Raw genomic sequence first — 57,671 nt, forward strand, 5'->3', positions numbered from 1 at the left:
CCACGCCCTTCTGTGCCCAGCGGCCGTCGCTGCGGGTCAGGGCGCCGAGCCGGACGGTGACGCGGGGCATCACGCGCAGTCTGCGGTGCTCGGGCTGGGGCACGCGGTCGGGGGCGCCGTCGAACCAGTAGATGCGCAGCAGCGGGCGCTCGGTGTCGGACTCGGCGCGCTCGCGCAGCCCCTGGATGAGGGCGGCGTGGTCGACGGTGATGCGGGAGCGTGAGGGTTCCCCGGCGAGCAGACTCGCGGCGGCCCCCAGCAGATACCCGGCGTCCACCAGGACGATGCAGCGGTCCACGCGATCCACCCTCTTTCCGGGAGGTTTGCTTCGGGCTTCCTTCGAGTCTGCCCGACAGCGCGGAGGTTAACGGCCCGAACTCGATCTTCGGCGTGGCGTTGCCCCATGTCACAGACGGTAATTATCCGAAATGCGTTCTTTTTCAGACTATGTGAATCTGGTCCCGACTCTGGCCCCCAGATCCCCCTCAGGAGGTAGATCACCATGGCCAAGAACAAGAAACAGGACCGTAAGCAGCCGCAGGCGGAGCGCGGTCAGCAGCAGGCCGAACGCTCCTCGATGGAGGCACAGGCCGAGCAGCGTATATCCCAGGTGACGCCCGCGGACGTCGCGCGCAAGGGCCGGCAGAAGCGCTTCGGTCACAACTGACATCAGCAGTGCGGGCATGACGAAGGGGCGCACCCGGTACCGGGTGCGCCCCTCGCGCGTGGTCACGTGCCGCGGTGGACTCAGCCTGCCAGGCAGGACGGTCCGAGCAGCACCTTCAGGTCGCCGAAGAGCGCCGGGTCGGGCTTGACCCGGTGCCGGTCCAGGCGCAGCACCGTCGTCTTCGTCGGGCCCTGGAGCTTGATCCGGACCTCGCTGTCGCCCCTGTGGTGGCTGAGGATCTCGCCGAGGCGGCTGACCATCGGCGGGGTGACCCGGGTGGCCGGGATGGTGAGGATCACCGGCGCGTTGGTGCCCGCGTTCGACAGGTCGGGGACCTGGAGCTCCATCGCGACCAGACGCGGCACGTCCTCGCGCTTGTCGAGGCGGCCCTTGACGAACACGACCGCGTCCTCGACGAGCTGGGTCGACACCAGCTGGTAGGTCGCCGGGAAGAACATGCACTCGATGGAGCCGGCGAGGTCCTCGACCGTGGCGATCGCCCAGGCGTTGCCCTGCTTGGTCATCTTGCGCTGGAGGCCCGAGATGATGCCGCCGATGGTGACGACCGCGCCGTCCGCGTGCTCACCGCCGGTGAGCTGGGCGATGCCCGCGTCGGCCTTGTCGGACAGCACGTGCTCCAGGCCGAAGAGCGGGTGGTCGGAGACGTACAGGCCGAGCATCTCCCGCTCCTGGGCGAGCAGATAGCCCTTCTCCCACTCGTCGGTGGTGAACTCCACGTCGAGCCCGAAGCCCGGCTCGCTGCTCTCCTCGCCGCCCCCGAAGAGGTCGAACTGGCCCTCGGCCTCCTTGCGCTTGACCGCGACCACGTTGTCGATCATCGAGTCGAAGTGCGCGGTGAGGCCCTTGCGGGTGTGCCCCATGGTGTCGAAGGCGCCGGCCTTGATCAGCGACTCCGTGGTCCGCTTGTTGCACGCGACCGCCTCGACCTTGTCGAGGTAGTCGGGGAAGGAGCCGTACTTGCCCTTGGCCTTGCGGCTCCTGATGATCGACTCGACCACGTTCGTACCGACGTTGCGCACGGCCTCGAGGCCGAAGAGGATCACGTCGTCGCCCTGCGCGGCGAAGTTGTGCACCGACTCGTTGACGTTCGGCGGGAGCACCTTGATCTTCATGCGCCGGCACTCGTTCAGGTAGATCGCGGACTTGTCCTTGTCGTCCTTGACCGAGGTGAGCAGTCCGGCCATGTACTCGGCCGGGTAGTTGGCCTTGAGGTACGCGGTCCAGTACGAGACCAGTCCGTACGCGGCGGAGTGCGCCTTGTTGAACGCGTAGCCGGCGAAGGGGACCAGGACGTCCCACAGGGCCTGGATCGCCTCGTCGCTGAAGCCCTTGTCGCGGGCGCCCTTCTGGAACAGGACGAAGTTCTTCGCCAGTTCGTCGGGCTTCTTCTTGCCCATCACGCGGCGCAGGATGTCGGCCTCGCCGAGCGAGTACCCGGCGATGATCTGGGCCGCCTTCTGCACCTGCTCCTGGTACACGATCAGGCCGTAGGTGACCGCGAGGACCTCTTCGAGGGGCTCTTCGAGCTCCTTGTGGATCGGGGTGATCTCCTGGAGCTTGTTCTTGCGCAGGGCGTAGTTCGTGTGCGAGTCCATGCCCATCGGGCCGGGACGGTAGAGCGCGGAGACGGCGGAGATGTCCTCGAAGTTGTCGGGCTTCATCAGACGCAGCAGCGAGCGCATCGGGCCGCCGTCGAACTGGAAGACGCCCAACGTCTCACCGCGCTGGAGGAGTTCGAAGGTCTTGGGGTCGTCGAGCGGCAGGGCCAGCAGGTCGAGGTCGATGCCCTTGTTGGACTTCACCATCTTGACGGCGTCGTCCATGATCGTCAGGTTGCGCAGGCCCAGGAAGTCCATCTTCAGCAGGCCGAGCGACTCGCACTGCGGGTAGTCCCACTGCGTGATGGTGACGCCGTCGGTGTGCCGCACCCACACGGGGGCGTGGTCGACGATGGGCTCGCTGGACATGATGACGCCGGCGGCGTGCACGCCCATCTGCCGGACCAGGCCCTCGACGCCCTTGGCGGTGTCGATGACCTTCTTGACGTCCGGCTCGTTCTCGTACATCGCGCGGATCTCGCCGGCCTCGCTGTAGCGCGGGTGCGAGGGGTCGGTGATGCCGTTGAGGTCGATGCCCTTGCCGAGGACGTCGGCGGGCATCGCCTTGGTGAGGCGGTCGCCCATCGCGTACGGGTAACCCAGCACGCGCGCGGAGTCCTTGATGGCGTTCTTCGCCTTGATCTTGCCGTACGTGCCGATCATGGCGACCTTGTCGGCGCCGTACTTCTCCGTCACGTACCTGATCACTTCGACGCGCCTGCGCTCGTCGAAGTCGATGTCGACGTCGGGCATGGAGACGCGCTCGGGGTTGAGGAACCGCTCGAAGATCAGGCCGTGCGGGATCGGGTCGAGGTCGGTGATGCCCAGGGCGTACGCGACGATCGAACCGGCCGCCGAGCCTCGGCCAGGACCGACCGCGATGCCCTGCTTCTTGGCCCACATGATGAAGTCGGCGACGACGAGGAAGTACCCCGGGAACCCCATCTGGATGATGACGTCCATCTCGTACTCGACCTGCTTCTGCCGGTCCTCGGGGACGTTGCCGTTGAAACGGCGGTCCATGCCGAGCCGGACCTCCTCCTTGAACCAGGTGACCTCGGTGTAGCCCTCGGGGATGTCGAACTTCGGCATGAGGTTCTTGGCCTCGAACATGCCGGAGGTGTCGACCTGTTCGGCGACCAGGAGGGTGTTGCGGCAGCCCTCCTGCCACGCGTCCGAGGAGTCGATGGCGTACATCTCGTCGGTGGTCTTGAGGTGGTAGCCGGTGCCGTCGAACTTGAAGCGATCGGGGTCGGAGAGGTTCTTGCCGGTCTGGATGCACAGCAGGGCGTCGTGGGCGGTCGCCTCGTGCGCGTACGTGTAGTGCGAGTCGTTGGTGACCAGCGGGGGGATGCCGAGCTTCTTGCCAATGTCCAACAGGCCGTCGCGGACCCGGTGCTCGATGTCGATGCCGTGGTCCATCAGCTCCAGGAAGTAGCGGTCCTTGCCGAAGATGTCCTGGTACTCGGCCGCCGCCTTCAGGGCCTCGTCGTACTGACCGAGGCGGAGCCGGGTCTGGAGTTCCCCGGAGGGGCAGCCGGTGGAGGCGATGAGCCCCTCGGACCACTGGGAGATGGTCTCCTTGTCCATCCGGGGCCACTTCTGCAGCCAGCCCTCGGCGTACGCGTCCGAGGAGAGCCGGAAGAGGTTGTGCAGGCCCGTCGAGTTGGCCGCCCAGATCGTCTTGTGCGTGTAACCACCCGAACCGGACACGTCGTCGCGCTTCTGGTGCGGCTGGCCCCACTGGATCTTGCGCTTGTTGCGCCGCGACTCGGGGGCGACGTACGCCTCGATGCCGATGATCGGCGTGACCCCGGCCTTCTTCGCCGTGTGGAAGAAGTCGTACGCCCCGTGCAGGTTGCCGTGGTCGCTCATCGCGATGTGCGTCATGCCCATCTCGTTGCACGCGTCGAACATGTCCTTCAGCCGCGCGGCACCGTCCAGCAGCGAGTACTGGGTGTGGACGTGCAGGTGCGTGAACGGCGGCTTTGACACGGCGTGGCCTCCATGGGGCAGTGCTGCGGCGCGTAGCGCCTCGTTGAGGGGCGGTGGTCGGGTGACGGGTGGGCACTGGGCGACAGGCTGCGGACAGTCCGGGGGACAACATCGGATCCTATGCCTCGGCACTGACACTCGCGGCCCTGCCCCGCGTACCTTCACAGCGAGGGTCGCGGGCACTTCCGCGGCCCGTCGCCCGTTGGAAACGACAGAAACGCTGTCGTACACATCCATGCACCAGGAGGCACCCAGCGATGTCGGTCCCCCAGCTCAACGACGAGCAGCGCGGCGAGGAGATCCTCGCCGTCTTCGACACCGCCTTCGGCGAGCTCCTGGCCGCCGACCCGGCCGCGTTCCGCGTGAAGTTCCGCAAGATGGCGGCCTCCGCCTTCGCCTTCTACCGGGGCACGGCGGCCCTCTTCTACCACGACGTGGACAGCGACCGGCGGGGCGGACCGTACCTGGACGAGCGCACCACGCGCGTGTGGATCCACGGCGACCTGCACGCGGAGAACTTCGGCACGTACATGGACTCCAACGGCCGCCTGGTCTTCAACGTCAACGACTTCGACGAGGCCTACGTCGGCCCCTTCACCTGGGACCTCAAGCGCTTCTCCGCCTCCGTCGCGCTGATCGGGTACGCGAAGGCGCTCAGCGACGAGCAGATCACCGAGCTGGTCGAGGTGTACGCGGGCGCGTACCGCGAGCGCATCCACGCGCTGGCGACCGGCGCCAAGAGCGACGAGGTGCCGCCGTTCACGCTGGACACCGCCGACGGCCCGCTGCTGGGCGCGCTGCGTACCGCCCGCTCGCTGACCCGCTTCGAGCTGCTGGACTCGATGACGGAGATCCGTGACTTCGAGCGCCGCTTCGCGCCCGGCGGCGGCTCCATCGAGCTGGACGCTGCCACCCGTTACAAGGTCCTCGCGGCCTTCGACGGCTACCTGGAGACCCTGCCGGAGACCTCCCTGACCCGCCCGGACTCCTACCGGGTCAAGGACGTGGTCGGCCGGCGCGGCATCGGCATCGGGTCGGCCGGGCTGCCGTCGTACAACATCCTTCTGGAGGGCCACAGCGACGCCCTGGAGAACGATGTGGTGATCTACATCAAGCAGGCCCAGACCCCCGCCGTCTCCCGGCACATCACCGACCCGGCGATCCGGGACTACTTCCAGCACGAGGGCCACCGCACGGTGATCTCCCAGCGCGCCCTCCAGGCGCACGCGGACCCGTGGCTGGGCTGGACCGAGCTGGGCGGCGCGGGCCAGCTGGTCGCCGAGGTGTCGCCGTACGCGGTCGATCTGGACTGGAGCGACATCGACGACCCGGAGGAGGTCGCGGCCGTCGTCGCCGACCTCGGCCGGGCCACGGCCACCATGCACGCGGCGGCGGACGACACCTCGGGCGAGTCGCTGGTGCCGTTCTCCACGGAGCGTGCCATCGACGCGGCGATCGCGGCCGACGAGGACGGCTTCTCGGACATGCTGACGTCCTTCGCGCACGACTACGGCGCACGCGCGCGCTACGACCACCAGATCTTCGTGGACCTGTTCCGCAACGGGCGGATTCCGGGTCTCTAACGGTCCGTGGTCTCACAGGGATCTTTTAGGGGTCCCTTACCCGGCCACGTGACACACTCTCTCCGCTATGGACATATCCGGGACCCAGCCACGAGCCGTTCGCGCGGCGCTGTTCACGGCCTTCGTCGTGACGCTCAGCACCGCGTCGCACGTGCTGCTGTCGCGGGTCCCGCTGCCGCTGAACACGGTGGCCGCGGTCGCCGTCGCCGTGTTCGCGGTCGCCTACGCGCTGGCCGGCCGGGAGCGCGGCTTCGCCGGCATCGCCGCCCTGCTGATCCCGCTGGAGCTGGCCGCCGACACGGTGTTCACCACCGGTCAGCACGTCTGCTACGGCCCCGCGGGCGGCCCGGTCGCCGGCCCCCTGCGCTCCGTCGGCTGGGACCTGCTCTGCGGCAACAACACCCAGGTCGGCGCCCCGCTGGCCCGCGTGACCGGCGCCGACCCCGGCCATGTCACGTCGCTGCTCGCGCACGCCGACCCCGCCACCGCCTGGCTGCTGCTGGGCGCGCACATCGGCGTCGGGATGCTCGCGGCGGCCTGGCTGCGCCGCGGCGAGCGGGCGCTGGACCAGCTGCTGGCGGCGGTCGCCGCGACGACGTTCCGCCCGCTGCTGCTGGCGGTCGCCGCGGTCACCGTGCGCCGGACCCCGCGCACCCGCCTGCCGCGGCCCCCCGTACGCCGTACGGCCTCCGCACTCGACCGGATCCTCGTGCACTCCCTGGGACGGCGTGGACCGCCGTGCTCGGTCGCTGTCGCCTGAGTCGCCGGTTCGGCACGCACAGCATCTGAGCACCACCCGTCCCCATGACGTATTCCGCACACGACGTGTGCGCCTCCCCAGACGGAGAACATCACCATGAGCAAGCGCAACAGCGCCGCAGCGAAGTCGCAGGCCCGCGAGCGGCTGCGGCAGGAACGCGAGCGCCAGGCCAAGCGCGCCAAGATCAAGCGGCAGGTCATCGTGGCCTGCTCCATCGTCGGCGTCCTCGCGATAGCCGGCGGCATCAGCTACGCGGTCGTGCAGGGCAACAAGCCCGGCTACTGGGAGGCGGCGAAGGACGACAAGCTCGTCAAGCCGGCCAACACCACGGGCACGAACGGCACGGTCGTCACCCTCGGCAAGTCCACCGCCAAGAAGACCCTGGTCATGTACGAGGACCCGCGCTGCCCGGTCTGCGCCCAGTTCGAGCAGACCGTCGGCCCGACCGTCAAGAAGGACCTGGACGCCGGCAAGTTCAAGATCCAGTACGTCGGGGCCACGTTCCTCGACGGCAACCTGGGCGGCGAGGGCTCCAAGAACGCGCTCAGCGCCCTGGGCGCGGCGCTGAACGTCAGCCCCGAGGCGTTCGAGGAGTACAAGACCGCGATGTACTCCACGAAGTGGCACCCCGAGGAGACCACGGACAAGTTCAAGGACGACGCCTATCTGATCAAGATCGCCGACACGGTCTCCGCCCTGAAGGGCAACGCGGCCTTCCAGAAGGCCGTGAAGGACGGCACCTACGACCGCTGGGCGATCGAGGAGTCGAAGATCTTCGACAAGGACGGCATCCAGGGCACCCCGACCCTGAAGATGGACGGCAAGGCCCTGACCGGCTCCGACGGCCAGGGCAACGCGCCGATGACGGTGGCGGACTTCAACACCGCGATCACGGCGGCCCTGAAGGGCTGATACCGAACCGACTTTCAGTCGAAGAGCGGGCGAACTTTTGACGGTTCGCCCGCTCTTCTTCGTACCGGTCAGTAACCTGATCGCCCGTGACCAGTCGATACAGATCATCCGATCCCGCAGCCTCACCCGCCGAGCGCCCCGACTGGCGCTCCCCGCGCCGCCGTTCGGTGGTCAAGGCCGCGGCCGCCACCGCCGTCCTGGCCGGCCCGCTCGCCGCCGCCCTCCCGGCCCGCGCGGCCACCGAGGCCCCCGCCTTCCTGCACGGTCTGGCCTCCGGCGACCCGCTGCCCGACGGCATCCTCCTGTGGACCCGCGTGACGCCGACCGCCGAGGCCACCCCCGGCTCCGGGCTCGGCCCGGACACCGAGGTCGGCTGGACCGTCGCCACCGACAAGGCGCTGACGAACGTCGTCGCCAAGGGCTCCCTCACCGCGACCGCCGCCTCCGACCACACCGTCAAGGCGGACATCCGCGGTCTCGCGCCGGCCACCGACTACTGGTTCCGCTTCTCGGCCGGCGGCACCGACTCCCCCGTCGCCCGCGCCCGCACCGCGCCCGCGGCCGACGCGAGCGTGTCCGGCCTGCGCTTCGGCGTGGTCTCCTGCGCCAACTGGGAGGCCGGCTACTTCTCCTCGTACCGCCATCTCGCGGCCCGTGGTGACCTGGACGCCTGGCTGCACCTCGGGGACTACATCTACGAGTACAAGAGCGGGGAGTACGGGACCCGCGGCACCGTCGTGCGGCCGCACGCGCCGGCGAACGAGATCATCACGCTCGCCGACTACCGCACCCGGCACGGCAAGTACAAGACCGACCCGGATCTCCAGGCCCTGCACGCCAAGGCGCCGGTCATCGCGATCTGGGACGACCACGAGTTCGCCAACGACGCCTGGTCGGGCGGCGCGGAGAACCACACCGAGGGCGCCGAGGGCACCTGGTCGGCCCGGCAGGCGGCCGCCAAGCAGGCCTACTTCGAGTGGATGCCGGTCCGCCCGGCGATCGCCGGCACCACCTACCGCCGGCTGCGCTTCGGCAGGCTCGCCGACCTCTCGCTGCTCGACCTGCGCTCGTTCCGCTCGCAGCAGGCGGCCACGGCCAGCGGGGCGGTGGACGACCCGGACCGGACGATCACGGGCCGGGCCCAACTCGACTGGCTGAAGGCCGGGTTGAAGGCCTCCGACACCACCTGGCGGCTGGTCGGCAACTCGGTGATGATCTCGCCGTTCGCCATCGGCTCGCTCTCCGCCGACCTGCTCAAACCGCTCGCCAAGCTGCTCGGCCTCCCGCAGGAGGGCATCGCCCTCAACACCGACCAGTGGGACGGCTACACCGACGACCGGCGCGAACTCCTCGCCCACCTGCGCACCAACGCGATCCGCAACACCGTCTTCCTGACCGGTGACATCCACATGGCGTGGGCCAACGACGTGCCGGTCAACGCCGGCACCTACCCGCTGTCCGCCTCCGCCGCCACCGAGTTCGTGGTCACCTCGGTGACCTCCGACAACCTCGACGACCTGGTGAAGGTCCCCGAGGGCACGGTCTCCGCGCTCGCCGCGCCGGTCATCCAGCTGGCCAACCGGCACGTCCACTGGGTCGACACCGACCGCCACGGCTACGGCGTCCTGGACATCACCGCCGACCGCGCGCAGATGGACTACTACGTCCTGTCCGACCGCACCACCACGACGGCGACCGCGTCCTGGGCCCGCTCGTACCGCACGCGCAGCGGCACGCAGAAGGTCGAGCGGACGTACGACCCCGTCTAGGTCACAGGCTGTCGAGGAAGCCGAGAGCCACCCGCCAGGTGGCCTCGGCGGCCTCCTCGTCGTAGTCCGGCAGGTCGGGGTCGGTGTAGAGGTGGCCGGCCCCGGCGTACCGGTAGATCTCCACGTCGGCGCCCGCGCGGCCCATCTGGAGGTACCAGGCGCTCAGCCAGTCGTCCGTCTCGAACGGGTCGGGCTCGGCCACGTGCAGCTGGACCGGCAGGCCGTCGACGGTGACGCCCGGCGCGAGGTCGGAGGTGCCGTGCAGAAGCAGCAGCCCGCGCGCCTTCTCGTCGCCGAGCGCGAGGGTCTGCGCGATGGAGGCGCCCAGCGAGAACCCGGCGTACACCAGCCCCCGCTCGGAGTAGGGCGCGGCGGCCAGCACGGCCCGCTTGAGCAACTCGTCCTTGCCGATCCCGTCGTTGAAGGCCATGCCCTCCTCGACGGTTTCGAATGTACGTTCGCCGAAGAGGTCCGGCGTCCACACCACGTGGCCCGCCGCCCGCAGCCGGTCGGCCGCCGCGCGCACGGCAGGTCTGAGCCCGTAGGTCGAGTGAAAGAGCACGATGTTCATGGGGTCATGGTGTCAGCCGCCCGCAGCCGGTTACGTTCTCAGGCATGGAGAACGTACTGCGTCCGTTGATCGTGATCGGCGGCTCGGTCGTGCTGACCCTGCTCATCGGCTGGGTCACCGACCTGCTGCTGCGCAAGGCCGACGAACGGTATGAACACACCTCGCTGTGGGGCCTGCTGCGCCGCGGCCGGGTGCCCTACCAGCTCGTGCTGTGCGCCGCGCTGCTCAGAGGCTCCTACGACCAGGCGCGGCTGCTGAAGGAGCACCGGGCCGGCATCGGCCAGACGCTGACCCTGGTGCTGATCGGTGCCACGGCGTGGCTGATGGTCCGGATCGCGGCGGCGGTCGTGGAGTCGTCGTACGCGCGGTACGCACGCGTGCACCGCGATCCGGCCCGGGTCCGGCGGGTGCGGACCCAGGTGACGTTGATCACGCGGGTGGTGGCCGCGGTCGTCGGCGTGGTGGCGGTGGCCGCGATGCTGCTGACGTTCCCGGCGATGCGCGCGGCCGGCGCCTCGCTGCTGGCCTCGGCCGGCATCCTCGGCATCGTCGCCGGTGTCGCCGCCCAGTCCACGCTCGCCAATCTCTTCGCCGGGCTGCAGATCGCCTTCGGCGACATGGTCCGCATCGGCGACACGGTCGTCGTGGACGGCGAGTGGGGCACGGTCGAGGAGATCACGCTGACGTTCCTGGCCGTGCGGACCTGGGACGAGCGCCGGATCACCATGCCGGTCTCGTACTTCACCTCGAAGCCGTTCGAGAACTGGTCGCGCGGCGGCACCCAGATGACCGGCATCGTCTACTGGCACCTCGACCACTCGGCGCCGGTGGAGCTGATGCGGGAGAAGCTGCGGGACATCCTGCGCGAGTGCGCCGCCTGGGACGGCCGCGACTACGGCGTCGCCGTCACCGACGCCACCCCGAACACCCTTCAGGTACGGGCCCTGGTGACCGCCAAGGACGCCGACGACATCTGGACGGTACGGGTCACGGTCCGCGAGCAGATGATCCGCTGGCTGGGCGAGCAGCACCCCTACGCGCTGCCCCGCGTCAACACGGCGGACGCGGCCCTGCCGCCGGGCAGCGCCGCTTCCCCGAACGGTTCCGGCGACGGGGCCCGCGACGGCGCCGAGGGCGTCGCGGCCACCCGCCGCGCCCATGAACCGCCGCGCACGGGCCGCGGCTGAGGCTCACTGCCCGCGCTCGGCCCCGCCGTTGACCTGGACGACCTGCGAGGTGACGTGCCCGGCGGCCGTCGAGGCGAGCCAGTGCAGGGTCACCGCGACATCGCCCGGCGTACCGGCCCGCTTGTTCACGGTGTCCCCGATGAGCCGCTCGCGCCGGGCAGGGTCGATCTGCGCCCCGAAGAACTCGGTGTCCTCGATGTAGCCGGGCGCGACCACGTTCGCGGTGATCCCGCGCGGCCCGAGCTCCCGGGCCAGGTCATGGGCGTACGGATGCAGCGCGGCCTTGGCCCCCGCGTAGGCCCCGCTGCCGGACCCGCGGTAGGCGGCGATGGAGCTGACGAACAGCACCCGTCCGCCCGGTGAGGCGAGCCGGTCCTTGAGGGCCTCGGTGAGCAGGGCCGCAGTCAGGGTGTTGATCCGGAAGTTGACGGTCCAGTTGTGCGCGACCCGGTCGAGCGGATCCTCGCTGTCGACGGGCGGCTCCAACTGCCCGGTGCCGCCGGCACTGTGGATCAGTACGTCCACAGTCCCCAACTCCCGCTCCACGAAGGCGGCGACCCGCCGCACCTCGGCCGGCTCCGCGAGATCGGCCGCGAAGGCCAGCGCCCCCGGCACCCCGGCCTTCTCCAGCACCTCGGCCCGCCGCCCGAGCAGCAGCACCTGATCCCCGTCCGCCGCGAACGCCCGCGCCGCCGCGAGCCCGATTCCCGTACCTCCGCCGCTGATCACCACATTGCGCGTCATGATCCGATCGTACGAACCACCGGGCGCCGTCGGCACGGAACGGCGAAGGTCGGCGTACGGACGGGAGTTGTGAAGGTCAGCGCAGGCTGCGTACGTCGAGATGGCGCAGCACCCGGTCGACGATCTCCGGGTCCGCGCCCGGCTCGCTGCGCGCCGCGAGCACCTCGTGGCGGGCGGCGCTCAGCATCTCGCCCTGGATGCGCCGCGCGCGCTTCAGCCGGCGCACCCGCTGCTCGTGCGCCTCCCGCCGCTCCTCGTCCCCCATGTCGGGGCTGATCCGCACGCCGATCTCGAAGGCCCGCCGCAGCATCTGCTCGGACAGTTCCTCCGGCAGCTCCTCGTCCTTCTCGATCTCCTTCAGCCGTGCCTTGGCCGCCTTGGCCGCGCGGATGGCGAGGGCTCGCTCGAACTCCTGCTCCCGTTCGGTGTCGGCCTTCACCCCCAGCCGCTTCACGAGCCAGGGCAGGGTCAGACCCTGGAGCACCAGGGTGACCATGATCACGCCGAACGCGATGAACACCATCTCGTCGCGGTCCGGGAAGGGTGAGCCGTCGTCGGTCTTGAGCGGGATCGCCAGCGCCAGCGCGACCGAGGCCACGCCCCGCATCCCCGACCACCACATGACGACGGTCTCCCGCCAGCTCGTCGGGATGTCCTCGTCCTGGTCGCGTCTGGCGTGCAGCCGTTTGGTGAGCCAGGTCGCCGGCAGCAGCCAGGCCAGCCGCACCAGCACCACCACGCCGACGATCGCCGCGGCCCAGCCGAGCATCTCGCCCCACCGCCCGGACGCGGTCCGGATCGCGTTGTGCAGTTCGAGGCCGATCAGCCCGAACGCGACGCCCGTGACGAGCGTGTCGACGACGTTCCAGAAGGTGTGCCCGGCGAGCCGGGTCATCACGTCGTCGGCGTCGGTCGCGTACTCGGCGAGGAACAGCGCGGTGGTGAGCACCGCGAGCACTCCGGAGCCGTGCAGCTCCTCCGCGAGCACGTAGGAGGCGTACGGGACGAGCAGGGTCATCCCGATCTGCAGGGTCGGGTCGTCCAGCAGGTCCATCAGCTTGTTCGCGCCCCAGCCGAGCACGAGGCCGACGGCAAGGGCCACCACCGCGGACAGGACGAGGTCGAGACCGGCCCGCCAGGGCGAGAAGCTGCCGCTCACGGCGGCGGCGATGGCCACGTGGTAGAGCACGATCGCCGTCACGTCGTTGAAGAGGCCCTCGCCCTCCAGGATCGACACCAGGCGCCGGGGCAGCCCGAGTTGACCGGCCACGGCGGTGGCGGCGACCGGGTCGGGCGGGGCGACCAGCGCGCCCAGGGCCACGGCGGCGGCGATCGGCAGCCCGGGCACGATCGCGCTCGCCACGGCGGCGACGACCGCGGTGGTGACGAACACCAGGGCGACCGCCAGCAGGAAGATCGGCCGGATGTTGGCCGTGAACTGCCGCCAGGAGGTGCGCCGTACGGCCGCGTACAGCAGGGGCGGCAGCAGTCCGGGCAGGATCAGCTCGGGCGGGATGTTCACGTTCGGGACGAAGTCGGCGATCGCGAGCACGATCCCGAACAGGGTCATCAGCACCGGCGCCGGCAACCCGAACCGGTCCCCCACCGGGACGCTCACCAGGGCCCCGAGCAACAGCACGAACAGCAGGGCCAACTGATCCACGGTCAGCGCTCCGAACAGGTAGGAACAGGTGGACGGACGGACAGCAGGCCCCAAGCGTGCCACGCCACCGACCTCACCAGCGCGTTCGGCGCCCTGACGGGTTCGTCACGCGGACATCAGGAACCCTGACGCGCGTTCGGACCCCGCCCCGCTCGCCGCCCCGCGCTACAGAGCGCGCCGCATCGCCCGGTGCGGGATGCCCGCCTCCGGGTACTCCGGCCCGTACGCCTCGTACCCCAACCGCTCGTAGAAACCCAGCGCGTGCGTCTGCGCGTGCAGGTCCACGGCCGCGAGCCCCCGCGCGCGTGCCGCGTCCTCGATGGCCCGCACCAGCGCGATCCCGACGCCGAGACCGCGCGCGTCCTTGGTCACCGCGAGCCGCCCCAGGGACCCGAGCGAGAGGTCCCCGCCGGTCTTCGCCGCGGCCCGCTCGCCGTGGAGCAGCCGCCCGGTCCCGAGCGGCACCCCGTCCTCGCGCACGGCCAGCACATGCACGGCCACGGCGTCGTACTCGTCGTACTCCAGGTCCTCGGGCACGCCCTGCTCGCCGACGAAGACGTCCTTGCGGACCCGGAAGCACGCCTCCCGGTCGGCGGGGTCCTCGGCGACCCGCACCTCGTACGCGCGCGTGCTCATCCGTACGTCTCCTCGCGGACCTTGTCCAGCGCCTGCTGGAGGTCGTCCGGGTAGTCGCTGGCGAACTCCACCCACTCGCCGTCCCCGGGGTGCTCGAAGCCGAGGCGCACCGCGTGCAGCCACTGGCGGGTCAGGCCGAGCCGCTTGGCGAGCGTCGGGTCGGCGCCGTACGTGAGGTCGCCGACGCACGGGTGGCGGTGGGCGGCCATGTGGACGCGGATCTGGTGGGTGCGGCCGGTCTCCAGCTTCACGTCGAGGAGGGAGGCCGCGCGGAACGCCTCGATGAGGTCGTAGTGCGTGACGGACGGCTTGCCCTCGGCGGTGACCGCCCACTTGTAGTCGTGGTTCGGGTGCCGGCCGATGGGGGCGTCGATGGTGCCGCTGGTCGGGTCCGGGTGGCCCTGCACGAGCGTGTGGTAGCGCTTGTCGACCGTGCGCTCCTTGAACTGGCGCTTGAGCGAGGTGTACGCGCGCTCCGACTTGGCGACCGCCATCAGGCCGGAGGTGCCCACGTCGAGGCGGTGCACGATGCCCTGGCGCTCGGCGGCACCGGAGGTGGAGATCCGGTAACCGGCCGCGGCGAGACCGCCGATGACCGTCGTCCCGGTCCAGCCGGGCGACGGATGCGCGGCGACACCGACCGGCTTGTCGATCACGACGACGTCGTCGTCGTCGTACACGATCTCCATGCCCTCGACCGGCTCGGCGACGATCTGCACCGGCGCGGGCGCCTGCGGCATCTCGACCTCGAGCCAGGCCCCGCCGTGCACCCGCTCGGACTTCCCGACCACCGAGCCGTCGACCGTGACCTTCCCCGCCGCGGCCAGCTCGGCGGCCTTCGTACGGGAGAAGCCGAACATGCGGGAGATGGCGGCGTCGACACGCTCGCCCTCCAGGCCGTCGGGCACGGGCAGGGTACGGATATCGGGAACGGTGCTCACCCGTCGAGTATGCCGGACAGCACCGACAGCCCCGTCCACAAGGCCCCTCGGCCCCCGCCCCCCTCAGCCCTTGTGGACGGTCCCGTCCGGGTCGAGGCCCTTGAACGACAGCAGCACGATCAGGATGCCGCCGCACACGATCGCCGAGTCGGCCAGGTTGAAGACGGCGAAGCCCTTGGGGGCGATGAAGTCGACGACCGCGCCCTCGAAGATGCCCGGCGAGCGGAAGATGCGGTCGGTGAGGTTGCCGAGCGCGCCGCCGAGCAGCAGGCCAAGCGCGATCGCCCAGGGCAGGCTGTAGAGCTTGCGGGCGAGCCGGGCGATCACCACGATCACGGCCGCCGCGATCACCGTGAAGATCACGGTGAAGGCCTCACCGAAGCCGAAGGCCGCGCCCGCGTTGCGGATCGCCTCGAACTTCAGCCAGTCCCCGATGATCTCGATCGGCGCGTGGTGCTCCAGCTTGGCGACCACCAGCAGCTTGCTGCCCAGGTCCAGCAGGTACGCGAAGGTGGCGACCGCGAACAGCACGGCGATACGGCGCTTGCCCCTGGGTCGCGTGGCCTCGCTCTGTCCCGGCTGGTCCGGCTGCTCCGGTTCGGCCCCCGCCGCCTCTGGGGTATCCGGCGTACCGATGATGCGCTCCGCCTCTGCCACGTGAGTCCCTCAACCTAGGTACCTGACTGAGGAGAGGGTACGACACGCCTCCCGGGACCCTCAGTACCGGCGTTCCTGCTTCTGCTTGCACTCCACGCACAGGGTGGCCCGCGGGAACGCCTGCATCCTCGCCTTGCCGATGGGGTTGCCGCAGTTCTCGCACAGGCCGTAGGTGCCCGCGTCGAGCTTCTCCAGGGCGTGATCGGTCTGGATCAACATCTCGCGCGCGTTGGCGGCCAGCGCCATCTCGCTCTCGCGCGTGATGTTCTTGGTGCCGGTGTCCGCCTGGTCGTCGCCGGCGCCGTCCCCGGAGTCCCGCATCAGACCGGCGAGGGCCCGCTCGCTGGAGGAGATCTCCTCGCGCAGCCGCTCCGCCTCGGACAGCAGCTCGGTGCGGGCCTCCTCGACCTCCTCCGGCGTCCAGGGGTCCTCTCCGGGACGCACCGCCAGTTCGCCCGGCTCCGCCGCCGCGGCGAGGCGTGCCTTGGGGACGGCGGTCTTCGCCGCCGTGGCCGTGCCAGGGGTCTTCTTCGCAACCACCGTCGTGGCTCCCGTCTCCTTCGCGGCCCGCGCCGCGCCCACCTTCTTGGCCGTGCTCTTGCTCACCGTGCTCTTGCGCTTCGCACCTGCGGACTGCGTGCCGTCGGCCCTGGTGGCCGCCGGTTCGGTGGCGACCGCCTTCTTCGCGGCCGGCGCCTTGCCTGCCGTCTTCTTCACGGCCGCCTTCTTGGTGACCGTCTTCTTCGCGGCTGCCTTCTTGGTGGCCGATTTCTCGGTGACGGTCTTCTTGGCAGCCACCGCCTTGGTGGCCGCGCTCTTCGTCGCCGCGGCTTTCGTCCCCGAGGTCTTCGCCACGCCCTTCTTGGCCACCGCTTTCTTGGCCACCGCTTTCTTGGTGACGGCCTTCTTCACGACGGTCTTCTTCGGGACGGCCTTCTTGGCCACCGTCTTCCTGCCGACCGCCGCGTCCGCTACCGCATCCGTTTCCGCGTCCGCCCTGCTCGAAGCCCCGGCCGACGCCCCGGGTCTCTCCGGCCCCTCCCCCTTGGCCGCCTTCCTGGCCGTGCTCTTCTTGGCCGTGCTCTTCTTGCCGCTCACATCCTTGGCCGCGCCACCGGAGACATGCGTGGACCTGCCCGACGCCGACTGCTGTACGGCGGTCTTCTTCGCCACCATGGCCGCGGCCCCTTCACATATTGTGATCTTGCACGCGAATCGTGCTGGGACGATAAATCGACTTCAGCCCCGCGGCAACGGGACGCACCGCCCGATTCGCCCGGCTCGCGCGTGCCGCTCCGCAAGCCTTCAAGCGTTGTGCCCAGCTCCCCACGGGGTAATCCGCCCGATCGCACATCCCAGGATGCGAACACACGCACCGCTCCATTCGGGTCACACCAGGGCGTTCCCCGGGCTCGCGGCACCCCCGCCGCCGGACCGCGAAATCCGGTCGGCCGGTGTCCGTGCGGCGCCGTACACTGGGCGCAGCGAGAAGCGTGGATGGGGACGAGTAGCGACGTACGCAGCCCAGAGCGACCCGGGGTCGGTGGAAGCCCGGGGGCGAGCGCGACGTGAAGATCACCCCGGAGCCGCCGGAGGAACGCCCGTGAGGGGCCAGTAGAACCGGCATCGCGACCCCAATGAGGGGGTCCGCCGAAGCGCAGGGTGCGCCGGGGGACCAAGGAGGGTGGTACCGCGGGAGCGCGCCGAGGACGGCGTACGAAGACAGCTCTCGTCCCTCCGGACGGAACGGAAAGTCCGCCGGAGGAAGCTCGCTGATGACAACGCCGACGTACCGCCAGGTGCCCGCCCAGGTCGACCTGCCCGCACTCGAGCACGCCGTGCTCGATTTCTGGCGCGAGCAGAAGATCTTCGCCAAGACCCTGGAGCAGTCCGAGGGCCGCCCCGAGTGGGTGTTCTACGAGGGCCCGCCCACCGCCAACGGCATGCCGGGCGCCCACCACATCGAGGCACGCGTCTTCAAGGACGTCTTCCCCCGCTTCCGCACCATGCGCGGCTACCACGTGGCCCGCAAGGCCGGCTGGGACTGCCACGGCCTCCCGGTCGAGCTGGCCGTCGAGAAGGAACTCGGCTTCAGCGGCAAGCAGGACATCGAGACGTACGGCATCGCCGCGTTCAACGACAAGTGCCGCGAGTCGGTGACCCGGCACACGGACGCCTTCGCCGAGCTCACGACCCGCATGGGCTACTGGACCGACCTCGACGACCCGTACCGCACGATGGACCCCGAGTACATCGAGTCGGTCTGGTGGTCGCTGAAGCAGATCTTCGACAAGGGCCTGCTGGTCCAGGACTACCGCGTCGCCCCGTGGTGCCCGCGCGACGAGACGGGTCTGTCGGACCACGAACTGGCGCAGGGCTACGAGACGATCGTGGATCCGTCGGTCTACGTCCGTTTCCCGCTCACCTCCGGTCCGCTGGCCGGCCGCGCCGCGCTCCTGGTGTGGACGACGACCCCCTGGACGCTGGTCTCCAACACCGCGGTCGCCGCCCACCCCGACGTCACCTACGTCGTCGCGACCGACGGCGAGGAGCGGCTCGTCGTCGCCACCCAGCTCGTCGAGAAGGCCCTCGGCGAGGGCTGGGAACTGACCGGTGAGACCTTCACCGGCGCCGAGATGGAGCGCTGGACGTATCAACGTCCGTTCGACCTGGTGGAGTTCCCCGAGCCCGCCCACTACGTGGTCAACGCCGAGTACGTGACGACCGAGGACGGTACGGGTCTGGTCCACCAGTCCCCCGCTTTCGGTGAGGAGGACCTCAAGGTCTGCCGCGCCTACGGCCTCCCGGTGGTGAACCCGATCCGGCCGAACGGCACCTTCGCCGAGGACGTCCCGCTGGTCGGCGGTGTCTTCTTCAAGAAGGCGGACGAAAAGCTCACGGAAGACCTCAAGGACCGCGGGCTGCTGTTCAAGCACCTGCCGTACGAGCACAGTTACCCGCACTGCTGGCGCTGCCACACCGCGCTCATCTACTACGCGCAGCCGTCCTGGTACATCCGCACCACGGCCGTCAAGGACCGCCTCCTCCAGGAGAACGAGAACACCAACTGGTTCCCGGAGACCGTCAAGCACGGCCGGTACGGCGACTGGCTGAACAACAACATCGACTGGGCGCTGTCCCGCAACCGCTACTGGGGCACCCCGCTGCCGATCTGGCGCTGCGAGGACAACCACCTCACGGTCGTCGGCTCCCGCGCGGAGCTCACCGAGCTGACTGGCACCGACCAGTCGGAGCTGGACCCGCACCGCCCGTTCATCGACGAGGTCACCTTCGCCTGCCCCAAGTGCGCCAAGTCGGCCGTGCGCGTGCCGGAGGTCATCGACGCCTGGTACGACTCGGGTTCGATGCCGTTCGCGCAGTGGGGCTACCCGTACAAGAACAAGGACCTGTTCGAGTCGCGCTACCCGGCGCAGTTCATCTCCGAGGCCATCGACCAGACCCGCGGCTGGTTCTACACGCTGATGGCGATCGGCACCCTGGTCTTCGACAAGTCCTCGTACGAGAACGTGGTCTGTCTCGGCCACATCCTCGCCGAGGACGGCCGCAAGATGTCCAAGCACCTGGGCAACACCCTGGAACCGATCCCGCTGATGGACCAGCACGGCGCCGACGCGGTGCGCTGGTTCATGGCGGCCGGCGGCTCGCCCTGGGCGGCACGCCGCGTGGGTCACGGCACCATCCAGGAGGTCGTCCGCAAGACGCTCCTGACGTACTGGAACACGGTCGCCTTCCAGGCCCTGTACGCCCGCACGGCCGGCTGGGCACCCAGCGAGGCCGACCCGGCCCCCGCCGACCGCCCGGTCCTGGACCGCTGGCTGCTGTCCGAACTCCACGCGCTCACCGACCAGGTGACCCAGGCTCTGGAGTCCTACGACACCCAGCGCGCCGGCCGCCTCCTGTCGGCGTTCGTCGACGACCTGTCCAACTGGTACGTCCGCCGCTCCCGTCGCCGCTTCTGGCAGGGCGACAAGGCCGCGCTGCGCACCCTGCACGAGGTCGTCGGCACGGTCACCCAACTGATGGCCCCGCTGACCCCGTTCATCACCGAGCGGGTCTGGCAGGACCTGGTGGTGCCGGTCACGCCGGGCGCCCCGGAGTCCGTCCACCTGACCAACTGGCCGCAGGCGGACCTCTCCGCGATCGACCCGGAGCTGTCGCGGCAGATGGTCCTGGTGCGCCGGCTCGTCGAGCTGGGCCGCGCCACGCGCGCGGAGTCGGGCGTGAAGACCCGCCAGCCGCTGTCCCGCGCGCTGGTGGCCGCGACCGGCTTCGACGCCCTCGACCGCGAACTGCACGCGCAGATCACCGAGGAGCTGAACGTGAGCTCGCTCGCGTCCCTCAGCGAGGTCGGCGGCTCCCTGGTCGACACGACCGCGAAGGCCAACTTCCGCGCCCTGGGCAAGCGGTTCGGCAAGCGCGTCCAGGACGTCGCCAAGGCCGTCGCGAACGCGGACGCGGCCGCGCTGTCCCTGGCGCTGCGCGAGGGCACGGCGTCCGTGGAGGTGGACGGCGAGACCGTCACCCTCGCCCCGGACGAGGTCATCATCACGGAGACCCCGCGCGAGGGCTGGTCGGTGGCCTCCGACTCGGGCGCCACGGTCGCCCTGGACCTGGAGATCACCGAGGAGCTGCGCCAGGCGGGCCTCGCCCGTGACGCGATCCGCCTGATCCAGGAGGCCCGCAAGAACAGCGGCCTGGACGTGGCGGACCGGATCGCCCTGCGCTGGACGTCGACCGACCCCGCCGTGATCGCGGCCCTGTCCGAGCACGCGGCCCTGATCGCCGACGAGGTCCTCGCCACCGACTTCGCTCAGGGCGAGGCCGACGAGGCGTACGGCGAGCCGTTCACCGACGAGGGACTGTCTCTGGTGTTCCGCCTGCGCAAGGCGTAACCACCTCGCCGTCGGCGGCCGCAGGAGCGTGGGGGCTGTTCGCGCAGTTCCCCGCGCTCCTTCAGGTGGGCACGGTCGCCCTTGGACACGACACCGCCCGCCTCCGCCGCACACGCACAACAGGGCGGGGCCCCGGATCGAAATCCGGGGCCCCGCCCTGTTGAACGCTGCCGCCGACTACGGCGTACTACTGGCCATGGCCGGTCAGTTGTCGTCCTCGTCGATCAGGAAGCCGCGCATCGGCGAAGGTGCCTGGCCCATCGGACCGGGGCCCTGCGGGCGGACCGGCGCCATCGGCTGGGTCATCGCCGGGGACATCTGCTGCTGGCCGCCGTAGGACGGACCGGCGGGGCCGGGGCCCATGCCCTGGTTGCCGCCGTAGGACGGGGCGCTCGCGCCGGCCGGGGCCATCGAAGGCGCCGGGGACGGCGGCAGGGAGGCCGTGGCCGGGGTGCGCGGCGGGGCGAGGGAGTCGTCGGCCTGGGTCTCCAACTGACGCAGCTGGGACTCCAGGTAGGACTTCAGCCGCGTGCGGTACTCGCGCTCGAAGCCGCGCAGATCCTCGACCTTGCGCTCCAGCGTGGCGCGGGCGGACTCCAGGGAGCCCATCGCGACGCGGTGCTTCTCCTGCGCGTCCCGCTCCAGGGCGTCGGCCTTGGCACGGGCGTCACGCTCGAGACCCTCGGCACGCGAACGCGCCTCACCCACGATCTTGTTGGCCTCGGAACGGGCCTCGGCGATCGCCTGGTCGGCGGTCTGCTGGGCCAGAGAGAGAACGCGGGCGGCGCTGTCGCCACCGGGACCCTGACCGGGGCCGCCCATCGGGCCACCCATGGGACCGCCCTGACCGGGACCACCCATTGGACCGCCCATGGGGCCACCCATCGGGCCGCCCATCTGCTGCTGCATGGGCTGGCCGCCCATCGTGCCCTGGCCCATGGGGCCTTGGCCCATCGGACCCTGACCCATGGGGCCCTGTCCCATCGGACCGGGACCCTGCGGGCCGCCCTGTCCACCGGGACCCGGGGGCAGCTGCGGCGCACCGCTCGGCAGCTGGGGCGGACCGCCCATGGGGCCGCCCATCTGCTGCTGCGGCGGGCCCGATATGCCGGCCGGCACCGGGCCGCCCGGGCCTCGCATGCCCTGCTGAGGCATGCCCTGTTGGGGCATCCCCTGCGGGGGCATGCCCTGCTGCGGCATTCCCTGCTGCATGCCCTGGTCCTGCGGACCGCCGGGACCCTCCGGGGGCTTGCGCATGTTCTGCTGGTTCTGGGCAGCAGCGCGCGTGGCGGCGGCCAGCTTGGCGCGCAGGTCCTCGTTCTCGCGTAGCAGGCGGGTCAGTTCGGCTTCGACCTCGTCGAGGAAGGCATCGACCTCGTCCTCGTCATAGCCTTCTCGGAGGCGGACGGTCGTGAACTGCTTGTTCCGCACGTCCTCGGGGGTCAACGGCATCTCTTCACCTCAACGTAGTCGTCGGCATTCGGCAAGACGGTAGGTCACATCGATCACAGCCGACTCACGATCGAGATCAGGATGTAGACGATGATCATCAGTACGAAGAAGGACAGGTCGAGCGCCACGCCCCCGAGACGCAGCGGCGGAATGAACCGCCGCAGAAGCTTGAGCGGTGGATCAGTGACAGTGTAGGTGGCCTCCAGAACGACCACCATCGCCTTGCCGGGTTGCCATGAGCGGGCGAACTGGAAGACGTAGTCCATGACCAACCGGAAGATGAGCACGATGAGGAAGCACATCAGAGCGATGTAGACGACATCCAGAACCACGCTCATGACCCGCGCTTCCCTCTCCCCTGTTTCCGTGCTGCACGTACTGCTTACTGCTTTTTCCGGTGGTGTGTCTCAGCTCTGGTTGAAGAACCCGCCCTCTGCGATGCGAGCCTTGTCCTCCGCCGTGACATCGACGTTAGCAGGCGACAACAGGAACACCTTCTGCGTCACCCGCTCGATGCTGCCGTGAAGACCAAACACCAGACCGGCCGCAAAGTCGACAAGTCGCTTCGCGTCTGTGTCGTCCATCTCAGTCAGATTCATGATCACCGGGGTGCCCTCACGGAAGTGTTCCCCGATGGTACGGGCCTCGTTGTAGGTCCGCGGGTGAAGCGTGGTGATCCGGTAAGGCTCTCGTTCCGACACGACCTTGGGCATGATCACCGGTGCGTTCTTCTCCAGGCTGGCGCGCTCTTGTGTGATGGACGCCACGGGCGCGATGCGCGCCGGACGCCCGGATTCCGCGGGTAGCGAAGCGGAACGCGCCACCGGCTCGCGAGGCGAGGGCGGTTGCACGATTCGTACCTCTTCGTCCCGTTGGGACTGATGTGCGACGTGCGACTGGTGGGACGGCTCGTGCCGTCGATGGTCCCGCTCGGGCTCTGGGTCGAGTTCGGGTTCGAAGTCGTCATCGGGGTCGAAGCCCCGGCCGTCGTACCCATCGTCCTCCACGAGGCCGAGGTAGACCGCCATCTTGCGCATCGCGCCGGCCATGCTCTGAGTCCTCCGCTCTGTGGTGGATCGGCTGACGACTGCCAAGTGCCCGCGATCCACGAGGTCGTTACGCCCGCCCTTCGGCGGTAATGACCATATTTTCTGCTGTGGTCCGACTTCCTGGCGACGTTACCCGAGCCCAGCACGGACTCCGAGTACCGCCGTACCGACGCGCACATGTGTCGCTCCGGCCGCCACGGCCTCTTCGAGGTCCGCACTCATTCCTGCCGAGACCATGTTCGCAGCCGGATGGCTCCGGCGCAGCGCGGTCGACAAATCCATCAACCGCTCGAACGCCGCCTGTTCGCGTCCCGCGTAGGGGCCGGTCAACGGCGCGACGGTCATCAGACCGTCCAGCCGCAGCCCTTCCGATCGCGAGACGATTTCGCCCAACTCCTCGATCCCGTCGGGCCCGACACCCCCGCGCTGTCCGCGACCCCCTTCGTCCGCGTCGAGCGCGACCTGGATCAGACAGCCCAGTTCGCGCTCCCGCCGCACCGCCTCCTTCGACAGCGCGCCGACGAGCCGCGCGCGGTCGACGGACTGCACGACATCGGCGTAACCGAGCACGGAACGCACCTTGTTGGTCTGCAACTGCCCCACGAAGTGCCAGGTAAGCGGAAGGTCCGCGGACTCGGCGGCCTTGGGTGCCGCGTCCTGGTCGCGGTTCTCCGCCACGTGCCGTACGCCCAGTTCGGAGAGGATCCGCACATCGCTCGCCGGGTAGGTCTTGGTGACCACGACCAGGGTCACCTCCTCCCGCTTGCGCCCCGCCGCGGCACACGCGGCGACGATACGTTCCTCCACCTTCGCCAGGTTCCCGGCGAGTTCGTGCTTACGGTCCGTCATGTCCCATCAGTCCAGCCAGACATATCCCGCGAGTCGCCCCGTGGTGCGATCGCGTCGATATGAGAAGTGGTCGCCCGACTCGATCGTGCACACCGGCGACTGCTCCCGGTCGTGCACCCCGAGCCGGTCGAGCTGCGCGTGCACCCCGGCGGTCACGTCGACCGCGGAAGTGCCCCAGCTCGTCTCGGCGTACGCCGCCGGTTCGACCGCGGCGACATCGGCGCGCATCTCCTCGGGGACTTCATAGCACCGGCCGCAGACGGCGGGTCCGGTGCGGGCGACGATCCGGGCGGGATCGGCGCCGAGTTCGGTCATGGCCCGTACGGCGGCGGGGACCACCCCGGCGACCATGCCGGGCCGGCCCGCGTGGGCCGCGGCGGCGATCCCGGCGACCGGGTCGGCCAGCAGAACGGGTGTGCAGTCCGCGGTCAGCACGGCGAGGGCGAGTCCGCGGCGGGCGGTGACGATCGCGTCGACCGAGGGGATCTCGGCATCGGGACCCCAGGGTCCGTCGACCACCGCCACGTCCGCCCCGTGCACCTGGTTCATCCAGACCACCAGGGCCGGGTCGAGGCCGAGCGACTTGGCCGCCAACTCCCGGTTGGCGCGTACGGCTTCGGGGTCGTCGCCGACCGCTCCGCCGAGGTTGAGCTGCTCGTACGGAACGGCGCTCACCCCACCCCACCTGTCGGTGAAGGCGAAATGCGCGCCGTTCACGGTGCTCGTCGCCGAGCGCTGTTCCATCACGTCAGAAGGATCACTTGAGGAAGTCCGGTACGTCCAGCTCCTCGGCCGCACTGTCCGAGTAGGAGCGCGACGGCGGGACCGGCGGGGCGACCGGGAGGTCGGCGACCGGCTCCGGCTCGGGCTCCTCCTTCGGCGTGACGCTGCCGAGCGAGCCGAAGGACGGACGGCTCTCGGACTGCCGTACCGGAGTGGGCTCGTCGCGGCGGGCCGACGACGAGGAGGACGAGGTCGAGGACGAGCCGAGGACGGTGTCCCGGCGGGTCGGCGGCTGGCCGCCGTCGAAGCCGGCCGCGATGACCGTGACCCGGACCTCGTCGCCGAGGGCGTCGTCGATGACCGCGCCGAAGATGATGTTGGCCTCGGGGTGGGCGGCCTCGCTGACCAGCTGGGCGGCCTCGTTGATCTCGAACAGGCCGAGGTCGGAGCCGCCGGAGATGGAGAGCAGCACGCCCCGGGCGCCGTCGATGGAGGCTTCGAGCAGCGGCGAGGAGATCGCCATCTCGGCGGCGGCCACCGCGCGGTCGTCGCCGCGGGCCGAGCCGATGCCCATGAGGGCCGAACCGGCCTCGGACATCACGGACTTGACGTCGGCGAAGTCGAGGTTGATCAGACCCGGCGTGGTGATGAGGTCGGTGATGCCCTGCACACCGGAGAGCAGGACCTGGTCGGCGGACTTGAAGGCGTCGAGCACCGAGACCTGGCGGTCCGAGATGGACAGCAGCCGGTCGTTCGGGATGACGATGAGGGTGTCGACCTCTTCGCGGAGTTCGGCGATGCCGTCTTCGGCCTGGTTGGCACGGCGCCGGCCCTCGAAGGTGAACGGGCGGGTGACCACGCCGATGGTGAGGGCGCCAAGGGAGCGGGCGATGTTGGCCACGACGGGCGCGCCGCCGGTGCCGGTGCCGCCGCCCTCGCCGGCCGTCACGAAGACCATGTCGGCCCCCTTGAGGACCTCCTCGATCTCCTCGCGGTGGTCCTCGGCGGCCTTGCGGCCGACGGCCGGGTTGGCTCCGGCGCCGAGTCCGCGGGTGAGTTCGCGGCCGACGTCGAGCTTGACGTCGGCGTCGCTCATCAACAGCGCCTGCGCGTCGGTGTTGATGGCGATGAACTCGACGCCCTTGAGACCGACCTCGATCATCCGGTTGATGGCATTGACACCACCGCCGCCGACACCGATGACTTTGATGACTGCGAGGTAGTTCTGCGGTGCTGCCACGTCGAAGGCCTCTCGCCTCGAGTTACGTGTCGTCGCTTCGCAGGGGATGCGATCCGACGACTGATGCCGAATGGGACGGTCCGTATCGCCGACCCGAACCCTAACGTTGAAGTTTAGGGTTACCAGTGTGACTGTTCGCTGGACTCTTCCGAACAGGACACTAAGTCGACAAGTGGCGCACGTTCAACGAACACGCCGAACCTCCCGTTTTTCTTTTCACCCTATGTGATCAGCCATAGCGATGCCCAGCCAGGGTGCTGGCCTGCGCAGATGTGCGTCAACTCCCCGCTGACGCAGGGGCGGTGGGAACGCTGACGTCGAAGTGCCGCGCACCGGGCGCCGCTTTCATCAGAGCGGTGAGCGTACGCGCCTTCGCCGCGCCCTTGTCGCCACTTCCCCAAGCCACGGTCCGGCCGCCGCTCAACTCCAGCGAGATCTCGTCATAGGAACGCACCTTGACGGTCCGGGTCTCGTGCGCGACGGCGGCGGGAAGGGCACCGGCCACCGCTACCGCCTCGCGCACCAGCCGGTCCTCGCCGAATCGCCGCAGACTCGCCGTGGACGAACCCGTGCGGGAGAGGCTCAATTCGAGTGCGGGAACGCCTTTCGGCGCAGTGGAAACCGTGGCGAAACGGACACCTTCATCGTCCACTTCGATGAAGTTTCGGCCCTTTTGGACAATCAGAACCGGCGTGCGCTCGGTCACTTTCAGCCCGATTCCATGCGGCCAGGAACGCACCACGTCGACCGCGCCGATTCGCGGCAATTTCCGCAGCAGACGTGACTCGATCGCATCGGTGTCGACCGAAATCAACGGTGACCCGACCGGCACATCGGCGGCCTCGCGCACCTGTTCCGGCGTCAGAACCGAGGTGCCGGAAACGGATACGCGTTCAACGCGCAGCCAGTGGGATCCGTACAACACCCAGACGCCCGCGGCCGAGAGAAGGAGCAGCGCGACGGCGAGAACGATGATCGTACGAACTCGCCGTGGGCCGCCGAGCCTTCGGACGAGGGGCGGGCCGGACGACTCCTGTTGGCGTTCACCGCGTTCGGCGGTGGTCGATCCGGCCACGCTCCCTGCCCTCCAGCTACACAGTCGTGCGATCCCTAACGGTGTGCACGGTGGGCGGCGATCGCCTCGTACACCATGCCGACGAGCAGGTCGTCGGCGTCCCGGCGGCCGAACTCGGCGGCGGCGCGGGACATCTCGTACAGCCGGTGCGGGTCGGCGAGCACGGGCAGCACGTTCGCCCGGATCCAATCGGGCGTCAGTTCCGCGTCGTCGACCAGCAGTCCACCGCCGGCCTTGACCACCGGCTGGGCGTTCAGCCGCTGTTCGCCGTTGCCGATGGGCAGCGGGACGTAGGCGGCCGGCAGTCCGACGGCGGAGAGTTCGGCGACGGTCATCGCGCCCGCGCGGCAGAGCATCATGTCGGCCGCGGCGTACGCGAGGTCCATCCGGTCCACGTAACTTACCGGGATGTACGGGGGCATTCCCGGCATCTGCTGTACGTGCGGCAGTTCGTTCTTCGGGCCGACCGCGTGCAGGATCTGGATGCCGGCCTGCTGGAGCCAGGGAGCGACCTGCTGGACCACCTCGTTGAGGCGGCGGGCGCCCTGCGAGCCGCCGGAGACCAGCAGCGTGGGCAGGTTGGGGTCGAGGCCGAACAGCTGCCGTGCCTCGGGGCGGGCCGCGGCCCGGTCCAGGGTGGCGATCGTGCGGCGCAGCGGGATGCCGATGTAGCGGGCGTCCCGGAGCTTGCTGTCCGGGGTGGAGACGGCGACCTTCGCGGCGTAGCGCGAGCCGATCTTGTTGGCGAGGCCGGGGCGGGCGTTGGCCTCGTGGATGATGATCGGCACGCCCAGGCGCTTGGCGGCGAGATAGCCGGGCAGGGCCACGTAACCGCCGAAGCCGACGACCGCGTCGGCCTTCGTGCGCTCCAGGATCTGCTCGGTCGCCTTGATCGTGCCGCGCAGCCGGCCCGGGACGGTGATCAGTTCAGGGGTGGGCTTGCGGGGCAGCGGGACGGCGGGGATCAGCGCCAGCTCGTAGCCCCGCTGCGGTACGAGCGTGGTCTCCAGGCCGCGCTCGGTGCCCAGGGCCGTGATCCCCACGGTCGGGTCCTGCCTGCGCAGGGCATCCGCGAGGGCGAGCGCCGGCTCGATGTGGCCGGCGGTCCCCCCACCGGCGAGTACGACATGCACCGAAATTCACCGCTCTCCGGACGAACGCGCCCCCGGGGCACGCCGTCGCATCGTGTTCCATCTCCGAGGCCCCCGGTCCCGCACGGTGCCTCCCGCCCGCTTTCTACCAAAGCGGGGTTGCCGCATGGAAAGCGCCGCCCGCGCAGCGGGATCGTCACGCGCGAACGCGATCAGCAGCCCGATGGCGAACATGGTCGGCAGCAGGGCGGATCCTCCGTAGGAGAACAGCGGGAGCGGGACTCCGGCGATCGGCAGCAGGCCGAGCACCGCACCGATGTTGATCACCGCCTGCGCGGTGATCCAGGTGGTCACGCCTCCGGCGGCATACCTGACGAAGGGGTCCTCCGTGCGTCCGGCCACGCGGATACCCGCATAGCCTAGAGCCGCGAAGAGGGCGAGCACCGACAGCGTCCCCGCCAGACCCAGTTCCTCACCGGTGACGGCGAAGATGAAGTCCGTGTGCGCTTCCGGGAGTTGACCCCATTTTTCCACACTCGCGCCGAGCCCCGATCCGAAGATTCCGCCGGAGGCCAGCGCGTAGATGCCGTGCACGGCCTGCCAGCAGTCCGCGACCCCGGTCTTCGGCTCGGTCGCGCCGATGCAGGAGAGCCGGGCCATGCGGTTGGGGCTGGTCTTGATGAGGATGAAGCCCAGGGTGAGGGCGATCGACAGCACCCCGACGAAGAGCCGGGTGGGCGCCCCGGCCAGCCACAGCAGGCCGAACAGGATCGCCGTCAGGATGATCGCCGTACCCATGTCGCCGCCGAGCATGATCAGGCCGAGCAGCAGGAAGGCGACCGGGACCAGCGGCACCAGCATGTGCTTCCACTGGATCAGCATGCCCTTGTCCTGCTTGCGGGCCATCAGGTCCGCGCCCCACAGCACCAGCGCCAGCTTGCCGAACTCGCTGGGCTGGATCTGGAAGGAGCCGCCGAGCGAGATCCAGTTCTGGTTGCCGTTGACCGACATCCCTATCCCCGGCACCTGTACCAGCGCCATCATGAAGACGGCGCCCGCGAGGATCGGATAGGCCAGCGCCCGGTGCAGTTTGACCGGCATCCGGGAGGCCACCAGCAGCAGCACCCCGCCGATGCAGGCGGCGAGAAACTGCTTGCGGAAGAAGAACGACCCGGGCAACGAAAGCTGCAGCGCGGTGATCTGGGAGGCCGAGTAGACCATCACAAGACCGAGCACGGTGATCAGCATGCTGCCACCGAGGATCAGGTAGTACGCCGTCAGCGGCCGGTCCCAGGCGCGTCTGGCGTTGTCGTACAGGCGCTGCACGGGGTTGTCGCGGGGCGGCCGGGAGGCGGCGGGCCGCCGGACCGCCCGCTGGACCGGAGGACGGCCCGTACGGCTACTGGACATCACCGGCTCCTCGCATCCGCCGACCGAACCCGAGCAACATCCGCGTCATCCCGTCGTCCCTCCAAGGGTCCCGCAGCACCCTATGAGGCCGAGACCCGCCGTCAGGCGCCCGCGCCGAGTTCGCGGACCGCCGCCGCGAACGCGTCACCGCGCTTGTTGTAGTTGGCGAACATGTCCATCGAGGCGCAGGCGGGGGCCAGCAGCACCGTGTCGCCGGGGCGGGCGAGCGCCTGGGCCTCCTGGACAGCCGCGAGCATCGCCCCAGTGTCGGTCCGGTCGAGGTCGACGACGGGTACTTCCGGCGCGTGTCGCGCCAGGGCTTCGCGGATCAGGGCGCGGTCCCGGCCGATCAGGACGGCTCCGCGCAGTCGCTTTGCCGACTTGGCGACCAGTTCGTCGAAGGTCGCGCCCTTGGCGAGCCCGCCCGCGATCCACACGATCGACTCGTACGCGGCCAACGAGGCCTCCGCCGCGTGCGTGTTGGTCGCCTTGGAGTCGTCGATGTACGCGACCGAGTCCACGTCGGCCACGTGGGCGATGCGGTGCGCGTCCGGCGTGAAGTTCCTGAGCCCGTCGCGTACGGCGGTCGCGGGCACCCCGAACGCGCGCGCGAGGGCCGCCGCGGCAAGGGCGTTGGCGATGTTGTGCGGGGCCGGCGGGTTGACGTCGGAGGCCTCGGCGAGCTCCTGGGCGTTCTTCTGCCGGTTCTCCACGAAGGCGCGGTCGACCAGGATGCCGTCCACGACGCCGAGTTGGGACGGCCCCGGCGTGCCGAGGGTGAACCCGATCGCCCGGCACCCCTCCTCGACGTCCGCCTCGCGCACCAGTTCCTCGGTGGCCTTGTCGGCCAGGTTGTAGACGCAGGCGACGCGATTGCCCTCGTAGATACGGCCCTTGTCGGCGGCGTACGCCTCCATGGAGCCGTGCCAGTCGAGGTGGTCGGGGGCCAGGTTCAGCACGGCGGCCGAGTGGGCGCGCAGGGAGGGCGCCCAGTGGAGCTGATAGCTCGACAGCTCCACGGCGAGGACGTCGTAGGTCTCCTCGCCCAGCACCGCGTCCAGGAGCGAGACGCCGATGTTGCCGACGGCGGCCGTGCGCAGGCCCGCCGCCTTCAGGATGGACGCCAGCATCTGGACGGTGGTGGTCTTGCCGTTGGTGCCCGTGACGGCCAGCCAGGGAGCGGCATCGGGGCCCCTGAGGCGCCAGGCCAGTTCGACGTCGCCCCAGATCTCGACGCCGGCCGCGCGGGCCGCCGTGAACAGCGGCTTGTCCGGCTGCCAGCCGGGCGCGGTGACGACGAGTTCGGTGCCCTCGGGCAGGGACGCGCCGTCGCCGAGGCGGACGGTGATGCCGAGCGCTTCCAGCTCCGCGGCCTGCTCACGCGCGCGTGCGTCGTCGCCGTCGTTGACGACGGTGACCTCCGCCCCGCGCGCGTGCAGCGCCCTGGCCGCCGGGAGGCCGGAGACGCCGAGTCCGGCGACGGTGACGCGCGTGCCCTGCCAGTCGGTCACTTTTCCGCTGCCCATCCCGCGTAGAAGAGGCCGAGGCCGACGATCACACAGATGCCCTGGATGATCCAGAAGCGGACCACCACCAGGACCTCGGACCAGCCCTTGAGTTCGAAGTGGTGCTGGAGCGGTGCCATGCGGAAGACGCGCTTGCCGGTGAGCTTGAAGGAGCCGACCTGGATGACCACCGACATGGTGATCAGGACGAACAGGCCACCCATGATGGCGACGAGGAGTTCCGTGCGGGACAGGATCGCGAGGCCCGTGACGACACCGCCGAGCGCGAGTGAACCGGTGTCACCCATGAAGATCTTGGCCGGCGAGGTGTTCCACCACAGGAAGCCGAGGCAGGAACCCATCAGCGCGGAGGCGATGACCGCGAGATCCAGCGGATCCCGTACCTGGTAGCAGGCGTTGGGGTTGGTCAGGGTCATCGCGTTGGCGCAGGACTCCTGGAACTGCCAGACGCCGATGAACGTGTAGGCGCCGAAGACGAGCACGGAGGCACCGGTGGCGAGACCGTCCAGGCCGTCCGTCAGGTTCACGCCGTTGGACATCGCAAGGATCATGAACAGCGCCCAGACCACGAACAGGACCGGGCCGATGGTCCAGCCGAAGTCCGTGATGAAGGACAGCTTGGTGGACGCCGGGGTGTTGCCGATGGCGTCCGGGAACTGCAGCGAGAGCACCGCGAAAGAGATGCCGACGATCAGCTGACCGGCCATCTTCGCCTTGGCCCTCAGACCCAGCGAACGCCGCTTGACGATCTTGATGTAGTCGTCCAGGAAGCCGACCAGGCCCATCCCGCACATCAGGCCGAGCACCAGCAGGCCCGAGTAGGTCGGGGCGTAGCCGGTGATGACCTTGGACAGGAAGTAGGCGGCGACCGTGGCGAAGATGAAGGCGATACCGCCCATCGTCGGCGTACCGCGCTTGCTGGCGTGCTCGCGCGGGCCGTCGTCACGGATGTACTGGCCGTAGCCCTTGCGGGCGAGGAGCTTGATCAGCAGCGGGGTGCCGATCAGCGTCAGGAAGAGACCGATGACACCCGAGAAGAGGATCTGCTTCATCATCGGGCAGCGACCTCACCCTCGGCACCGGTCTCAAGGAGCGCCTGAGCGACACTCTCCAGGCCGACCGAACGGGACGCCTTCACGAGCACGACGTCTCCCGGGCGCAATGCGCTGCGCAACAGATCGACCGCCGCCTGTGCGTCGGACACGTGCACCGACTCCTCACCCCACGAACCCTCGTTATATGCGCCCAGTTGGAGCCAGGACGCTTCCCTGCCCCCGACCGCGACGAGCTTGCTGACGTTGAGCCGGACGGCGAGCCGCCCGACCGCGTCGTGCTCGGCGAGCGCCTCGTCCCCGAGCTCGGCCATCTTGCCGAGCACCGCCCAGGTCCGCCGTCCCCTCCCCATGGCCGCGAGCGCGCGCAGTGCGGCTCGCATGGACTCGGGGTTGGCGTTGTAGGCGTCGTTGACGACGGTGACGCCGTCCGGGCGCTCGGTGACCTCCATACGCCAGCGGGAGAGGGAGCCCGCCTCGGAGAGCGCGGTGGCGATCTCAGCTGCGGACATGCCCAGCTCATGGGCGACGGCGGCCGCGGCGAGCGCGTTCGACACGTGGTGCTCACCGTACAGGCGCATGGTCACTTCGCTGCACCCGGAGGGTGTGCGAAGGCTGAAGGCGGGCTGTCCGCTGTCCGTGAGTCGCACGTTCTCGGCGCGTACGTCCGCTTCGTCGCCCTCCCCGAACAGCAGCACCTTCGCCTTCGTCCGGGACGTCATGGCCCGTACGAGGGGATCGTCCGCGTTGAGGATCGCGGTGCCGTCCGCCGGCAGGGACTCCACCAACTCGCCCTTCGCCTGCGCGATCTGCTCGCGCCCGCCGAACTCGCCGATGTGGGCGGTGCCGACGTTCAGGACGAGGCCGATCCTCGGAGGCGTCAACTCCGTGAGGTAGCGGATGTGTCCGATGCCGCGGGCGCCCATCTCCAGCACGAGGAACTTCGTGTTTTCGGTGGCGGACAGGGCCGTCAGCGGCAGTCCGATCTCGTTGTTGAGCGAGCCGGGCGTGAACACGGTCGGCGCCTTGCGCGCCAGCACCTGGGCGATGAGGTCCTTGGTGCTGGTCTTGCCCGCAGAGCCGGTGAGGGCCACGAGGGTGGCGCCGAGCCGTTGCACGACGTGCCGTGCGAGGGCGCCGAGGGCCGTCTGGACGTCCTCGACGACGATCGCGGGCACTCCGACGGGGCGCTGCGCCAGCACGGCGACGGCGCCCGCGTGGACGGCCTTGTCCGCGTAGTCGTGGCCGTCGACGTGCTCCCCCACGAAGGCGGCGAACAGACTGCCGTCCGCCACCTTGCGGGAGTCGATGACGACGGGTCCGTGCACCTGCACCGACGGATCCGGTATGTCGTGAGTCCGCCCGCCGACGACTTCTGCGATCTCGGCGAGAGAGAGGGCGATCACAAGTTCATCCCTGGGTCTTCTGGATGGCTTCTCGAAGCACCTGGCGGTCGTCGAAGGGACGGACCACCCCGGCGATGTCCTGGCCCTGCTCGTGGCCCTTTCCGGCCACCAGCACCGTGTCACCCGGTTCCGCGCGGGCGACGGCCGCGGCGATCGCGGCGGCCCGGTCCTCGAAGACCTGGACCTCACCGCGTTCGTGTACCGGCACGGACGCCGCGCCCCGGAGCATGGTTGCGAGGATCGCGAGGGGATCCTCGGAGCGGGGGTTGTCGGAGGTCAGTACGGCGGTGTCGGCGAGCCGGGCCACCGCGGCGCCCATCGGCTCGCGTTTGGTCTTGTCCCGGTCCCCGCCGCAGCCGAGCACGACGTGCAGCCTGCCCTCGGTGACCTTGCGCAGGGCGCGCAGGACCGATTCGACGGCGTCCGTCTTGTGGGCGTAGTCGACGACCGCGAGATAGGGCTGTCCGGCGTCCACGCGCTCCAGGCGCCCCGGCACGCCCGGCACCGCGGCGACGCCGTCGGCGGCGGACTGCGGGTCGAGCCCGGCGGCGGCCAACGAGACGATCGCGGCGAGGGTGTTGGCCACGTTGAAGGGCCCCGGCAGCGGTGCCTTGGCGTGGATCCGCTCGCCCTCGGGGCCGATCACGGTGAAGGTCGAGTCCAGTTGGCCGATCTCGACGTCCGCGGCGCGCCAGTCGGCGTCCGGGTGGCCCTCGGCGGAGTAGGTGACGACCGGGACGGTGGCCTCCTGGGCGAGCCGACGGCCGTACTCGTCGTCGAAGTTGACCACGCCGAGCCTGCTGCGCTCCGGTGTGAACAGCTGTGCCTTGGCCCGGAAGTAGTCCTCCATGTCGGAGTGGAACTCCATGTGTTCCGGGCTGAGGTTGGTGAAGACGCCGATGTCGAAGACGCAGCCGTCGACCCGGCCGAGCACCAGCGCGTGGCTGGAGACCTCCATGGCGACCGCCTCGACCCCGCGCTCGCGCATCACCGCGAACAGGGCCTGCAGATCGGTGGCTTCGGGGGTGGTGCGCTCGGACTTGATGCGCTCGTCGCCGATGCGCGTCTCGACCGTGCCGATGAGGCCGGTGTTGTTCTTGGTCTGCAGACCGCCCTCGACGAGGTATGCGGTGGTGGTCTTGCCGGAGGTGCCGGTGATGCCGATCTGGAGCAGGTCGCGGCCGGGGTGGCCGTAGATCGTGGCCGCCAGTTCGCCCATCCGCCCGCGCGGGTTCTCGACCACCAGGACCGGCAGGCCGGTCGCGGCGGCGCGCTCGGCGCCGGTCGGATCGGTGAGCACGGCGACCGCGCCGAGGCCGACGGCCTGCGTCACGAAGTCGGCGCCGTGCGCGCGGGCGCCCGGGAGGGCGGCGTACAGGTCGCCGGGGCGGACGGCGCGCGAGTCATGGGTGATGCCCGTGACCTCCGCGGTGCTGTCCGGCGTGGCGACGGTCAGCTGATCGGCGAGCTCCGCGAGGGGTGTGGCGGAGACCCGGACCGGTCGTGGCGGCCCCGGATAGGTCACGGAAACGCCCTTCTGGGTGGTTTGGGACTGATCAGCGTGTGGCACGGCGGTGAGCGTACCGGGCGCACCCGCCCGGGAGCGAAGCGAGGGCGCGGGCGAAGCGTGGTCCCCGGGATCGGGGGTGATCATGGTCACGGAGCGTTCCTGGCTGGTAGCGCTGATCAGGGCATGGGGCGGTCGGTCAGGGCGTGAAACTGACGGGCAGGTTCGCGGCCTTGGCCCCGGTGGGCGGGACCTGAAGGGTCTTCAGCGCGAACTCCATCACCTCCTTGTAGATGGGTCCGCAGATCTGGCCGCCGAAGTAGCTGCCCTTGGTGGCGTTCTGGATGGCGCAGTAGACGGTGATCCGGGGGTTGTCGGCGGGCGCGAAGCCGGCGAACGACGAGGTGTAGCCGCTGTACCTGCCGGTGGCCGGATCCACACGGTTGGCCGTACCCGTCTTGCCCGCGACGCGGTAGCCGGGGATGCGCGCCTTGGTGCCGGTGCCCTCCTGGTCGTCCACGACCGACTCCAGCATCTTGGCGAGCGTCTTCGCCGTCTTCTCGCTGACCACCCGCGTCTCCTTGGGCTTCGCGGCGGGCGTGAAGCGTCCGTCGGGACCCTTCTCGCCGCGTACGAGCGTGGGTTCGACGCGGACACCGCCGTTGGCGATCGTCGAGTAGACCGAGGCCGCCTGCATCGCGTTGAGGGACACGCCCTGGCCGAAAGGAATCGTGTACTGCTGCGAGGTCGACCACTTGTCGGGCGGGGCGAGGATGCCCTTGGTCTCGCCGGGGAAGTCCAGCCCGGAGTAGCTGCCGAGGCCGAACTTGCGCAGGTAGGAGTAGAGGACCTGGTTGGCCTGCGGCTGGGTCTTGCCGAGCTGGCCGGTGGCCAGGATGGTGCCGATGTTGCTGGACTTGGCGAGCACGCCGTTGAGCGTCAGGTTCCAGGTGGCGTGGTCGATGTCGTCCTTGAAGAGGCGGTCGCCGCGGTGCAGCCGGTTGGGCACGACGACGTGCGTCAGCGGGGTGGCGACGTTCTCCTCCAGGACGGCGGCCATCGACATGACCTTGGCGGTGGAGCCGGGCTCGTAGGCGTCCTGGAGGGCCGCGTTGCCGAGCGCCGCGGGGTTCGCGTCGGACAGGTCGTTGGGGTCGAAGCCGGGTGAGTCGGCCATCGCGAGGACCTCGCCGGTGCGGGTGTCCTGCACTATCACGTAACCGCGGTCGGCCTTCGACTCCTTGACCTGCTTGGAGATGGCGTTCTGCGCGGCCCACTGGATGTCGCGGTCGATGGTGAGCTCGACGTCGCTGCCGGGCACGGCGGGCGTCTCCGTGGAGCCCACGGTGGGCACCAGACGGCCGCCGGACTGGGCGTAGCGGATCTTGCCGTCCTTGCCGGTGAGCACCTTGTTGAGCTGCTGCTCGACGCCACCGCCGCCCTTGCCCTCGTCGTTGACCCAGCCCAGTATCCCGGCGGCGAGGTCGCCGTTGGGGTACACGCGCTTGCTGCTGGGGTCGGCGAAGACGCCGGCGAGGACGTTGACGGTGGAGGAGTCGGTGTCCGCCTTCTCGTTGAGCGCGCTCTTCAGATCCTTGATCTGCGTCCAGACCTGCGGGGTCTGACGGCGCGCCAGCAGGACGTAACGGCTCTCCTTGTTGGCGGGCCGCAGCTTCTTGACGAGCGTGGCCTGGTCCTGGCCGAGGATCGGGGCGAGCAGCGCGGCCGCCTGCTCGGGTCCGTCGTCGATGCCGAGCATCTTGCGGTTGAACATCGTCGGGTCGGCCGTGAGGTCGTAGGCGTCCACGCTGGCGGCGAGGGCGACGCCGTTGCGGTCGGTGATCCCGCCGCGCTCGGCGGCCAGTACGTGGCCGACGTACCGGTTCTGGTCGGCCTTGGCGGCGTACGCGCTCGCGTCGACGGCCTGCACCTGGAGCAGTCGTACGACGAAGGCGATCAGCACCAGGGCCAGCGCCAGGCCGACCATGCGCAGCCGGGGACGGGGGCTGCCCAGGCGCAGGGCGTTGGGGGCCGCCGGGCGGGCCGGTGCCGGGCGCCGGGTCGGGCGGGCGCCGGGTCCCGGGCGCCGCTGGCCGGAGACGGGCCGGCCGGAGGAGGAGCGTGCGGGGCCGGGGACGCGTCGGCGCGGCGGTTCCCTGTCGGACACTTCCGTCACCTGCCGGGGGTCGTGGTCGGAGTCGGCGTCGAGGTCGGCACGGCCGGCGTTGCCGAGGGCGTCGCCGAGGGGGTGGCCGCCGTGGCCGGGGAGGTGGTGGGCGCCGGTGGGTGCGTGATGGTCTCCGGCGGGCGCAGCACCAGCGGGATCTGTACGGCGGGCTCCCGGGCGGCGGCGGCCGAGGGGACGCCCTTGACGGTGCCGTCGCGGTTCAGGAAGGCGGGGTCGCCGCCGGGGACCATGCCCAGCTCGCGTGCGCGGCGCTGGAGGGCGTCGGGGGCGGAGTAGGAGTCGATGTCCCGCTGGAGGGCCTGTTCCTCGTCCGTGAGGTTCTTGGTGTCCCTCTGGAGGTCGTCCAGCTTGAACGAGCCTTCGCTGAGAGCCGAGTTCAGCACCAGGAGCCCGATCAGACCGCCGCCGAGGAGGAGGACGACGAGGAGGACGAAGGGCGTGCGGGCCGCCGCCTGGCCGCGGCCCGTGGTGCCCGGGAAGAGCCGCGCGAGCCGCGCGGCCCGCCCCCTCAGTTCGGGTTTCCTGCTCACTCGATGGCCTCCCTGATGCGCTCGGCGCCGCGCAGGCGGGCCGGCGCTGCCCGCCGGTTGTCGGCGACCTCTTCCTCGGTGGGAAGTTCGGCACCACGCGTGAGCAGCTTGAGCCTGGGCTGGTACTGCTCCGGGACGACCGGCAGTCCGGGCGGCGCCGTGGTGGCGGCGCCGGCCGCGAACACCTGCTTGACCAGGCGGTCCTCCAGCGAGTGGTACGACAGGACGGCGATCCGTCCGCCCACGGCGAGCGCGCCGACGGCGGCCGGGATCGCCCGTTCCAGCACGGACAGCTCGCCGTTGACCTCGATGCGCAGCGCCTGGAAGGTGCGCTTGGCCGGGTTGCCGCCGGTGCGCTTGGCGGCCTGCGGCAGCGCGTCGCGGATCAGCTCGACCAGCCGCGCGCTGTTGCTGAACGGCTCCTTGTCGCGCTCGCGCACCACGGCGGACACGATCCGCTTGGCCTGCTTCTCCTCGCCGTAGGCCCGCAGGATACGGACGAGTTCGCCCGGCGGATAGGTGTTGAGGACCTCGGCGGCGCTGATGCCGGTCGTCTGGTCCATGCGCATGTCGAGCGGGGCGTCCTGGGCGTAGGCGAAGCCGCGGTCGGCCTCGTCGAGCTGCATGGAGGAGACGCCGAGGTCGAACAGGACGCCCTGCACGCGCGCGATGCCGAGCCGGTCGAGCACCTCGGGCAGCTCGTCGTAGACGGCGTGCACGAGGGTGGCGCGGTCACCGAAGGGGGCGAGCCGCTCGCCGGACAGGCGCAGCGCCTCCTTGTCGCGGTCCAGGGCGACCAGACGGGCCTCGGGGAACTGCTCCAGCAGGGCCTCGCTGTGGCCGCCGAGGCCCAGGGTGCAGTCGACGACCACCGCTCCGGGCGCCTCCAGGGCGGGCGCCAGAAGGTCCAGGCACCGCTGGAGCATCACCGGAACATGTCGACTCTGGCTCAAGGGGCCCTCTCAGGTCCGGCGCGGCCGGCCCGCACCGCCGGGTCCCCGCCCGCGGGGAGAATTCCGGCGCTGCCGCCGGGGTCTCCTGGGGATTTCAGTCCAGCAGGGAGCGCCTCGGCTCCCGCTTCGCGTCACTTTAGTCCACGGCCTCCCGCGGTCAATCAACCGGCCTGCGCGTCACGGCCGGGCTGTCGGGCGAAGCCGCGAACCGGTATGAACCACCCGGACGGACCCCGCTCCGTCACCTGTGTGGCTTACCTCACACAGTGCACGTGATGACGCTCTTTTTCCCTCCTCACCACAGGACCGGGACGACTGTGACCAGTACCGTCGTAGATATGACGACTTCCGCATCCGCTGCCACCGCAACCGAAGGCGCCATATCCGACGGCGGTACCGTGACCGACCGCCTCGTCGAGGCGAACGAACGGTACGCCGCCGCCTTCACCGACCCCGGTATGGACGCCCGTCCCGTCCTGCACGTCGCCGTCGTGGCCTGCATGGACGCCCGCCTGGACCTGCACGCCGCGCTCGGCCTGGAGCTCGGCGACTGCCACACCATCCGCAACGCGGGCGGTGTGGTCACCGACGACGTGATCCGCTCGCTCACCATCAGCCAGCGCAAGCTCGGCACCCGCAGCATCGTCCTGATCCACCACACCGGCTGCGGCCTGGAGGCCCTCACCGAGGACTTCCGCACCGAGCTGGAACTGGAGGTCGGCCAGCGCCCCGCCTGGGCCGTGGAGTCCTTCCGGGACGTCGACCAGGACGTACGCCAGTCCATGCAGCGCGTGCGCACCTCGCCGTTCCTGCTGCACGCCGACGACGTGCGCGGTTTCGTGTTCGACGTGAAGACCGGCCTGCTGCGCGAGGTCGACCCGGCGTAAATCCCAGGCATGCTGGATGCCAAGCACGGTAAAACCCGACATATCGCGGCCAGTTGTCCACAGTCGAGTGACACGAAACGGTAACGGCAGCAAGAATGCGGGTGTGACGCCGCAGGGAACTTTTCCCGGGCGGTGTCCGTGTTCGGGGTGGGCCGGTCCGCAGTACAGCGCGACGGCCCGTGGAAAGAACGGGCCGAGGAGGGCCGGGTGACGACCTATGACGATCGAGCGAGCCTCACTGATCTGACCGCCACTGCGGAGCGTGTCCGCAGTTCGGTGGAAGGAGTGATCGAGGGCAAGCCCGAGGTCGTACGGCTTTCGCTGACCGTGCTGCTCGCCGAGGGACATCTTCTGATCGAGGATGTCCCCGGCGTGGGCAAGACGATGCTGGCCAAAACGCTGGCACGGTCCATCGACTGTTCGGTACGGCGAATCCAGTTCACCCCTGACCTGCTCCCCTCGGACATCACAGGGGTGTCCATCTGGGATCAGCAGCGCCGGGACTTCGAGTTCAAACCGGGCGCGATCTTCGCGCAGATCGTGATCGGCGACGAGATCAACCGGGCCTCGCCGAAGACGCAGTCCGCGCTCCTGGAGTCCATGGAGGAGCGCCAGGTCACCATCGACGGGACGACCTACGAGCTGCCCAGCCCCTTCATGGTGGTGGCCACCCAGAACCCGGTCGAGATGGAGGGCACCTACCCGCTGCCCGAGGCGCAGCGCGACCGCTTCATGGCCCGGGTCTCGGTGGGCTACCCCAGCGTGGAGGCCGAGCTGCAGATGCTCGACGTGCACGGTGGCGTGTCCCCGCTGGAGGACCTCCAGCCGGTGGCGCACGCGCACGACATCGTGAAGCTGATCGAGGCCGTCCGGGGTGTCCACGTGGCCGACACGGTCCGCAGGTACGCGGTGGACCTGGTCTCGGCCACGCGCACGCACCCCGACCTCAGACTCGGCGCCTCACCGCGCGCGACGCTGCATCTGTTGCGCGCGGCGAAGGCGTCCGCCGCCCTCAGCGGCCGTGAGTACGCCCTGCCGGACGACATCCAGGCGCTCGCCGTCGCCGTCCTGGCCCACCGGCTGCTGCCGACCGCCCAGGCCCAGCTCAACCGCCGCACGGCGGAGCAGGTGGTCCAGGAGATCCTCCAGCGCACCCCGGTGCCCGCGACGCCCCAGCAGCAGGGCGGCTACGGCATCGGTCACGGCTCGCCCGGATACGGCCAGCAGCCGCCACGGAGGCTGTGATGTCCACCGGGAGCACCGGGCATCCGGACGCCGAGCGCGACGAGAAGGGCGGCGTCCGTACGGCCCTCGCGGGTCTGACCACCCGCGGCCGCTCCTTCCTCGCGGCCGGTATCGCGGCCGCGATCTGCGCCTACGTCCTGGGCCAGAGCGACCTGCTGCGGGTGGGCCTGCTGCTCGCCGCGCTGCCCCTGGTCTGCGCGCTGTTCCTGTACCGCACCCGCTACCGGGTGGCCGGCAGCCGCCGGCTCTCCCCCGCGCGCGTGCCGGCCGGCAGCGAGGCCCGCGTCCATCTGCGGATGGACAACGTCTCCCGGCTGCCCACGGGCCTGCTGATGCTCCAGGACCGGGTGCCCTACGTCCTCGGCCCGCGCCCCCGCTTCGTGCTCGACCGGGTGGAGCCGGGCGGCCGCCGCGAGGTGTCCTACCGGGTCCGCTCCGACCTGCGCGGCCGCTATCCGCTGGGCCCCCTCCAGCTGCGCCTGACCGACCCGTTCGGGATGTGCGAGCTGACCCGCTCCTTCTCGACGTACGACACCCTGACGGTGATCCCGCGCGTGGAGGCGCTGCCGCCGGTGCGGCTGACCGGCGAGTCCAAGGGGTACGGCGAGGGGCGCCAGCGCTCGCTCGCCCTGGCCGGCGAGGACGACGTGATCCCGCGCGGGTACCGCTACGGCGACGACCTGCGCCGCGTCCACTGGCGGCTGACGGCTCGTTACGGCGAGCTGATGGTGCGCCGCGAGGAGCAGCCCCAGCGCTCCCGGTGCACGGTGCTGCTGGACACCCGGGGTCTCGCCTTCGAGGGCGCGGGCCCCGACTCGGCCTTCGAGTGGGCCGTCTCGGCCACCGCGTCGGTGCTGGTGCACATGCTCGAACGGGGCTTTTCCGTACGGCTGTTGACGGACACCGGCAATTCGGTGCCCGGCGAGGGCGCCGACGGGTTCGCGGGCGCCAGTCAGGAGACGGCCGACGCGGCCGGCCTGATGATGGACACGCTCGCGGTGATCGACCACTCGGACGGCACGGGCCTGTCCCGCGCCTACGACGTGCTGCGCGGTGGCAACGAGGGGCTGCTGGTGGCCTTCTTCGGCGACCTCGACGAGGAACAGGCCGCGGTGGCCGCCAAGATGCGCCAGCGCAGCGGCGGCGCGGTCGCCTTCGTCCTGGACAGCGACTCCTGGGTGCGGGAACCGACCGATGTGCCCGGGGCGTTGGACAGGAGCGGGGACCGGCTGCGGATGCTGCGGGAGGCGGGCTGGACGGCCGTGCTGGTGCCGCGGGCGGCCTCGCTGACCGAGCTGTGGCGCCAGGCGGACCGTGAGCGCACGGGCCTGACCGCCGCCGGCGGGACGATCGGTGAGGGGACGGGATCATGAGCGGACGGGCACGACTGGCGGTGTTCGCCTGGGCGGCCACGCTGCTGGCGTCCTGCGCCCTGCTGCCGCTGGTCGAGCCGGCCACCTGGATCCTCCAGGTGGCGTTCCTGCTGGCCGTGCAGACCGGCGTGGGCGCGGCGACCCGGCGGGTGCCGCTGGCCCGGCCGCTGACCGTGGCCGCGCAGGCCCTGGTCACGCTGATGATGCTGACCCTGATCTTCGCCCGGCAGCAGGCCCTCCTCGGGATCGTGCCCGGCCCGCAGGCCTTCCAGCACTTCGCCGACCTGCTGCGGCAGGGCGGCGACGACATCTCCCGGTACGCGATCCCGGCCCCGCTGGAGTCCGACGGCATCCGGCTGATGATCCTCGGCGGTGTCCTGGTGATCGGGCTCGCGGTGGACACCCTCGCGGTGACCTTCCGCAGCGCGGCCCCGGCCGGCCTGCCGCTGCTCGCGCTGTACTCGGTGGCCGCCGGCTTGTCCGAGGGCGGTGCCGACTGGCTGTGGTTCCTGGTCGCGGCGGCCGGCTATCTGATGCTGCTGCTCGCCGAGGGCAGAGACCGGCTCTCCCAGTGGGGCCGGGTCTTCGGCGCGGCGGCACGCACCCCGGGCGGCGAGCCCGGCGCGGTGGCGCCGGTCCGCGCGGGACGGCGCATCGGCGTGGTCGCGCTCGGCCTCGCCCTGGTCGTGCCCATCGCCCTGCCGTCGATGGACGGCGGTCTGCTGGACGGCGCGGGCACGGGAGTCGGCGCGGGCAACGGCAGCGGGGGCACGATCTCCGCCGTCAACCCCCTCGTCTCGCTGCGCGACAATCTGAACGTGGACGAGGACCGCCAGGTCCTGACCCTGAAGACCAACAGCGACGACCTCTCGGACATGTACCTGCGGATCGTGTCGCTGGACGACTTCGACGGCAGCACCTGGAAGCCGGCCAAGCGTCACATCACCTCCGTACCGGCCCAGTTGCCCACCCCGACCGGCCTCAGCGGCGACGTGAAGCGGGCGGAGATCGAGACCCGCGTCTCGGCCGCGGGCTGGTACCAGCAGGACTGGCTGCCGATGCCCTATCCGCCCAGCGGCGTGGACATCACGGGCAACTGGCGCTACGAGCCGGTGGGCATGACGCTCGTCGGCGACCACGGCCAGACCACCGGCGGAGAGACGTACACGGTCAAGAGCCTGGACGTGCAGCCGACGGCCGAGCAGCTCGCCGACGCGCCGGAGCCGCCCGCCGCCCTGAAGCGCCAGTACACCCAGGTGCCGGACTCGGTGCCCGGGGTGGTCGCGAGGACGGCCCGTCAGGTCACCGAGGGGGCGACGAACCACTACGAGCAGGCGGTCAAGCTCCAGGACTACTTCACCCTCGACGGCGGCTTCGAGTACGACACCCAGGTGGACGTCGGCACCGGACCGAACGCGATAGCCAAGTTCCTGAAGGACAAGCAGGGCTTCTGCGTCCACTTCTCCTTCGCGATGGCGGCGATGGCCCGCAGCCTGGGCATCCCGGCCCGGGTCGCGGTGGGCTTCGCCCCCGGAACGCCGCAGGCGGACGGTTCGGTGACGGTGGGTCTGAAGGACGCGCACGCCTGGCCCGAGCTGTACTTCGAGGGCGTGGGCTGGACCCGCTTCGAGCCGACCCCGAACCGCGGTACGACCCCCTCGTACACCCAGACGGAGGCGCCCGGCAGCTCGCTCCCCGATGTGGCACGGCCCTCGACGTCCGCGGGCGCGTCCACCTCGGCGGCGCCCTCGGCGAGCACGAGCTGCGACGCTCAGGACAAGAAGCTGGAGGCCTGCGCGGGCGCGCTCCCGCTGGACACATCGACGCCGGGCGACGCCGGCCCGCCCTGGTACGAGATCGTGAGCTGGACGCTGCTCGGCCTGTTGGCGGTCGTGGCACCGCTGCTGCCCATGCTGTGGCGGCTGAGAAGGCGCCAGGTGCGGCTGGCCTCGGCCCAGCACGCCTCGTCCGGCCCGGGGCTGCCCCGGGGCCGGCGCAAGGCGGGAGCCGGGGGCACGGCCACCGCCGACGGTGTCACCGTGGCGGTCCTGCCGGACGAGATCGTGCCCGAGTACTCCGCCGAGGCGGCCGCCGGGCATGTCCTGGCCGTCTGGCGCGAGCTCACGGACACCGCCTGGGACTACGGGATCGAGCCGGACGACGCGCTGACCCCGCGCAAGGCGGCCGCGCGGATCGTGCGGCTGGGGCAGCTGGAGCCGGAGCCGGCCGAGTCGGTGCACCGGGTGGCGCACGCCGTGGAGCAGGTGCTGTTCGCACCGCAGCCGCGGGCCGTGCCCGGCCTGGCCGACGATGTGCGCAAGCTGCGGGTGGCCCTGCGGTCCCGGGCGAGCCGGCGCACCCGGCTGCGTGCGGTCGTGGCGCCCCGTTCGGCCGTCCGGGCGCTCTGGGACGCCTCGGACCGCTGGACGGCTCTCAAGGCCCGCTGGGCCGAACGGTGGGCGACCGCGCTGCGACGCCCGTCCGGACAACAGCAGGGCGGCTGAGCCGTCCGTGTGAGCGAGACGGCCCGAGAGGCCCGATACGGCCCCGGCTGCACGGAGGACCCCCTCCGGAGGCCGGGGCCGTCTGCTGCTGTCGGCAGCCCTGGGCCGCGGGCAGCGTCACAGGTGTCGGCAGCGGTCTGCCGGTAACCGCCGCATGCCTCCGGCCGTGCCGTGCGCCTCCAGCTGCGTCCGGCGTCAGGGCGTGCGTGAGGGGGTGACCACCCGTCCGGTGGTCACCCCCTCAACCGCGTGGTGAAGAGCGGCTCGTAGAGCTATTGGCCCTGCTGTTCGTCGCGGCGCCGTTGCCAGCGCTGCTCGATCCTGTCCATCATCGAGCGCTTCTGCCGTCCCTGACGGCGCGCCTGCGGGGCACCGGCGGGCTGCTCACCTGGCTTGGGGGCCTTGCGCCAGCCGGTCACGGCGAGTACCGCACAGCCCAGCATGACGAGGAATCCCACCACGCTGAGCCAGACCTGCTTGGCGACCATTCCAGCCATGAGGAGCGCGATACCCACGAGGAAGCCCGCGACCGCCTGGTAGACCCGTCGCCGGGTGTACGTGCGCAGCCCGCTTCCCTCAAGCGCTGTCGCGAACTTGGGATCTTCGGCGTACAGCGCTCGCTCCATCTGCTCGAGCATTCGCTGCTCGTGCTCCGAGAGCGGCACGGAGTCCTCCTCATCGTGCAGTCGCCGGGGCGACTCGGGGGGTCCCTTCAGGATAGGCAGGGAATCGCCCCCGTGAAACCCGCCCCTCTGCGCCAATTGGCCAACCGGAATCCGCCATGAGCGTCCCGGTCCGCTGAATCTTCCATTCCCCAGCGGCCGACCCGTCATGCCGGGTGGTCTCCCTCGATCATACGGCGACGAGCGCCCGATCGGGGGGCCTGTGGCGTACTCCATGTGCAGTCAAGTACCTGATCAGCGGCGCGGCACAGGAGGCCGCTCAGACCTCGCCAGCCCCTCGCGTCTCACCGAGCACGTGAAGCTGGGTGGCGACCGAGTGGAAGGCGGGGAGCTCGGCCGCCGCCTCCTCCAGCTTGAGCAGCGCCTCCAGGGCGCCGGGCTCGGTGTCCACGAGCACGCCGGGGACCAGATCGGCGAAGACCCGGACGCCGTGCACGGCACCGACCGTGAGGCCCGCGCCCTCGACCAGCGCGGTGAGCTGCTCGGCCGTGAAGCGGTGCGGAACGGGGTCACCCGTGCCCCAGCGGCCGTTCGGGTCGGTGAGGGCCTGGCGGGCCTCGTTGAAGTGGCCGGCGAGGGCGCGCGCGAGCACGGCTCCGCCGAGTCCGGCGGCGAGCAGGCTGAGGACGCCCTCGGAGCGGAGGGCGGCCACCACGTTGCGGACGCCCTCGGCCGGGTCGTCCACGTACTCCAGGACGCCGTGGCACAGCACCGCGTCGTAGCCACCGCGCTCGACCACCTCGAAGAGCCCGTGGGCGTCGCCCTGGACGCCCTGGACACGGTCGGCGACACCGGCCTCGGCGGCGCGGCGCTCCAGCGCGAACAGGGCGTTGGGGCTGGGGTCGACGACGGTGACGCGGTGGCCGAGGCGGGCGACGGGCACCGCGAAGTTGCCGCTGCCGCCGCCGGTGTCGAGGACGTCCAGCGCCTCCCGGCCGGTGGCCTTGACCTGCCGGTCGAGGGCGTCCTGGAGGACCTCCCACACCACGGCGGTACGGAGGGAGGCGCGCGGACGGGAGGGCTCGGAGCGCGGCGGCGTCGTTTGCGGGCGGTCGTGGGAGACGGGCGGGCGCATCGGGTCCGACACGGCAGTTGACTCCTCGGCGCGGCACCGCCTCTTGCGCGGCGGAGCGAACGGAACGCCTCCCCTGCCGGGGCATGCGGGAGGCTTCAGGCGCCCTCCACCCTATTGCCTCCCATGCCTGCCCCGGTCACCCGACGGCGTCCCCGGACGACCCGTCTCACGAGCCGGACCTGGGGGCATCGAGGCCCGGCCTCATCCCGCGTCCGGGTAGTCGCGTTCGCGGTTCACGTCCGAAGTCGCCTCCTGGTGATCGGTGTCCTGGCGTGGCTGTGGGAGGACCGGCTGGAGGACGAGCATGCGCTCGACCAGACGGAGGAACATCGCCACGTCGCGTATCAGGTCGTCGGCGTCGCGGCGGCTGGCCGCGCCCTGGATGCCGGCCTCGGCGCGGGCGCGGCGCGTGGCGCCGGAGGCGAACAGGGCGCTCCACTCGGAGAGTTCGGGCACGATCTCGGGGAGCACTTCCCAGGCGCTCCGTATGCGGGCCCGCCGTCGGGAGGTCGGCTCGGGGCGCCCGCGGGCGGCGAGCACCGCGGCGGCGGTGCGCAGGGCGGCGAGATGGGCCGTGGCGTAACGCTCGTTGGACGTTTCCAGGACGGCGGCCTCGTCGAGTCCGGCGCGGGCCTGGGCGAGCAGGTCGAGGGCGGCAGGTGGGGCCGTGGTCCGGCGCAGTACGGGGTGCACATCGCTCGCCGGTCCGGTCAGTGAGGGGGCAGGGCCGGTGGCGCGACGCCGACGGGCGGCGGCTGCGTGGTAGCTGGCCATGACGAACCTCCTGTCGTCTGCGTGACGGCTGTGTGGCCGTATGTGTCCATCGTGCGGTATGCCACTGACAATCCGATCTGACCTGCGCTTTTGCTTCGATCTAAGGTTCGGGATAGTTTTTGCACTGACCAGTCAGTTCAAAAACGGTACGGCAATACGGATGGGGACGGGTGCAGGGAATGGGGGAAACCGTGACCGGTGTCGGCGTCACGGCCCGGGGTCTCGGGCTGAAGGGCCCGCGCGGCTGGGCCTTCCGTGGTGTCTCGCTCGACGCGGAGCCGGGCTCGCTGATCGCGATCGAGGGACCGTCCGGCTCCGGCCGTACGTGTCTGCTGCTCGCGCTCACCGGGCGGATGAGGCCTACGGAGGGTTCGGCGACCGTGGGCGAGTGGCGGCTGCCGAAGCAGTTGGCGGCCGTGCGACACGTCAGCGGGCTCGCCCATGTCCCCGGCGTCACCGACCTCGACCCGGCGCTGACCGTCGGCGAGCACCTGCTCGAACGGGCGCTGCTGCAACGGCGGTTCGGCGACTCCCTGCGCGGGCTGCTGCGCCCCAGGGCCGAGCGGGCGACGGAGACGCGGCTGCGGATCGACAGCGCCTTGGCCACCGCCGGGCTGGACCCGGAGGCCCTGCCCAAGGGCTCCCGGACTGCCGTACGGGATCTGGAGCGGCTGGAGGCGCTGCGGCTGTCCGTGGCCCTCGCCCTGGTCGGCCGGCCCCGGCTGCTCGGCGTCGACGACACCGACCTCAAGCTCACGGACGCCGAACGGGCCGAGATCTGGGCGCTGTTGAGGTCGATCGCCGCGTCCGGCACGACCGTCCTGGCCGTGTGCGGCGAGGCCCCCGAAGGCACCGTCATGGTGTCCACGCACGCGTTCCCGAAGTCGTCCCCGAAGACATCCACGAAGGAGGAGCAGGCCGATGCGCTCGCCGAGACTCGCCGCCCTTGAGCTGCGCCGCTTCGGCCGGGGCAAGCTGCCCCGCGCCGCCCTGGTCGCGCTCCTGGTGCTGCCGTTGCTGTACGGCGCCCTGTACCTGTGGTCGTTCTGGGACCCGTACGGCCGGCTCGACCGCATCCCCGTGGCCCTGGTGAACGACGACAAGGGGGCGAGCGCCGACGGGAAGAAGGTCTCGGCGGGCGCCGACATCACCGAGGGGCTGCGCGAGAGCGACGTCTTCGACTGGCACGAGGTGAGCGCCGACGAGGCACGCGCGGGCCTGGAGGACGGGACGTACTACCTGTCGCTGACCATGCCGGCCGACCTCAGCCGGCGGATCGCCTCCAGCGCGGGCGACTCCCCCGAGACGGGCGCGCTCCAGGTGCGTACGAACGACGCGAACAACTACATCGTCGGGCAGATCTCGCGGACGGTCTTCGGCGAGGTGCGTCAGGCCGCGTCCACCAAGGCGTCACGGTCCTTCCTGGACAAGATCTTCATCTCGTTCTCCGACATCCACGGCCAGACCGTGAAGGCGGCCGACGGCGCCGCCCAGCTCAACGGTGGCATCGGGAAGGCGGAGAAAGGCTCGCAGGACCTCGCCGACGGGCTGAAGGACGCCAAGGACGGCAGCGGCAAGCTGTCCAAGGGGCTGAAGAAGCTCGACCAGGGCGCCGGTGACCTGGCGGACGGCTCCGCGCGCGTGGCGGACGGTACGCAGACGCTCGCCGACAAGGTCAACGGGGTCGACGCGAAGGTGGGGCCCTTCCTCAAGGACAACGAGAAGACCATCGGGGACACCGCTCAGCTGGTCGCCGACTCCTCGAAGGCCGTCCGCGCGAACCTCGGCACCCTGGTGAAGGCGGCCCCCATCGCCGCCAAGGGCGCCCACACGGCCGCCGACACGCTGAGCGACGTCTACAAGGCACGCTGCGTGAACCCCGTACTCCCGGACCCGGCCTGTTCCGACCTGAAGAAGGCCAAGGACGCCGCCGCCCAGGTGGCCACGGTCGCCGACGACCTGAACACGCTGATCGGCGACCAGGACGGCGACCTGAAGAAGCTCGACAAGAACCTCGCCACCCTTCAGGAGCAGGCCCAGGCGCTCGCCGACCGGGCGCCGCACCTCTCCGAGGATCTGGCCGGCGCCGTCGCCAAGATCAACAAGCTCAACGAGGGCGCGGGGAAGGTCGCCGCGGGCGCGGAGAAACTGAACAAGGGGCTCGGTACGGCCAGTTCGGGTGCGACGGACCTGGACGCGGGCGTCGGCAAGCTCAAGACGGGTGCCGAGGATCTCAACGGCGGTATGTACAAGCTCGTCGACGGCTCCGGGAAGCTCGCCGGCGGGCTGCACGACGGCGCCGGGCAGATCCCCGACTACGACCAGCAGGACCGCGACGCGCGCACCGACGTGATGGCCGACCCGGTCCAGCTGGTCTCCAAGGACATGCACAAGGCGCCCAACTACGGCACCGGTTTCGCCCCGTACTTCATCCCGCTGTCCCTGTGGGTGGGCGCGATGGTGGCCTACATGCTGATCGCGCCGATGAACCGGCGCGCGCTGGCCGCGGGTGCTTCGGCGTGGCGGATCGCGCTGGCGGGCTGGCTGCCGGTGGTGGCGATCGGGGTGCTCCAGACGGTGGCCCTGATGTCCGTGCTGCACTGGGCGATCGGCCTGGAGATGGCCCGCGCGGCCGGGACCGTGGGCTTCCTGTTCCTGGTCACGGCGTGCTTCGCGGCGCTCGTGCAGTGGCTGAACGCGCGCTTCGGCGCGGCCGGCCGGATCCTCGTACTCGCCCTCCTGATGCTGCAGTTGACGTCCGCGGGCGGCACCTACCCCGTGCAGACCAGTCCGGACTTCTTCAACGCGATCCACCCCTTCCTGCCGATGAGTTACATCGTCGAGGCCCTCAGGAGGCTCATCACGGGCGGGGGCCTGGGACCGGTGTGGCACGCGTGCGTGGTGCTCATCGCCTTCACCGCGGGCGCCCTCGCGCTGACCGCGCTGTCGGCCCGCCGCCGCCAGGTGTGGACCCTCGACCGTCTGCACCCGGAGCTGAGCCTGTGAGAATCGGGACCATGGAAAGCAGCAGCATCCCGTCGGGCGGCAGCACCCGCCGCGAGGCCACCCGACAGAAGCTCTACGAGGCGGCCGTCACGCTCATCGCCGAGCAGGGCTTCTCCGCCACCACGGTGGACGAGATCGCCGAGCGTGCCGGGGTCGCCAAGGGCACGGTCTACTACAACTTCGCCAGCAAGTCGGTCCTCTTCGAGGAGCTGCTGCGACACGGCGTCGGCCTGCTCACCGCCTCCCTGCGCGAGGCCGCCGAGCAGACGGCCCGGGACGGCGGCAGCAAGGTGGACGCCCTGGACGCGATGATCCGCGCGGGACTCGGCTTCATCGCCCGCTACCCGGCCTTCACCCAGCTGTACGTGGCGGAGCTGTGGCGCACCAACCGGACCTGGCAGTCCACGCTCATGGTGGTGCGTCAGCAGGTCAACACCGTCGTCGAGGACGTGCTGCGCGACGGCGTGGCGGGCGGCGAGTTCAGCGACGAGATCGACATCCGGCTGACCGCGGCCGCGCTGGTCGGCATGGTCCTGGTGGTCGCCCTGGACTGGCAGTCCTTCCAGCCGGAACGCTCCCTGGACGACGTCCACGCGGCGATGTCCCGACTGCTCCAGGGACGCGTCAGCGGCCACCCGGGCTGACCCCCGACACACGAAAGCGCCGGTCCGCCGTGGCCGCGTCCCCCGCGGGCCACCTCGAACCGGCGCCTTCTCGTGCTCCCCCGTGTTTCCCGTTCCCCCTGTTGGGACCCCGTTCCGGTCGTTCCCCCGGGTTCCCCCGTGCCTCGCTCCCGCCGACAGTGCCGGCGGAAGGAGCGGATCGTGGGCGGCTCCGTTCCGGCGCCCCGTGTCGCCGGTGCCGGAGCCGATCCCCTTTCCGTGTCTCCACTCTCTCGTTCACGCAGGTCGGGCCCCATCCGCGCGCGTACTCAACTCACTCACTAGGTACGCATACTCAGCCATCCGCACTCAGCCCCAGGACGACGGTTCGCCGACTGGTTACGATCGCCTCCGTGTCCGTACTTCCCCTGGTCTTCACCAGCGGCTGGGCCAGCGGCATCAACGCCTACGCGGTGGTGCTGCTGCTCGGCGTGTTCGGTGCGACCGGACTGACCGACGACGTGCCCGAGGCGATGCAGCGCCCCGAGGTCCTCGTCATCGCCGGCGTGCTGTTCCTGATCGAGGCCGTCGCCGACAAGATCCCCTACCTCGACTCGGCCTGGGACTCGGTGCACACCGTGGTCCGGCCGGTCGCCGGTGCCTGGGTGGGCGCGCTGCTCGCCGGGCAGAGCGGGTCGATGAACGATGTGGTGGCGGGCCTGGTCGGCGGTTCGACGGCGCTGGCCAGCCACACGGTCAAGGCCGGGACGCGGATGGCGATCAACACCTCGCCGGAGCCGTTCAGCAACGTGATCGTGAGCCTGGCCGAGGATCTCGGGGTCGGCGGGCTCGTCACGTTCGCGATGTTCCATCCGCAGGCGGCGGCGATCATCGCGGCCGTGCTGCTGGTGGCCGGACTGACGGTGCTGATCTTCCTGATCTCCCGGATCCGCCGCTACCTGCGCCGCCGGGCCCAACGGCGGGAGGAACGCAGACTCGTCTCACGGGTGGACCGGCCGCCCGACTGACGGTGGACCGGCCGCCCGACCGACAGAGGGCCGGCCGCCGGACCGACGGCCCGTGCCGGGATTGTCAGCGGCGGTCGATAAAGTCGCCGGCATGGGACGGATCACGGTGATCGGCGCCGGAATGGGCGCGCTGGCGGCCGCCGCCCGGCTGGCCGTCGCGGGCCACCGGGTGGCGGTGTACGAGCGTGGGGAGACGTACGGCGGAGCGCTGGGCCGCGTCGAGCGGGACGGCTTCGCCTTCGACACCGGTCCCGGTCTGCTGCCGTTGCCCGCGGTCTGGCGCGATCTGTTCGTGAAGACCGGCAAGGAGCCGCTGGAGGCGTGCGTCGAGCTGGTCCAGGTCGACCCGTCCGCGCGGCACCTCTTCGCGGACGGCACCGAGGTCACGCTGCCGAACGCCTCGCGCGCGGGAGCGGTCACCGCCCTGGACGAGGCGCTCGGTGCGGGCGCGGGCGACCGCTGGGGCGACTTCCTGGTGCGGGCCCGCGAGGCCTGGGACCGCACCCGCCGGCCCCTCCTGGAGGAGCCCCTGTGGTCCGACTGGCCGGTGCTGGCCGAGCGCGAGCCCTACCCGTCGGTCCCGCACAAGCGGCTGCTGCGCACCCGGCGGGCTGCCACCCTCGCCGAGATCGGCGCCTGGGAGCTGCGCGACCCCCGGCTGACCGCCCTGCTGGAGAGCCACGCGCTCGCGTACGGCCTGGATCCGCGGGTCGCCCCGGCGAGCGCGGCCGTCCTGCCGTACCTGGACCACGCCTTCGGCACCTGGTACGTCCGGGGCGGGCTGCGGGAGTTGGCGCGCGCGGTGTACGAGCGGTGCCTGGCCCGCCGGGTCGAGTTCCACTTCGGCACCGAGGTCACCGGGATCCTGGAGAAGGACGGCCGGGCGGCGGGGATCGAGCTGGCGGACGGCTCGGTGGCGGAGGCCGACTTCGTGGTCGCCGGGGTCGCGCCCGACGTGCTGGACCGGGTGCGGGGTACGGCGGTTCGGGGTGACGGCGAGGTCCCGCCGCAGCGCGGGCTGCCGAGCCGTCTCTCGGTCCTGCTGGCGCTGCGGGGCGGGCGACCGGAGGGGACCGCGCATCGGACCGTCGTGCACGCGGAGGACCGCGAGCGGGAGCTCGGCCAGCTGTTCGGCGCGGTCACCAACACCGGCACGTCGTCCGGGCCGGCCACCAGACCCACGGTCACCGTCCTGCGCCCCGACGATCCTGGGCTGGTCCCCGACGCCGAGCACGAGGCGATCACGCTCACGGCAGCGGTGCCGGCCCAACTCGACGCCGCGCAGGCGGAGTTCGAGGGGTACGAGCAGCACGCCCAGCACCTGATCGACGTCGCCGAGCGGGCCGTACCGGAGCTGCGGGAGCGCCTGCTGTGGCATGAGGTCCGCACCCCCGCTCACCTGGCGGAGGCGACCGGCGTGGCAGGTGGAGGCGTACCCGCGCCCGCGCTGGCCGCGGCCGGCGGCGCGTTGCTGCACCCGGCCAACACCACCGCCCTGCCCGGTCTGTTCACCGTCGGCGGCTGGTCGCATCCGGGCGGCGGGCTCGCGCACGCGGGCATGTCGGGCGCGCTGGTGGCCGGACTGATCGTGGAGGGACCGGAGTTCCGGGGCTCCCAGTGAGTTCCGCGCTCGGCCGACGACAGCAGAAACCGCCGTGACTCTCAGTGAGTTACGGCGGTCGTGGCCGAGAGGTCAGAAACGGTACTGCTGCTCGTCGTACCCGTGTTGCTGCTGGCCCTGACCCTGGCCGTCGTGCTGGCCCTGGCCGTTGTCCTGGTAGCCGTACCCCTGCTCCGGCGGGAGTTCGCCGCCGTAGGACTCGTCGGTGCGCTGCTGCGGGACCCACACGCCGTTGCCCGGGGTGTCCGTGCCGTAGCCGGTGTTGCCGTACTGGTCCTGGCTGTAGCCCTGCTGCTGGCCGTACTGGTCGTAGCCGGCGTCGTAGTTGCCGCCGTAGGCCTGGGTGCCGATGTACGGGTCGGAGTAGGCGGCGTACTGCTGCTGCCCGGTGGTGTCGTAGCCGTACTGCTGCTGGTCATAACCGGAGTAGTCGTACGCGTAGTTCTGCTCGGCGCCCTGGGCGGCCGTCGCGTACTGGTCCTGGCCGGGGTACGCGCCGGACTGGTCGCTGTTGTTGGCGGCGGCGTACGCGGCGTCGCTGTACACGCCGTACGAACCGGTGTCGTCGGGCAGCGGCTGCGGTTCGTAGACCGCGGTCGACTCGGCGGCCGTGGGCTGTGCGGAGCGGGCGGGGGCGAAGACGTCGTCGCGGTCGAAGTCGTCGGCGTCCTGGCGGTAGGCCGCCCGGTCGTCGGCGTAACCGCCGTCGCCGTAGCCGCCCTCGGCCGACTGGAGGTCGGCGGCCTCCAGGTTCGGGTCCAGGTCGGGCTCGCCGCGGCGGCGCTTGGAGTCGTCACCGGCGCCCGGTCGGCTGACCGCCCAGCCGGAGGCGAAGCCGCGGCGGAACGACAGCGTGACGTAGGTCTGCCCGACCGCGAACGCGGCGGCACCCAGTCCGATGACGATCACCGAGGGGATCAGCACCCCGAGCACGACGCCGAGGAAGCCGACGAAGGCGAGCAGTCGCCAGCGCAACCGTGCCTTGTACTGCAGCAGCACCTCGCCCAGCAGCCATAGCGCGACGATGCCGAACGCGATGTAGAGGACCGTCCAGCCCATGTACGCCCCTCTCCCAGTGGCCGCTACGCAGTGTGTCGTATGTCCGTGCGGCCGGTCTAGGCCCGCGGGGGGTGGTGCAGGCCCAGGTTTTCGTAGATTTCCAGGGACGCCGTGGAGTTGTTGAGCGTGATGAAGTGCAGTCCTGGCACGCCTTCGTCCAGCAACCGCGCGCAGAACTCCGTGGCGAATTCGATCCCAATGGAGCGTACAGCGGCCGGATCGTCTTTTGCTGTGAGGATCCGCTCTTTCAGGACGGAGGGGATCGCCGCGTTGCTGAGCTGCGGAAGTCGTTCGAGCATCCGCACGCTGGTGACCGGCATCACCTCGGGGATGACGGGGGTCGCGCAGCCTGCGGCGGCGACGCGGTCGCGCAGACGCAGGTACGACTCCGGTTCGAAGAACATCTGCGTGATGGCGTAGTCGGCGCCAGCCCGGCACTTGTCGACGAAGTGCTCGACATCACTGTCCCAGTCGGCGGAACGCGGGTGCATCTCCGGGAAGGCGGCGACGCCGACGCAGAAGTCGCCGGACTCCTTGATGAGCCGCACCAGTTCGGCGGCGTAGGTCAGACCCCGCGGGTGCGGCACCCAGTCGGCCATCGGATCGCCGGGCGGATCGCCGCGCACAGCGAGGATGTTGCGGATCCCCGCGTCGGCGTACTGGCCGATGATGTTGCGCAGTTCGGCGACGGAGTGGTTGACCGCGGTGAGGTGGGCGACCGGGGTCAGCGTGGTGTCGGCCTCGATCTGCTGGGTCTCCTTGACGGTGCCCGCGCGGGTGGAGCCGCCGGCGCCGTACGTCACGGAGACGAAGTCCGGGGCGACCGCCTCGACCCTCCGCAGCGCGCCCCACAGGTTCCGCTCCCCCTTGGGGGTCTTCGGCGCCGAGAACTCGAACGAGTACGTCGTCTTGCCGGACGCCAGGATGTCGCGCACGGTGGGTGCGTGGTCCGTCCTGGTGGATGCGGTTCCGAGAGCCATACCCGCAGGTTAACCAGGGGGCGGCGGTCACCCAACCGGATGCCGGATATTTGCCCGGATTGTCTGCCTGTTGTCCACCCATCGGACAACCGAACGGACAGCCGGGCGGGCACGTCGGATGGGCGAGTCGGGTGGGCGATCGGGCAACAGCCGGGGTCTCGCCGTCCCCCACGGACCGTCCGCCCGGTCACCCGCCCGCCGTCACGCCCCCCGCAGCCGCTTCGCGAACTCCGCCGCCGCTGCCCCGGGATCGTCGGCCTCCGTGATCGCCCGCACCACGACCACCCGGCGGGCGCCCGCAGCCAGCACCTCGTCGAGGTTGCCGAGGTCGATGCCGCCGATGGCGAACCACGGGCGGTCGGTGCCGAGGGCGGCGGTGTGCCGGACCAGGTCGAGGCCCGGAGCGTGCCGGCCGGGCTTGGTGGGGGTCGGCCAGCAGGGGCCGGTGCAGAAGTAGTCGACGCCCTCCTGGACGGCGGCGGCCTCGGCCTCCGCATCCGCGTGTGTGGAGCGGCCTATGAGGAAGTCGTCCCCGAGGATCGCGCGGGCCGCGGGGACCGGGAGGTCGCCCTGGCCGAGGTGGAGGACGTCGGCGCCGGCGGCACGGGCGACGTCGGCGCGGTCGTTCACCGCGAGGAGCCTGCCGTGCCGGGCGCAGGCCTCGGCGAAGACCGCGAGGTGCTCCAGCTCCTCGGCCGCCTCCATGCCCTTGTCGCGCAGCTGCACGATGTCCACACCGCCCGCCAGCGCGGCATCGAGGAACTCCGGCAGATCGCCCTGGCGCTTGCGGGCGTCCGTGCAGAGGTAGACACGGGCGTCGGCGAGTTCGGCGCGTGCGGTGTCGGACATGTGCGGGTCCCTCCGGGGGTTCGGCGGCATGCGGGGCGGAGCGGCGACCGTCGGACGAGGTCGCCGCTCCGCCCCGAGGCCGCTGTCGGCCACGGCCGTGGCCCCTTGCCCGCCCCGGCCCGTCGATCAGTACTGCCCGTCAGACGGCGAGCGCCTGGGCGCGGCGCTTCACCTCCGTACCGCGGTTCTCGCTCAGGGCCTGCGCGGGCGTACCCGGCAGGCTCGGGTCGGGCGTGAAGAGCCACTCCAGCATCTCTTCGTCCGTGAAGCCGTCGTCCCGCAGCAGCGTCAAGGTCCCGGTCAGGCCCTTGACGACCTTCTGCTCGGCCTCGTCGATGAAGGCGGCGGGGACGTGCAGCGCGCGGTTCTCACCACGGCGTACGGCGATGAGCTGGCCGTCCTTGACCAGCTGCCGCACACGCGTCACCTCGACGCCGAACTGCTCGGCGATGTCGGGGAGCGTGAGCCACGCGGGGACGAGAGCATCGATCTTTGCGTCAATCTCGGTCACGACGACAAGCCTGCCATCCCGGACTGACAGTCGGAAGCCAGGCGCCTCCCACCTGCGGTTTTCCAACGGCCTCGGGCCGGCCCGGCTCCAGAACGGCGCGGCTCCGGACCGGCACGACCTCCACGACCTCGGACCGACACGGTCTCAGACCAGCGCGGCCTTCAACGGGCGCCCCGCGTCCGCGAGCAGCTCCGGGTCCATGACGGCCCCCGCCTCGATCAGCCGCCGCCCCTGCGCCAGGTCCCGCGGCCGGCCCACCGCGAGCAGGGCGACCAGGCGGTTCTCGCGCAGCCAGCACACCGACCAGGCGGGTCCTGACGGGTCGCCGCGCCACAGCAGCGTGTCGGCCGACGGGTGGTGGCCGGCGTACTGCACGAAGCGGCCGAACTGCTCCGACCAGAAGTACGGGACGGGGTCGTAGACCACGGGCGCCTCGCCCACGATGTTCGCGGCGACCGTGCGCGGGCCCTGGAGGGCGTTGTCCCAGTGGTGGACCAGCAGGCGCTCGCCGTACCGCCCCGAGGGGAAGGACGCGCAGTCGCCGACCGCGTAGACGTCCGGTGTCGAGGTGCGCAGCCGGTCGTCGGCGAGGATCTCGCGGTGGGCGCCGAGGGCGATGCCGGAGCCGGTGAGCCAGCCGGTGGCGGGGCGGGCGCCGATGCCGACGACGACCGCGCCGGCGGGCAGCCGGGAGCCGTCGGAGAGGACCACTTCGCCGGGCTCGACGCGCTCCACGCGTGCGTGCGTACGCAGCGTGACGCCCGCGTCGGCGTACCAGGCGGCCATCGGCGCGGCGACCTCGGCGG

General features: G+C 70.7%; 49 protein-coding genes (2 of these 49 only partly in view). 16 read left to right on the forward strand and 33 right to left on the reverse strand.

Features of this window, described 5'->3' with window-relative positions; translation table 11 throughout:
• A protein-coding gene (locus tag ACIP6U_RS38415) for an NYN domain-containing protein (RefSeq protein WP_401727345.1) crosses the window boundary here: on the reverse strand, positions 1-298 show its 5' portion. It extends 917 nt beyond the left edge of the window; 298 of the gene's 1,215 nt are visible here — the first part of the coding sequence; it begins with the start codon at positions 296-298; the stop codon falls past the left edge of the window.
• A 204-nt stretch (positions 299-502) separates the two neighbouring features.
• Here ACIP6U_RS38415 and ACIP6U_RS38420 point away from each other — a divergent pair, with 204 nt between their 5' ends.
• The gene (locus tag ACIP6U_RS38420) at positions 503-667 is read left to right on the forward strand and encodes a hypothetical protein (RefSeq protein ID WP_401727346.1); all 165 of its coding nucleotides are present in this window, start codon (positions 503-505) and stop codon (positions 665-667) included.
• An 80-nt stretch (positions 668-747) separates the two neighbouring features.
• Here the strand turns inward: ACIP6U_RS38420 and dnaE are convergent, their stop codons facing one another.
• Positions 748-4,281: a DNA polymerase III subunit alpha gene (gene dnaE, locus ACIP6U_RS38425; protein WP_401727347.1), complete on the reverse strand. Its 3,534-nt coding sequence runs from the start codon at positions 4,279-4,281 to the stop codon at positions 748-750.
• Positions 4,282-4,538: 257 nt separating this feature from the next.
• Here dnaE and ACIP6U_RS38430 point away from each other — a divergent pair, with 257 nt between their 5' ends.
• The 4 genes from ACIP6U_RS38430 (at position 4,539) to ACIP6U_RS38445 (ending at position 9,305) form a co-directional block, all read left to right on the forward strand.
• Positions 4,539-5,864 (forward strand): DUF2252 domain-containing protein, encoded by a 1,326-nt coding sequence (locus ACIP6U_RS38430; RefSeq protein WP_401727348.1) that lies wholly within the window; start codon positions 4,539-4,541, stop codon positions 5,862-5,864.
• Positions 5,865-5,931: 67 nt separating this feature from the next.
• Positions 5,932-6,624 (forward strand): hypothetical protein, encoded by a 693-nt coding sequence (locus ACIP6U_RS38435; protein WP_401727349.1) that lies wholly within the window; start codon positions 5,932-5,934, stop codon positions 6,622-6,624.
• 96 nt (positions 6,625-6,720) lie between these two features.
• Positions 6,721-7,536, forward strand: a complete 816-nt coding sequence (locus ACIP6U_RS38440; protein ID WP_401727350.1) for a thioredoxin domain-containing protein — start codon at positions 6,721-6,723, stop codon at positions 7,534-7,536.
• A gap of 86 nt (positions 7,537-7,622) precedes the next feature.
• A complete protein-coding gene (locus ACIP6U_RS38445) occupies positions 7,623-9,305 on the forward strand; it encodes an alkaline phosphatase D family protein (RefSeq protein WP_401727351.1) in 1,683 nt (560 codons plus the stop codon).
• Position 9,306: 1 nt separating this feature from the next.
• Here the strand turns inward: ACIP6U_RS38445 and ACIP6U_RS38450 are convergent, their stop codons facing one another.
• A complete protein-coding gene (locus ACIP6U_RS38450) occupies positions 9,307-9,876 on the reverse strand; it encodes a dienelactone hydrolase family protein (RefSeq protein WP_401727352.1) in 570 nt (189 codons plus the stop codon).
• Positions 9,877-9,920: 44 nt separating this feature from the next.
• On the opposite strand from ACIP6U_RS38450, the gene ACIP6U_RS38455 reads away from it, so the two are divergent.
• Positions 9,921-11,063, forward strand: a complete 1,143-nt coding sequence (locus tag ACIP6U_RS38455) for a mechanosensitive ion channel family protein (RefSeq protein ID WP_401727353.1) — start codon at positions 9,921-9,923, stop codon at positions 11,061-11,063.
• A 3-nt stretch (positions 11,064-11,066) separates the two neighbouring features.
• Here the strand turns inward: ACIP6U_RS38455 and ACIP6U_RS38460 are convergent, their stop codons facing one another.
• From ACIP6U_RS38460 to ACIP6U_RS38485, 6 genes are all read right to left on the reverse strand, one after another.
• Positions 11,067-11,807, reverse strand: a complete 741-nt coding sequence (locus ACIP6U_RS38460; RefSeq protein WP_401727354.1) for an SDR family NAD(P)-dependent oxidoreductase — start codon at positions 11,805-11,807, stop codon at positions 11,067-11,069.
• A gap of 76 nt (positions 11,808-11,883) precedes the next feature.
• A complete protein-coding gene (locus ACIP6U_RS38465) occupies positions 11,884-13,470 on the reverse strand; it encodes a Na+/H+ antiporter (RefSeq protein ID WP_401727355.1) in 1,587 nt (528 codons plus the stop codon).
• Positions 13,471-13,635: 165 nt separating this feature from the next.
• A complete protein-coding gene (locus ACIP6U_RS38470) occupies positions 13,636-14,106 on the reverse strand; it encodes a GNAT family N-acetyltransferase (RefSeq protein ID WP_401727356.1) in 471 nt (156 codons plus the stop codon).
• Complete coding sequence (locus ACIP6U_RS38475) at positions 14,103-15,047, reverse strand: RluA family pseudouridine synthase (protein ID WP_124004280.1); 945 nt, start codon at positions 15,045-15,047, stop codon at positions 14,103-14,105. The genes ACIP6U_RS38470 and ACIP6U_RS38475 overlap by 4 nt, the downstream gene beginning before the upstream one ends.
• Before the next feature lie 63 nt (positions 15,048-15,110).
• On the reverse strand, positions 15,111-15,704 hold the full coding sequence (gene lspA / locus ACIP6U_RS38480; RefSeq protein WP_401727357.1) for a signal peptidase II: 594 nt from the start codon (positions 15,702-15,704) through the stop codon (positions 15,111-15,113).
• A 60-nt stretch (positions 15,705-15,764) separates the two neighbouring features.
• Positions 15,765-16,880: a TraR/DksA family transcriptional regulator gene (locus ACIP6U_RS38485; protein WP_401727358.1), complete on the reverse strand. Its 1,116-nt coding sequence runs from the start codon at positions 16,878-16,880 to the stop codon at positions 15,765-15,767.
• 599 nt (positions 16,881-17,479) lie between these two features.
• Between ACIP6U_RS38485 and ileS the strand changes: the two genes are divergently transcribed.
• A complete protein-coding gene (gene ileS, locus ACIP6U_RS38490; protein ID WP_401727359.1) occupies positions 17,480-20,617 on the forward strand; it encodes an isoleucine--tRNA ligase in 3,138 nt (1,045 codons plus the stop codon).
• A 204-nt stretch (positions 20,618-20,821) separates the two neighbouring features.
• Here the strand turns inward: ileS and ACIP6U_RS38495 are convergent, their stop codons facing one another.
• The 16 genes from ACIP6U_RS38495 to rsmH all read right to left on the reverse strand — a co-directional run bounded on the left by ACIP6U_RS38495 (position 20,822) and on the right by rsmH (position 38,668).
• Positions 20,822-22,069 (reverse strand): DivIVA domain-containing protein, encoded by a 1,248-nt coding sequence (locus ACIP6U_RS38495; protein WP_401727360.1) that lies wholly within the window; start codon positions 22,067-22,069, stop codon positions 20,822-20,824.
• A 53-nt stretch (positions 22,070-22,122) separates the two neighbouring features.
• On the reverse strand, positions 22,123-22,407 hold the full coding sequence (locus tag ACIP6U_RS38500; protein WP_007448661.1) for a YggT family protein: 285 nt from the start codon (positions 22,405-22,407) through the stop codon (positions 22,123-22,125).
• Between the two features lie 69 nt (positions 22,408-22,476).
• Entirely contained in the window at positions 22,477-23,118 is a 642-nt protein-coding gene (locus ACIP6U_RS38505) for a cell division protein SepF (protein WP_124004274.1), read from the reverse strand.
• A 129-nt stretch (positions 23,119-23,247) separates the two neighbouring features.
• A complete protein-coding gene (locus ACIP6U_RS38510; RefSeq protein ID WP_401727362.1) occupies positions 23,248-23,967 on the reverse strand; it encodes a YggS family pyridoxal phosphate-dependent enzyme in 720 nt (239 codons plus the stop codon).
• A 6-nt stretch (positions 23,968-23,973) separates the two neighbouring features.
• Positions 23,974-24,711, reverse strand: coding sequence for a peptidoglycan editing factor PgeF (gene pgeF / locus ACIP6U_RS38515; RefSeq protein WP_401727441.1), 738 nt, complete (start codon positions 24,709-24,711; stop codon positions 23,974-23,976).
• 13 nt (positions 24,712-24,724) lie between these two features.
• Positions 24,725-25,930, reverse strand: a complete 1,206-nt coding sequence (gene ftsZ / locus ACIP6U_RS38520; protein ID WP_401727363.1) for a cell division protein FtsZ — start codon at positions 25,928-25,930, stop codon at positions 24,725-24,727.
• Positions 25,931-26,207: 277 nt separating this feature from the next.
• Positions 26,208-27,005: a cell division protein FtsQ/DivIB gene (locus tag ACIP6U_RS38525; RefSeq protein WP_401727364.1), complete on the reverse strand. Its 798-nt coding sequence runs from the start codon at positions 27,003-27,005 to the stop codon at positions 26,208-26,210.
• 35 nt (positions 27,006-27,040) lie between these two features.
• Positions 27,041-28,138: an undecaprenyldiphospho-muramoylpentapeptide beta-N-acetylglucosaminyltransferase gene (gene murG, locus ACIP6U_RS38530; RefSeq protein ID WP_124004270.1), complete on the reverse strand. Its 1,098-nt coding sequence runs from the start codon at positions 28,136-28,138 to the stop codon at positions 27,041-27,043.
• Between the two features lie 6 nt (positions 28,139-28,144).
• Entirely contained in the window at positions 28,145-29,506 is a 1,362-nt protein-coding gene (ftsW, locus tag ACIP6U_RS38535) for a putative lipid II flippase FtsW (RefSeq protein WP_401727365.1), read from the reverse strand.
• Between the two features lie 101 nt (positions 29,507-29,607).
• Positions 29,608-31,032, reverse strand: a complete 1,425-nt coding sequence (murD, locus tag ACIP6U_RS38540) for a UDP-N-acetylmuramoyl-L-alanine--D-glutamate ligase (protein ID WP_401727366.1) — start codon at positions 31,030-31,032, stop codon at positions 29,608-29,610.
• Positions 31,014-32,087, reverse strand: a complete 1,074-nt coding sequence (mraY, locus tag ACIP6U_RS38545) for a phospho-N-acetylmuramoyl-pentapeptide-transferase (protein WP_401727368.1) — start codon at positions 32,085-32,087, stop codon at positions 31,014-31,016. The genes murD and mraY overlap by 19 nt, the downstream gene beginning before the upstream one ends.
• The gene (murF, locus tag ACIP6U_RS38550) at positions 32,084-33,490 is read right to left on the reverse strand and encodes a UDP-N-acetylmuramoyl-tripeptide--D-alanyl-D-alanine ligase (RefSeq protein WP_401727369.1); all 1,407 of its coding nucleotides are present in this window, start codon (positions 33,488-33,490) and stop codon (positions 32,084-32,086) included. Before murF ends, mraY begins: the two co-directional genes overlap by 4 nt.
• Before the next feature lie 4 nt (positions 33,491-33,494).
• Positions 33,495-35,015 (reverse strand): UDP-N-acetylmuramoyl-L-alanyl-D-glutamate--2,6-diaminopimelate ligase, encoded by a 1,521-nt coding sequence (locus ACIP6U_RS38555; RefSeq protein WP_401727371.1) that lies wholly within the window; start codon positions 35,013-35,015, stop codon positions 33,495-33,497.
• A 181-nt stretch (positions 35,016-35,196) separates the two neighbouring features.
• On the reverse strand, positions 35,197-37,164 hold the full coding sequence (locus ACIP6U_RS38560; protein WP_401727372.1) for a peptidoglycan D,D-transpeptidase FtsI family protein: 1,968 nt from the start codon (positions 37,162-37,164) through the stop codon (positions 35,197-35,199).
• Between the two features lie 5 nt (positions 37,165-37,169).
• Positions 37,170-37,715 (reverse strand): septum formation initiator family protein, encoded by a 546-nt coding sequence (locus ACIP6U_RS38565; protein WP_401727373.1) that lies wholly within the window; start codon positions 37,713-37,715, stop codon positions 37,170-37,172.
• Positions 37,712-38,668 carry a 16S rRNA (cytosine(1402)-N(4))-methyltransferase RsmH gene (rsmH, locus tag ACIP6U_RS38570; RefSeq protein WP_401727374.1) on the reverse strand — a complete coding sequence of 319 codons (957 nt, stop codon included), beginning with the start codon at positions 38,666-38,668 and terminating at the stop codon, positions 37,712-37,714. The genes ACIP6U_RS38565 and rsmH overlap by 4 nt, the downstream gene beginning before the upstream one ends.
• 338 nt (positions 38,669-39,006) lie before the next feature.
• Here rsmH and ACIP6U_RS38575 point away from each other — a divergent pair, with 338 nt between their 5' ends.
• The 4 genes from ACIP6U_RS38575 (at position 39,007) to ACIP6U_RS38590 (ending at position 44,677) form a co-directional block, all read left to right on the forward strand.
• Positions 39,007-39,555, forward strand: coding sequence for a beta-class carbonic anhydrase (locus ACIP6U_RS38575; protein WP_401727375.1), 549 nt, complete (start codon positions 39,007-39,009; stop codon positions 39,553-39,555).
• Between the two features lie 207 nt (positions 39,556-39,762).
• Complete coding sequence (locus ACIP6U_RS38580) at positions 39,763-40,800, forward strand: AAA family ATPase (protein WP_401727376.1); 1,038 nt, start codon at positions 39,763-39,765, stop codon at positions 40,798-40,800.
• On the forward strand, positions 40,800-42,173 hold the full coding sequence (locus ACIP6U_RS38585; protein WP_401727377.1) for a DUF58 domain-containing protein: 1,374 nt from the start codon (positions 40,800-40,802) through the stop codon (positions 42,171-42,173). Before ACIP6U_RS38580 ends, ACIP6U_RS38585 begins: the two co-directional genes overlap by 1 nt.
• Positions 42,170-44,677, forward strand: coding sequence for a DUF3488 and DUF4129 domain-containing transglutaminase family protein (locus ACIP6U_RS38590; RefSeq protein ID WP_401727378.1), 2,508 nt, complete (start codon positions 42,170-42,172; stop codon positions 44,675-44,677). The genes ACIP6U_RS38585 and ACIP6U_RS38590 overlap by 4 nt, the downstream gene beginning before the upstream one ends.
• A 272-nt stretch (positions 44,678-44,949) precedes the next feature.
• Here ACIP6U_RS38590 and ACIP6U_RS38595 read toward each other — a convergent pair whose 3' ends face one another.
• From ACIP6U_RS38595 to ACIP6U_RS38605, 3 genes are all read right to left on the reverse strand, one after another.
• Entirely contained in the window at positions 44,950-45,342 is a 393-nt protein-coding gene (locus ACIP6U_RS38595) for a DUF3040 domain-containing protein (protein ID WP_401727379.1), read from the reverse strand.
• A gap of 277 nt (positions 45,343-45,619) precedes the next feature.
• On the reverse strand, positions 45,620-46,447 hold the full coding sequence (locus ACIP6U_RS38600) for a methyltransferase (RefSeq protein WP_401727380.1): 828 nt from the start codon (positions 46,445-46,447) through the stop codon (positions 45,620-45,622).
• Between the two features lie 189 nt (positions 46,448-46,636).
• Positions 46,637-47,209 (reverse strand): SAV_6107 family HEPN domain-containing protein, encoded by a 573-nt coding sequence (locus ACIP6U_RS38605; protein ID WP_401727381.1) that lies wholly within the window; start codon positions 47,207-47,209, stop codon positions 46,637-46,639.
• Positions 47,210-47,388: 179 nt separating this feature from the next.
• Here ACIP6U_RS38605 and ACIP6U_RS38610 point away from each other — a divergent pair, with 179 nt between their 5' ends.
• The 5 genes from ACIP6U_RS38610 (at position 47,389) to ACIP6U_RS38630 (ending at position 53,466) form a co-directional block, all read left to right on the forward strand.
• Complete coding sequence (locus tag ACIP6U_RS38610; protein WP_401727382.1) at positions 47,389-48,159, forward strand: ATP-binding cassette domain-containing protein; 771 nt, start codon at positions 47,389-47,391, stop codon at positions 48,157-48,159.
• Positions 48,131-50,215, forward strand: coding sequence for a YhgE/Pip family protein (locus ACIP6U_RS38615; protein ID WP_401727383.1), 2,085 nt, complete (start codon positions 48,131-48,133; stop codon positions 50,213-50,215). The genes ACIP6U_RS38610 and ACIP6U_RS38615 overlap by 29 nt, the downstream gene beginning before the upstream one ends.
• A gap of 11 nt (positions 50,216-50,226) precedes the next feature.
• The gene (locus ACIP6U_RS38620) at positions 50,227-50,859 is read left to right on the forward strand and encodes a TetR/AcrR family transcriptional regulator (protein WP_401727384.1); all 633 of its coding nucleotides are present in this window, start codon (positions 50,227-50,229) and stop codon (positions 50,857-50,859) included.
• Between the two features lie 371 nt (positions 50,860-51,230).
• Positions 51,231-51,845: a DUF4126 domain-containing protein gene (locus ACIP6U_RS38625; protein WP_401727385.1), complete on the forward strand. Its 615-nt coding sequence runs from the start codon at positions 51,231-51,233 to the stop codon at positions 51,843-51,845.
• Positions 51,846-51,936: 91 nt separating this feature from the next.
• The gene (locus ACIP6U_RS38630; protein ID WP_401727386.1) at positions 51,937-53,466 is read left to right on the forward strand and encodes a phytoene desaturase family protein; all 1,530 of its coding nucleotides are present in this window, start codon (positions 51,937-51,939) and stop codon (positions 53,464-53,466) included.
• Positions 53,467-53,538: 72 nt separating this feature from the next.
• Here the strand turns inward: ACIP6U_RS38630 and ACIP6U_RS38635 are convergent, their stop codons facing one another.
• From ACIP6U_RS38635 to ACIP6U_RS38655, 5 genes are all read right to left on the reverse strand, one after another.
• Entirely contained in the window at positions 53,539-54,525 is a 987-nt protein-coding gene (locus ACIP6U_RS38635; RefSeq protein WP_401727387.1) for a hypothetical protein, read from the reverse strand.
• A gap of 56 nt (positions 54,526-54,581) precedes the next feature.
• Positions 54,582-55,505, reverse strand: coding sequence for a methylenetetrahydrofolate reductase [NAD(P)H] (metF, locus tag ACIP6U_RS38640; protein WP_401727388.1), 924 nt, complete (start codon positions 55,503-55,505; stop codon positions 54,582-54,584).
• 201 nt (positions 55,506-55,706) lie between these two features.
• Positions 55,707-56,354, reverse strand: a complete 648-nt coding sequence (thiE, locus tag ACIP6U_RS38645; protein WP_401727389.1) for a thiamine phosphate synthase — start codon at positions 56,352-56,354, stop codon at positions 55,707-55,709.
• 139 nt (positions 56,355-56,493) lie between these two features.
• The gene (locus ACIP6U_RS38650; RefSeq protein WP_401727390.1) at positions 56,494-56,865 is read right to left on the reverse strand and encodes an Rv2175c family DNA-binding protein; all 372 of its coding nucleotides are present in this window, start codon (positions 56,863-56,865) and stop codon (positions 56,494-56,496) included.
• Between the two features lie 144 nt (positions 56,866-57,009).
• Positions 57,010-57,671 carry the 3' portion of an NAD(P)/FAD-dependent oxidoreductase gene (locus tag ACIP6U_RS38655; RefSeq protein WP_401727391.1) on the reverse strand. 568 nt of this gene lie beyond the right edge of the window, so 662 of the gene's 1,230 nt are visible here — the last part of the coding sequence; its start codon lies beyond the right edge, outside the window; the stop codon is at positions 57,010-57,012.

The sequence above is a fragment of the Streptomyces sp. NPDC088794 genome (assembly GCF_044750545.1).
Classification (GTDB): domain Bacteria; phylum Actinomycetota; class Actinomycetes; order Streptomycetales; family Streptomycetaceae; genus Streptomyces.

Coding starts and splice junctions, on each gene's coding strand:
- ACIP6U_RS38420 (WP_401727346.1), top strand. CDS start 503: ATGGCCAAGAACAAGAAACAGGACCGTAAGCAGCCGCAGGCGGAGCGC.
- ACIP6U_RS38430 (WP_401727348.1), top strand. CDS start 4,539: ATGTCGGTCCCCCAGCTCAACGACGAGCAGCGCGGCGAGGAGATCCTC.
- ACIP6U_RS38435 (WP_401727349.1), top strand. CDS start 5,932: ATGGACATATCCGGGACCCAGCCACGAGCCGTTCGCGCGGCGCTGTTC.
- ACIP6U_RS38440 (WP_401727350.1), top strand. CDS start 6,721: ATGAGCAAGCGCAACAGCGCCGCAGCGAAGTCGCAGGCCCGCGAGCGG.
- ACIP6U_RS38450 (WP_401727352.1), bottom strand. CDS start 9,876: ATGAACATCGTGCTCTTTCACTCGACCTACGGGCTCAGACCTGCCGTG.
- ACIP6U_RS38455 (WP_401727353.1), top strand. CDS start 9,921: ATGGAGAACGTACTGCGTCCGTTGATCGTGATCGGCGGCTCGGTCGTG.
- ACIP6U_RS38460 (WP_401727354.1), bottom strand. CDS start 11,807: ATGACGCGCAATGTGGTGATCAGCGGCGGAGGTACGGGAATCGGGCTC.
- ACIP6U_RS38470 (WP_401727356.1), bottom strand. CDS start 14,106: ATGAGCACGCGCGCGTACGAGGTGCGGGTCGCCGAGGACCCCGCCGAC.
- ACIP6U_RS38485 (WP_401727358.1), bottom strand. CDS start 16,880: ATGGTGGCGAAGAAGACCGCCGTACAGCAGTCGGCGTCGGGCAGGTCC.
- ileS (WP_401727359.1), top strand. CDS start 17,480: ATGACAACGCCGACGTACCGCCAGGTGCCCGCCCAGGTCGACCTGCCC.
- ACIP6U_RS38495 (WP_401727360.1), bottom strand. CDS start 22,069: ATGCCGTTGACCCCCGAGGACGTGCGGAACAAGCAGTTCACGACCGTC.
- ACIP6U_RS38500 (WP_007448661.1), bottom strand. CDS start 22,407: ATGAGCGTGGTTCTGGATGTCGTCTACATCGCTCTGATGTGCTTCCTC.
- ACIP6U_RS38505 (WP_124004274.1), bottom strand. CDS start 23,118: ATGGCCGGCGCGATGCGCAAGATGGCGGTCTACCTCGGCCTCGTGGAG.
- ACIP6U_RS38510 (WP_401727362.1), bottom strand. CDS start 23,967: ATGACGGACCGTAAGCACGAACTCGCCGGGAACCTGGCGAAGGTGGAG.
- pgeF (WP_401727441.1), bottom strand. CDS start 24,711: ATGGAACAGCGCTCGGCGACGAGCACCGTGAACGGCGCGCATTTCGCC.
- ftsW (WP_401727365.1), bottom strand. CDS start 29,506: ATGTCCAGTAGCCGTACGGGCCGTCCTCCGGTCCAGCGGGCGGTCCGG.
- murD (WP_401727366.1), bottom strand. CDS start 31,032: ATGGGCAGCGGAAAAGTGACCGACTGGCAGGGCACGCGCGTCACCGTC.
- mraY (WP_401727368.1), bottom strand. CDS start 32,087: ATGATGAAGCAGATCCTCTTCTCGGGTGTCATCGGTCTCTTCCTGACG.
- ACIP6U_RS38575 (WP_401727375.1), top strand. CDS start 39,007: ATGACGACTTCCGCATCCGCTGCCACCGCAACCGAAGGCGCCATATCC.
- ACIP6U_RS38585 (WP_401727377.1), top strand. CDS start 40,800: ATGTCCACCGGGAGCACCGGGCATCCGGACGCCGAGCGCGACGAGAAG.
- ACIP6U_RS38590 (WP_401727378.1), top strand. CDS start 42,170: ATGAGCGGACGGGCACGACTGGCGGTGTTCGCCTGGGCGGCCACGCTG.
- ACIP6U_RS38605 (WP_401727381.1), bottom strand. CDS start 47,209: ATGGCCAGCTACCACGCAGCCGCCGCCCGTCGGCGTCGCGCCACCGGC.
- ACIP6U_RS38610 (WP_401727382.1), top strand. CDS start 47,389: ATGGGGGAAACCGTGACCGGTGTCGGCGTCACGGCCCGGGGTCTCGGG.
- ACIP6U_RS38615 (WP_401727383.1), top strand. CDS start 48,131: ATGCGCTCGCCGAGACTCGCCGCCCTTGAGCTGCGCCGCTTCGGCCGG.
- ACIP6U_RS38620 (WP_401727384.1), top strand. CDS start 50,227: ATGGAAAGCAGCAGCATCCCGTCGGGCGGCAGCACCCGCCGCGAGGCC.
- ACIP6U_RS38630 (WP_401727386.1), top strand. CDS start 51,937: ATGGGACGGATCACGGTGATCGGCGCCGGAATGGGCGCGCTGGCGGCC.
- ACIP6U_RS38635 (WP_401727387.1), bottom strand. CDS start 54,525: ATGGGCTGGACGGTCCTCTACATCGCGTTCGGCATCGTCGCGCTATGG.
- metF (WP_401727388.1), bottom strand. CDS start 55,505: ATGGCTCTCGGAACCGCATCCACCAGGACGGACCACGCACCCACCGTG.
- thiE (WP_401727389.1), bottom strand. CDS start 56,354: ATGTCCGACACCGCACGCGCCGAACTCGCCGACGCCCGTGTCTACCTC.